Origin of the sequence: Lysobacter cavernae (genome assembly GCF_042648505.1) — a bacterium.
Classification (GTDB): domain Bacteria; phylum Pseudomonadota; class Gammaproteobacteria; order Xanthomonadales; family Xanthomonadaceae; genus Lysobacter_L; species Lysobacter_L cavernae.
Genome location: NZ_JBHRXK010000009.1, coordinates 1 through 54,835, shown reverse-complemented (window position 1 = coordinate 54,835; position 54,835 = coordinate 1). Strand labels below are relative to the sequence as shown.

The window sequence follows — 54,835 nt, the reverse complement described above, 5'->3', positions numbered from 1 at the left end:
TGGTCTCGGCGAAGAAGCGGTCGAAGGTCTTCAGCGACTCGGCGTACTGGTCTTCCTGCAGTTGCAGCTGGGCCAGCATGAACATCGCGCCGTAATGGCCGTTGTTGTCGAGGCCGTTGAACTCGATCGCCTTGTTGAGATACGCCATCGCCGTGGCGGTGTCGTCGGCGTCATAGGCGATCTGCGCGCCGATCTGCGCGGCGAAGGCGTGCTCGTAAGCGTTGGAAGCGGGGTTGGCGATGATCTCGTCGGCGACGGCGCGCGCATCGGCGCCCTTCTCGTCGTCGTAGAGCTTCATCATCTTCTGCAACTTGGCCCCACCCTTGGACGTCGCTTTGGTCTCCGGCGACTGACGCGTGGCCTGCGGGTACTGCTCCTCCGCCTTGGCGCTCTGGCCTTTTTGCGCGCCCTTCTGCGCGCGGCGTTCATCGGCCCGCTGCTGCGCGGTCTGTGCATTGACCTGGCTGATCGCGCCGAACACCAGCACGGTGCCGATGGCCGCCGCCAGCAGACTGTGCTTGCGGATGGAAAGCTTGCTCATGAAACACCTCAAATCTGCAGCCGCATGGGGTTCGGCGGGACGATCGGCGCAGGGCCGGGGGGCCGTCACGCTAACAGAAACGCGGGGGCGTGCGATACGGGGTTATCCATGCATCGCGCCACTTGTTTATCCGCACTTCGGCGTATGGCCGGCGGCGCGCGCCTGTTCATACGTCGGCATCAACGCGCCGGCGCGGGCGCCGAGTTCGTTGATGCGCGACTGAGGGTCAGGGTGGGTCGACAACCACTGCGGTGGCCGGGCGCTGCTGGCCGCGATCATGTTCTGCCACAGGTTGACCGCCTGGCGCGGGTCGAAGCCGGCCTTGGCGGCGAGCTGCTGGCCGACCACGTCGGCCTCGCTTTCCTGGGTGCGCGAGTTTGGCAGCAGGTAGAAGGTCTGCGCCGCAGCACCGCCGAGCTGGCCGGCGGCGTTGGCCGCACCGGAGCCGTAGGCCGAGCCGAGGATGGCGCTGCCGATGCCGAGCAGGGTCGAGGTGCTCTGCTGTTTGGTGATGCGCTCGTCGTGGTGACGCGAGACGACGTGGCCGATCTCGTGCGCGATCACCGCGGCCAGCTGGTCCTGGTTCTTGGCGACGGTGAAAATGCCGGTGTTGACGCCGATCTTGCCGCCGGGCAGCGCGAACGCGTTGGGCGAGCTGTCGGCGAACACCGCGACCTCCCACTGGGTCTGCCAGCCGGCCGGGAGTTCGCGGGTGATGTCGTTGACCACGCAGCGCACGTAGGCGTTCTGGCGGGCATCGGTGCTGAGCTTCTGCTTGGCCTTGGCCTCGGTGAACGCCTGCGCGCCCATCTGATCGAGCTGCGCCTGCGGCACCGCGCCGACGACCTGCCGGCGCCCGGTCGGTGAGGTGGTGGTGGCGCAGGCGGTGACGACCGCCGCGAGAGTCAGGCCGAGCAGCAACGGCTTCATGAGGTACCCCGAATCGATCCGATGGCTATGTTGTAGGGCGGGAAGTATTAACAGGCCGTCAATGCCGCCCCAAGCCGGGACCGGCGCCCCATACCAAGTCTGTCGTGCGTCGCGGTCGCGCCCACAGGACACGACCGGCGCAGGTGTTCGTGCGCGCCTCAGACGTCGAGGTTGGACACCTTGAGCGCGTTGTCCTCGATGAACTCGCGGCGCGGTTCGACGACGTCGCCCATCAGCGTGCTGAAGATCTGGTCGGCCGCGACCGCGTCCTCGATGCGCACCTGCAGCAGACGCCGCGTCTCCGGATTGACCGTGGTGTCCCACAACTGCTCCGGGTTCATTTCACCCAGGCCCTTGAAGCGCTGGATGCTGCGGCCCTTCTTGGCCTCCTCGAGCAGCCAGGCCTGCGCCTGGGCGAAGCGGGTGACCTCCTGCGCGCGGTTGCCGCGCACGATCTGCCCGCCCTCGCGCACCAGGCCGTGCAGCAACGTCGCCGCTTCGCGCAAGGCGCGCAGCTCGCCGGTTTCGAAGGCGGCCAGCGGCAGCACCTGGGTGAGCTGCTCGCCCATGTGGTGGCGCGTGACCAGCAGTGCCGCCTGGCGCGTTTCGTTGGCGGCGTGCCATTCCAGCACGTAGCGCGGCTGGCCCAGGCCGGTGCGGTTGAGGCGCTGCTCCAGCGTGCGCAGCTCCTGCTGCGCGGCGTCGCTGCCGAGCAGGTGGTTGCTGTCGAGCGGCGTGAAATCGATCAGCGCCTCGAGCACGCTCGGGTCGTAACGGTGCGCATTGCGCGCGATGGTCTCGCGCGCGCCGGCGTAGACGAGCAGCAACTTCTCCAGGGCTGCACCCTCGATCGCCGGCTCACCAGTGGCGGGGATCAGCGACGCGCCTTCGACCGCGTTGTTGGCCAGGTAGGCGTCGAGCGCGGCATCGTCCTTGAGGTAGATCTCGTTCTTGCCCTGCTTGATCTTGTACAGCGGCGGCAGGCCGATGTAGACGTGGCCGCGCTCGATCAGCTCCGGCATCTGGCGGTAGAAGAAGGTCAGCAGCAGGGTGCGGATGTGGCTGCCGTCGACGTCGGCGTCGGTCATCAGGATGATGCGGTGATAACGCAGCTTGTCCGGGTTGTACTCGTCCTTGCCGATGCCGGTGCCCAGGGCGGTGATCAGCGTGCCGACTTCGGCCGAGCCGAGCATGCGGTCGAAGCGCGCGCGCTCGACGTTGAGGATCTTGCCCTTGAGCGGCAGGATCGCCTGGGTCTTGCGGTTGCGACCCTGCTTGGCCGAGCCGCCGGCGGAGTCACCCTCGACGATGAACAGTTCGCTCAACGCCGGATCCTTCTCCTGGCAGTCGGCGAGCTTGCCGGGCAGGCCGGCGATATCGAGCGCGCCCTTGCGCCGGGTCAGGTCGCGGGCCTTGCGCGCGGCCTCGCGCGCGCGCGCGGCGTCGACGATCTTGCCGGCGATCGCACGGGCCTCGTGGGGGTGTTCCTGCAGGAACTCCTCCAAACGTGCACCGAACGTGCTTTCAACGACCGGTCGGACCTCGGAACTAACCAGTTTCTCCTTGGTCTGGCTGGAGAAACTCGGGTCCGGCACCTTGACCGACAGCACCGCGATCATGCCTTCGCGCATGTCGTCGCCAGACAGCGCGACCTTGGCCTGCTTGGCGATGCCATTCTGTTCGATGTAATTGGTCAGCGTGCGCGTCAGCGCGGCGCGGAAGCCGATCAGATGGGTGCCGCCGTCCTTCTGCGGGATGTTGTTGGTGAAGCAGAACATCGTTTCCTGGTAGGCGTCGGTCCACTGCAGGGCGACGTCGACCGTGATGCCATTCATCTCACCAGTTACTGAGATGACATTCGGGTGCAGTGGGGTCTTGAGCTGGGCCAGGTGCTCGACGAACGAGCGGATGCCGCCCTCGTACTGGAACACGTCGCGCTTGCCTTCGCCGCGCTCGTCGACCAGGGTGATCTTGACGCCGGAATTCAGGAACGATAGCTCGCGCAGGCGCTTGGCGAGGATGTCGTAGTGGAACTCGACGTCGGTGAAGATTTCGACCGCCGGCTTGAAGCGCAGCAGGGTGCCGCGCTTGGTCGAGGCCTCCAGCGTCTTGAGCGGGTACAGCGGCTCGCCGAGCGAGTATTCCTGCTGGTGGTGGTGGCCGTCGCGCCAGATGTCCAGCCACAGGTGCTCGGACAGCGCGTTCACGACCGACACGCCGACGCCGTGCAGGCCACCGGAGACCTTGTAGCTGTTGTCGTCGAACTTGCCGCCGGCGTGCAGCACGGTGAGGATCACCTCGGCCGCCGACACGCCTTCTTCCTTGTGGATGTCGACCGGGATGCCACGGCCGTTGTCCCAGGACGAGACCGAACCGTCCTCGTGCAGCGTCACCACGACGTCGTCGGCGTGGCCGGCGAGGGCCTCGTCGATCGCGTTGTCGACCACCTCGAACACCATGTGGTGCAGGCCGGTGCCGTCGTGGACGTCGCCGATGTACATGCCCGGACGCTTGCGCACGGCTTCGAGCCCGCGCAGGACGGTGATCTTGCTGGAATCGTAGGTCTGGGACGGGGACGACGCGGCAGGCGCGGAATCTTGCGAGGGGTCGTGCTCGGTCTGGGTCATGCGGCAACAGGCTCCGACGACGCGGTAACCGGAGGTCCGGGACGCGTCGAGACGCTTAGCGATATGAGCACGGAGTATAGCAGGCGGCGGGGATACCCCCGGCCACGGCACCGCCGCTGGCGAGCGCTGCAAGCCCGCAAAAACCGGCCAATCCGGGCTTGCCTGCATGACTGCCGGTGAGCTTGCCGTCCCGGCAGGAACGCCATCGGGCCGCACTGAATCGAACAACCCAGCCAAGCGGCAGGTCAGCCGCCCGGGAGGCGGCCCAGCTCACCATGTTCCACGTGGAACCTGTGCACGACCGCCCCCAGCGCGGCCAAGGCCGGTGGGGCTTCGGTGCCGGTAATGAACACCTGGGCGCCGCTGGCCAGCAGCCGCGCCAGCACGCGGGCCTGGTGCTGGCGATCCAGTTCCGAGGCAAGGTCGTCGAGCGCGATCACCGGCCACTCGCCACGCAGTTGGGCATGGTGCTCGGCCTGCGCCAGCAGCGCCGCCAGCGCGGTCAACTTGGCTTGGCCGCGCGACAGGGCCTCGCGTCCCGGCAGGGCGCCGAAGGCGATGCGCCAGTCGGCGCGGTGCGGCCCGACCGTGGTGTAACCGGCGGCCAGGTCGCGTTCGCGGGCGAGCAGCAGGGCATCGTCGAGCGGCAGCTCGTCGCGGCGCCAGCCGGGCAGATAATCCAGCCGGCTGGCGCCGAGGGCGGGTGCGAGTTCGGCCAGCAGCGCGGCGAACCGGGGCTGCAGGGCCTCCAGGTACTGCTCGCGGCGCCGGCTCAGCGGCTCGCCGGCGTCGGCCAGCTCGTGGTCCCAGGCGTCGAGCTGGCCGTCGCGTACCCGCGCCTTGAGCAGGGCGTTGCGCTGCTTGAGCGCGCGCGCGTAACGACGCCATTGCGGCATGAAACCAAGTTCCACGTGGAACAAACCCCAATCGAGGTAGCGCCGCCGGGTTTCGCCGCCGCCGGTGACGAGGGCGTGGCTGCCGGGCTCAAAGCTGACCACGGCCAGGGCCGCGCAGAGCTCGCCCAGGTGCGCGACCGGGGCGCCGTCGAGTCGGCCGGTCCAGTCCTGGCCACTGTGGCGCAGGCCGGCCTTGCGGGCACGCCGATAACCGGCCTGCGGTTCGGCAACAGCGGTGGCCGACGACACGGCACCCACCGTTTCCAGCCATTCGACGAACACCTCCAGGGCCGGCTCCCCGGCCCGGATCAGCCCGTCGCGCACGCGACCACGGAAACTGCGGCCGTACGCCATCAGGTGCAGGGCTTCGAGCACGCTGGTCTTGCCGGCGCCGTTGTCGCCGGTGATGAGGTTCAGGCCCGGGGCCGGGTCGAGGCGGACCTCGCCAAAGCGGCGCAGGCCGCGCAGTTCAAGACGGGTAACGTGCATTGCGCTCAAGTCTACGGGAGGCCCCAAACGAAACGCCCGGCGGGGCCGGGCGTTTGTGGATAACGTGGTTCCACGTGGAACATCACAGGCGCAGCGGCATCACCACGTGGCGGCAGCGGTCGTTGGCGGCCTCGCGCACCAGGGCCGAGGAGTTGGCGTCGCGCAGGGCGATCACCACGTGCTCGTCCTTGAGGGCGGTGAGGGCGTCGAGCAGGTAGTTGACGTTGAAGCCCACCGCCAGGTCATCGACCTTGGTGTCGGCCTCGACTTCCTCCTGCGCTTCTTCCTGCTCCGGGTTGTGCGCGCTGATCTTGAGCTGGCCCGGCGACACCTCGATGCGGACGCCGCGGTACTTCTCGTTCGACAGGATCGCGGCGCGCTGCAGCGAGGCGCGCAGGGCTTCACGCTCGATCCGCACCTCGCGGTCGGCGCCGATCGGGATCACCGCCTCGTAATCGGGGAAACGGCCGTCGATGAGCTTGCTGGTGAAGGTCACGTCGTCGCGCTTGACGCGGATGTGGCCTCGGCCCATTTCCAGCTCGAGCTCGCGTTCGCCGCCTTCGAGCAGGCGCTGCAGCTCCTGCACGCCTTTGCGCGGCACGATGATCTGGCGCTTGGTCTGGGCGCTGCCCTCGTAGTCGGCCTCGCACAGCGCCAGTCGGTGCCCGTCGGTGGCGACGCAGCGCAGGCTGGTTTCGCGCAGGTCAAACAGCAGGCCGTTGAGGTAGTAGCGCACGTCCTGCTGGGCCATCGCGAACGCAGTGCGTTCGATCAGTTCCTTCAGCGCCGCTTCCGGCACGCGCACGCGCTCGGTGGCCTCGACCTCGTCGATCGACGGGAAGTCGTTGGCCGGCAGGCTGGCCAAGGTGAAGCGCGAACGCCCGGCCTGCACGCTGATCTTGTCGGCGGTCTGCGAGACCGTGACCTTGCTGCCGTCGGGCAGGGCGCGAACGATCTCGAACAGCTTGCGCGCCGGGATCGTGGTTTCGCCGTCCTGCGCGTCATCGACCATGACGCGAGAGACCATCTCGACCTCGAGGTCGGTGCCGGTCAGCGACAGCTGCCCGTCCTTGACCTGGACCAGCAGGTTGGCCAGGACCGGCAAGGTCTGGCGGCGCTCGACGACATTGACGACTTGCGCGAGCGGCTTGAGAAACACTTCGCGTTGGAGGCTGAAACGCATGCGGAACCCCGTCCCCTTGCCATTACTAAGGTGTGGAATAAATCAAAAGCATGGTGGTGATGGTGTCGCCCGAAATCCGGGAAAACCAACTCAAGCTTTTGAATATCAAGGATTTTACTGCCGTGAAAACTTCGGTAAAACCGGTCTTGCAAGCCACGGACAATCTGTGGACAACTTTACAGCACTGGTGCCGACGCCGATCTGTCCACAGCTTGTGCCCGGGCCGTGCACCGCTTGTTGGCCGAGCTTGCGGATAAGTGCCGCCGCCGTCCAGTCGTGGCGCCGTCGGTGGCCGCTCACTCGCTGAGTTTGCGGATCAACTTGTCCCAGTCCTCGCGCAGCTTGCCGTCGGTCTCCATCAAGGTGCGGATCTGCCGGCAGGCGTGCAGCACGGTGGTGTGGTCGCGGCCGGCGAAGGCGTCGCCGATCTCGGGCAGGCTGTGTTCGGTCAGTTCCTTGGTCAGCGCCATCGCCATCTGCCGCGGCCGCGCCAGCGAACGCGTGCGGCGCTTGGACAGCAGGTCCTTGATCTGCAGGCCGTAGTAGTCGGCCACGATCTTCTGGATGTTGGGGATGCCGATCGCCTGCTGCTGCGCGCGCAGCAGGTCGCGCAGGGTTTCCTGGGCGAACTCGGGGGTGATTGCGCGACCGGTGAAGTTGGCGCGGGCGGCCAGGGTGTTGAGGGCGCCCTCGAGGTCGCGCACGTTGCTGCGCATCTTCTTGGCGAGCAGGAAGGCCACGTCCTCGGGGATGTTGGCGCCGCGCTCGCGCGCCTTGGACAGCACGATCTGGGCGCGGGTCTCGAAGTCGGGCGGCTCGATCGCCACGCTCAGGCCCCAGGCCAGGCGCGATTTCAGGCGCGGCTCCAGGCCCTCGACCTCGCGCGGGTAGCGGTCGCAGGTCAGGATGATCTGCTGCTTGCCGTCGAACAGCGCGTTGAAGGTGTGGAAAAACTCCTCCTGGGTGCGGTCCTTGCCGGCGAAAAACTGGATGTCGTCGATCAGCAGCGCGTCGACCTGCTGGAACTGGCGCTTGAACTGGTCCATCGCCTTGTCCTGCAGCGCCTTCATCATCGCGCTGAAGAACTGCTCGCTGCGCAGGTACATCACCCGCATCGCCGGGTTGGCCGCGCGCATGGCGTTGCCGGCGGCGAACATCAGGTGGGTCTTGCCCAGGCCGGTGCCGCCGTACAGCAGCAGCGGGTTGTGGGCGCGGTCGCCGGGCTTGAGCGCGGCCTGCCAGGCGGCGGCGCGGCCGAGCTGGTTGCTGCGACCCTCGACGAAGTTGTCGAAGCTGTAGTGGCTGTCGAGGTTGCCGTGGAACGGCTCGGACGGCACGGCCGTGCCCATGCGCGGGGCCGGCAGGTCGCTGATCGGGGCCGGCACGGCCGCCCGCGGCAGCGAGCCGATTTCGAGGCTGACCTCGCCGGTGCCGGCGAAATGCACCAGCAGCTCGCGGATGCGGGCGAGGTAGCGTTCGCGCACGTGCTCGACCACGAAGGCGTTGGGCGCGTACAGCACGGTGGTGTCGTCGCGGCGCGAGGCCTGCAGCGGCTTGAGCCAGGTGTGGACATCTTCGGCCGGCAGTTCGGCTTCAAGGCGTTCGAGGCAGCGGGGCCAAGCATCCATCGGGTCAGAGCGTCTTCTTTGTGCGGCCGCCGAGCAGCGGCGCGGCAGGCGAAAAGCGGCCGGCCGCGCGATGTGGGACATCGCGGCGAACGGGGCGGGGGAGGCGGTCAGACTATCACCGCGATCCGGTGTGGAACAGGACTTGTCCACAGGGGCATGTACAGGTTAGTCCACAGGGCATGCCCGCATTCGCGGGCATGCCCCCCAAGGTTTGCACCGCAAACCTCGGGCCCCGTGTCTGTGCATCCACACCCCATTCGCGCTGCGCGCGAATCGCCCCTGACTCAGGGGCTGAGAAGCGCGGCTGTCGAGTGGATCGGGCGCGCAGTTGACCCGAACCGCAATGCCCCGCTAGAATCGCCGGTCTTCTACGACGTTTACGCAGAGCCGGACCATGGCCACCAAGCGCACCTACCAGCCCAGCAACCTCAAGCGCAAGCGCGACCACGGCTTCCGTGCCCGCATGGCGACCGCCGATGGCCGCAAGATTCTTGCCCGTCGTCGCGCCAAGGGCCGCAAGCGTCTCTGCGCCTAAGCTTGGCTGCGGCCGCCCCGTGCGGCCGACCGGCATCCGCCGGTACCCCGTCATGATATCGACCCGCTTCCCGCGCACCGCGCGGGTGCGCGCGCGTTCCGATTTCGATCGCATCTTCCAGCAAGGCCGACGCGTCGCGTTGCCCGTGTTGGCACTGCATTGGCAGTCCGGCGACGCCGCGCCGCGGCTTGGCTTGGCCGTGTCGCGCAAGGTCGATCCGCATGCGGTCGGCCGCAACCGCATCAAGCGCGCGCTGCGCGAGACCTTCCGCCATCTTCGCCATGACCTGGCCCCGGGCGACTACGTCGTGGTGGCCCGGCCTGCGGCTGCGCGCTGCACCGGCGCGGAACTCGCGGCGGCCCTGCGTGGTCTGCTCCAGCGTGCCGGCGCCTTGCCCGCACCTGCGTTGCCCCCGACTGCGTTGCCCCCGACTGCGGCGCCCGGCACAATGCCGGCCGCTTCCCCTTCCGCCCCAACGCCGGACTCGCGTCCTGGCTGAGCCTGCCTGTCGCCCATGAACCAGACCCGTGTTTTCCTGATCTTCGCCTGGCTGATGGTGGCGACCCTGCTGTGGATGGAGTGGGGCAAGGAACAGGCCGCGCCGGCAGCCGCGCCGACCAGTGCGGCGGCGGCCGCGACACCGGCCAGCACGGTCCCGACGACCGGCGGCAACCTGCCGACGGTGCCGAGCGCTCCTGCGATGGCTGCACCGGCGCCTGCGCCCGCGACGGCCGCCGCCGCGACCGCGCCGACCGTCACCGTCACCACCGACGTGCTCAAGCTCGTGCTCGACGGCGGCGAACTGCGCCAGGCCGACCTGCTCAAGTACCCGAACGAGGCCGACGGCACTACCCCGGTGCGCCTGTTCGCGCAGGACCCGAGCAACTACTTCGTCGCCCAGAGCGGCTGGGTGAGCCAGGGCGGTGCCGCGCCGAACCACGAGTCGGGCTTCCGCCCAGAGGGCGCGCAGCACGATTTCGCGCTGGCACCGGGCACCGACCTGCTGGAAGTGCCGTTCGTGTGGACCGGCGCCAACGGCGTCACCATCCGCCGCACCTACCGCTTCCACCGCGGCGACTACGTGGTGAAGGTGCGCGACGACGTGGTCAACGCCGGTACCGCGCCGTGGCAGGGCTTCGTCTACCGCCAGCTCAGCCGCGTGCCGCGCGCGCTGGTCAAGTCCGGCCCGATGAGCGCGGAAAGCTACAGCTTCCAGGGCGCGGCCTGGTACTCCAGCGCCGACAAGTACGAGAAGCGCAAGTACGAGGACTTCGCCGACGACGGCACGCTCGACAAGCAGGTCACCGGCGGCTGGATCGGCATGCTGCAGCACCACTTCTTCGCCGCCTGGATCCCGGGTGCGAACGACGTCAGCACCTTCTCGCTGGCCACGCCCAGCGGCAGCGGCGGCAGCCAGTACCTGATCCGTGAGGTCGGCCCGGGTGTCAACGTCGCCCCCGGCGCGACCGCGACGACCGAAGCGCGGCTGTGGGTTGGCCCGAAGCTGGTCAAGCAGATCGAGGCGCAGCGCGTGCCCGGCCTGGACCGCGCGGTCGACTTCAGCAGCTACAGCCTGATGGCGACCCTGGCCGGTTGGCTGTTCTGGGTGCTGGAGAAGATCTATGGCCTGGTCGGCAACTGGGGCTGGGCGATCGTCGGCCTGGTGGTCCTGCTGAAGCTGGTGATGTATCCGCTGTCGGCGGCGCAATACAAGTCGATGGCGAAGATGCGCAAGTTCCAGCCGCGCATCGCCCAGCTCAAGGAGCGCTACGGCGACGACAAGCAGAAGTTCCAGATGGCGATGATGGAGCTGTACAAGAAAGAGAAGATCAACCCGGTCGGTGGTTGCTTCCCGATCCTGCTGCAGATGCCGGTGTTCCTGGCGCTGTACTGGATGCTGTCGGAGTCGGTCGAGCTGCGCCACACGCCGTGGATCGGCTGGATCCAGGACCTGACCGCGCGCGATCCGTACTTCGTGCTGCCGCTGATCAACATCGCGGTGATGTGGTTCACCCAGAAGTTGAACCCGACCACCGGCATGGACCCGATGCAGGCCAAGATGATGCAGTTCATGCCGCTGGTGTTCGGCGTGATGTTCGCGTTCTTCCCGGCCGGCCTGGTGCTGTACTGGATCACCAACGGCGCACTGGGCCTGCTGCAGCAGTGGTGGATGGTCAAGCGCTACAGCGAGGCGCCGGCCAAGGCCTGAGCCTTGGCCGTGTCGACTTGACGAAGCCCGCCCTCCGGCGGGCTTCGTGCTTACAGCACTGCATGTTTTCACCACCGCGTATCTGCGAACATCGCGCCATGACCGACATCGCCCGCGACACCATCGCCGCGATCGCCACCGCGCCCGGCGCCGGCGGCGTCGGCATCGTGCGCCTGTCGGGGCCGCGCGCGAAAGAGATCGCCGAAGTGGTCTGCGCGCGCGCGCTGACGCCGCGCCACGCCCACCACGTGCGTTTCCACGATGCCGCCGGCGCGGTGCTCGACGACGGCATCGCGCTGTACTTCGCCGGGCCGGCCAGCTATACCGGCGAGGACGTGGTCGAGCTGCAGGCGCACGGCAGTCCGGCGGTGCTGCACGAACTGGTCACCCGTTGCGTCGCGCTGGGTGCGCGCCATGCCCGTCCCGGCGAGTTCAGCGAGCGCGCCTTCCTCGAAGGCCGCCTCGACCTGGCCCAGGCCGAAGCGGTGGCCGACCTGATCGCGGCCGGTGATGCCCGCGCCGCCCGCGCCGCGCGGCGTGCGCTCGACGGCGAATTCTCGCGCCGGGTCGAGGCGCTCGCGGCCGAGCTGCTGGCGATCCGCGTCCACGTCGAGGCCGCGATCGACTTCGCCGACGAGCCGCTCGACACGCTCGGCGGCGGCGCCCTGCGCGCGCGCTTCGACCGGCTCGGCCACGACCTGGACGCGCTGCTGAGTGCGGCCGAACGCGGCCGCCGCCTGCGCGACGGCCTGCACGCGGTGATCGTCGGTCCGCCCAACGCCGGCAAGAGTTCGCTGTTGAATGCCCTGGCCGGCAGCGAGCGCGCCATCGTCACCGACATCGCCGGCACCACCCGCGACCTGCTGCACGAGACCATCCGCAGCGACGGCGTCGAACTGACCCTGGTCGACACCGCCGGCCTGCGCGAGGGCGGCGACACGATCGAGCGCGAGGGCATGCGCCGCGCCTACGCCGAACTCGCCCGCGCCGACCTGGCGATCGTCGTGCTCGACGCGCGCGACCCGGCTGCCGGCCGCGCCGCCGTGGCCGAGGCGATTGCCGACGTGCCGCAGCGGTTGTGGCTGCACAACAAGGCCGACCTGCTCGCTGACCGCGGCGCCGGCGAGGTAGTGCTGGGCGAGGACGAGATGCGCGTGTCCGTGCACACCGGCGCCGGGCTCGAGGCCCTGCACGCCCGCCTGCGCACGCTTGCCCTCGGCGCGGGCGGTGACGCGACCGACGGCGCGTTCACTGCCCGCACGCGCCACGTCGACGCCCTGCTGCGCGCCCGCGACGAACTCGACGACGCCCGCGTGCACCTGCAGCACGAGGTGCTCGACCTCGCCGCCGAGGCGCTGCGCGCCGGCCACGATGCCCTCGGCGAAATCACCGGCCGGGTCCGCGCCGATGACCTGCTCGGGCACATCTTCGCCAGTTTCTGCATCGGCAAGTGACGCGCGGGGGCAGCACGGAACAGGGCGCCGCGCGTGCGGGTTTCGGCACGGGGCCGCGTCGATGGTAGGCTCCGCAGTCGACCGCTTGACAAACGCGGTGCGCTGGCGTGATTTAAGTGTCGTGCGCTCGTGACAGCGCACTTCAGGGGAGCTTTGCCAATGATCGTAAATCCGAAAGCCCGGCGTCCGCGCCGGCTGTCCGTGGTATCGCAGTGGTCCGTCGCGCTGGCCTTGGGCTGCGCGCTGGCCGCCTGCCAGAAAGAACCGCCCGCGCAGGAAGGCGCGGCGGCCCCGGTCGCCACCGCTGCTGCGCCGGCGGTGACGGCGGACACCGCCGTGTCGGCCAAGGTCACGGCGATGACCGCCGACCAGCTGCGCGAGGCCGCCCGCAAGGCCTACAGCGAGAACCGCCTGTACGCACCGGCCGAGGACAACGCGGTCGAGTACTACCTGGCGCTGCGCGACAAGGCGCCGGGGGATGCGGCGGTGTCGAGCGCGCTGACCGACCTGCTGCCGATGACGGTCATCGCCACCGAGCAGAGCGTCAACCGCGAGGACTTCAGCGAAGCCCAGCGCCTGGCCGCGCTGCTGGAGAAGGCCGATGCCCAGCATCCGGCGCTGGCGCGCCTGAAGAGCAGCATCACCGCGCAGCAGGATGCGGTGAGCAAGCGCGCGGCGCAGCAGCAGCTGACCGCCGAGGAAGAGGCCAAGAGGCAGGTCGAACTCGAGAAGAAGCGCCTTGAGGACCAGAAGAAGCAGCAGGATCAGGCCGCCAGGCAGTTGGCCACGCAACAGGCCAACGAGAAGGAAACAGCCAGCAAGCAGGCGGCGGAGAAGGCCGCCGAGCAGCGCGCCGCCGAACAGCGGGCCACGGAACAGCGTGCGGCCGAGCAACGCGCGGCCGAGCGTCAGGTGGCGGCATCGCCGACCGCCAACGCCAGCGACCTGCGGGCGGTATCGACACCGGCGCCGCGTTATCCGCCGGAGGCCTTGCGCGCCGGCCAGTCGGGCGAGGTGCAGGTCGAGTTCACCGTCGGCACCGACGGCTCGGTCACCGCCGCGCGCGTGGTGCGCTCCAACCCGGCGCGTGTGTTTGACCGCGAGGCGGTCAATGCGGTGCGCAAGTGGCGCTTCCAGCCGGTGGGGGCGCCGGTGACGACGCGCCGCACGATCGGGTTCAACCCCGAGGGCGGTTGAGCGATCGGCCGCCGCGTAGCAAAAAGCCCGGCGCAGGCCGGGCTTTTTTGTGGTCTTGCAGATGGATCGCGACCTGATCGCGGCGGTGTGCACATCCCTGTGCGTACCCAGTCACCGGTCCTGTGCGTTCCATGCTTCGGCGTTCGCCATCGCGCAAGCCAATGGCTTGCGCGATGCCTCAACCAGAGATCGCCAACCGCTCCTGGTGGTAGCGTCGCACCGCGGCGACCCATAGCAGTGCGGCGAGGCCGAAGCCGGCGGCCAGGTAGATCGCCCAGACCTGGGCATCGATGACCTCGCCGCGGATCACCTTGAGCAGCAGCTGGTTCTGCGCGAGGAACGGCACCGCGAACTGCCACAGCTGGGTCTTGATCGGGTTCACCGCCAGCGCGATCGTCGGGATCATCGGCAGCAGCATCAGCCAGGTCATGTGGCTCTGCGCCTCCTTCATGCTCTTGGCCGCGGCCGACAGGTAGGTCAGCAGCGTGGTGCCGATGAACAGCATCGGCACCAGGATCAGCAGCATCTTGCCGATCGCGGCGAAGCGCACGTCGAGCATCTTGGCCACGCCCGTCGCCATCTGCGCGCTGAGCTTGAACGCGAGCAGGGTCAGCAGCAGCGACAGCAGGCCAAGCACGCAGGCCGCGGCGATCTTGCCGCTGACGATCGCGCCGCGTCCGGCCGGCGTGGCCAGCAGCGGTTCCAGCGACTGGCGTTCGCGCTCGCCGGCGGTGGCGTCCATGATCAGGTAGGCGCCGCCGAGGAACGACATCAGGATCAGCAGGTACGGCAGGATCGACGACAGCATCAGGCCGCGCTTGGCGTCCTCGCTGGCGAGGTCGCGGTTGCCGATGGTGAGTGCGCGCGTGACCGAGGGGTCGATACCGCGCGCGAGCAGGCGCAATGCACCGACCTGGTCGCGGTAGGCGGCCAGCGCCGCACGCAGGCGCGCGATCGGGATCTCGGCATTGCGGCGGGTGCTGTCCTGCACGATCTCGACCAGGGCCGGCTGGCCGTCACGCCAATCGCGGTCGTAGTGGCTGTGGATGCGCAGGCCGACGTCGATGTCCTGGCGGACGATGGCGGCGTCGAGGTCGCGCGGTGCCGGCGTCGCCTTGATGCCTTGCGTGGCCAGGAATGCGATCAGGTTCGGCGCCCGCTCCTGATCGGCCACTGGCACCTCCAGCACCTGGTCGAGCTGGGTCTTGGTGCGGCTCTCGGCCAGGGAGCCGATGCCGATCATCAGCAGCGGGTACAGCAGCGGACCGAGCAGCAGCGCCAGCGCCAGGGTGCGGCGGTCGCGCGAGATGTCGCGCAGCTCCTTGCGCATCACCGCCCACAGCGTGGCGAAGGCGTTGCTCTTGTTGGCGTGGGCGGTCATGCGTGCAGGCCCTCCTCGGAGCCGATGGCCTTGACGAAGGCATCCTCGAGGTTGGCCTCGCCGGTCTGCGCGCGCAGCTCCTCGGCGCTGCCGGCGGCGACCACCTGGCCCTTGGCGATGATGACGATGCGGTCACACAGCGCCGCGACCTCCTGCATGATGTGGCTGGAGAAGATCACGCAGCGGCCCTCGCTGCGCAGTTGCTGCAGGAAGCCGCGCATCGCGCGCGTGGTCATCACGTCCAGGCCATTGGTTGGCTCGTCGAGGATCACGTTCTTCGGGTCGTGCACCAGCGCCCGCGCGATCGCGGTCTTGGTGCGCTGGCCCTGCGAGAAACCTTCGGTCTGGCGGTCGAGGATGTCGTCCATCTGCAGCGCCGTCGACAACGTGCGCGTGCGCTGCGCGATCACGTCCTTCGACAGGCCGTGCAGCTGCCCGAAGTAGGCGATGTTCTCGCGCGCGGTCAGGCGCTTGTACACGCCGCGCGCATCGGGCAGCACGCCGAGCGCGCGCCGCACCGCGGCGGGGTCGCGCGCGGCATCGATGCCGTCGACCAGCACCTGGCCGGCGTCGGGTTTCATCAGCGTGTAGAGCATGCGCAAGGTGGTGGTCTTGCCGGCACCGTTGGGGCCGAGCAGGCCGGTGATCTCACCGTCGCGCGCCTCGAAGTGGACGCCGTCGACGGCCTTCACCGTGCCGGTCTTGGCCTTGAAGGCCTTGTGCAAATCGTTTGCGATGATCATGGGTTCGGTCCTTGGCTGGGCGCGCGGTGCGCGAGCACGCGGCTCACGGTTCCCAGCCATTGAAGCTGGTGAACGGCGGCACGTAGCCGATCGTGTCGAGGCAATGGGCATCGAGCTGTTTGGCGTCGGTCGATTCGATGAACTGACCGACCAGCTTGGGCAGGCAGCCGATGCCGCTGACGTTGTGGCCCTGGCCGCGCAGCACCAGGTGGCGGCCGTTGCGCAGGCCGGCGAGCACCTGCTCGCCGTAGCTCGGCGGCGTGACCGGATCGATCTCGCCCGACAGCAGCAAGGCCGGCACGTCGGACTGCAGCGGCTGGTTGAAGTCGGCCGGGCGCTGACCGCGTGGCCAGTGCGTGCAGGCGGCGAAGAACGCCGTGGCCACCTCGCTGCCGAGCACGGTGCCGGCGTCACCCGGGTCGGCGCGATAGCGGTCGGCATCCTCGGCGCAGATCACCGACCACTGCATGCCGTGCGTCATCTGCCCGCCGACCTCGCGCGACATCATCTGCGCCAGCGCTATCAGCGGTGCGTAGCGGCCGTGCCCGGCCTCGTCGATGACCACCGGCAGCAGCGAAGCCATCTGCGGCATGTACGAGAACAGATGGGTCAGGCCGACCACGGTCTCGGCATCGAGCGTGTCGCGCTTGTGCTCGCCGCTGGTGGGGTCGCGGTACTCGACCACCACCGGTGCGTCAGCGAGGCGGGTCTTCAGGTCGCGCAGCTGGGTGCGCAAATCGGTGGCGAAGCGGGCCTTGCAGCTGGGCAGCTGCTGGCACTGGGCGATCTGCAACCCGAGCGAACGCTCGAAGGTGCGGGCGAACTCACCGCCGACCACCAGCGGGTTGGGCGCGACGCCGTCGAGCACCAGCGCACGGGTGTGCTGCGGGTGCCGCGCGGCGTACTGCTGGGCGACGCGGGTGCCGTAGGACACGCCGACCAGGTTGATGCGGTCGACGCCGAGCGCGCGGCGCACCGCGTCCAGATCGGCCACCGCCTCGGTGGTGGTGTACAGACGCGGATCGGCACGGCCGGCCAGCGCTTGCGCGCAGCGCTGCGCGAACGCAGCGATCGCCGCGGCGCTGGCGTCGGTCTCGTCAGGCTTCAGCGGTTGACCGTTGCCGTCGCGGCACGTCAGCGGACTGAGCCGGCCGGTGCCGCGCTGGTCGATCAGGACGATATCGCGTTGCTTGCGTACCTCGCGCAGGGCCATGTCGACCGTGGCGGCGTGCTCGGTCGCGGCCTGGCCGGGACCGCCGGCAAGGAAGAACACCGGGTCGGCGGTGCCGCCGCCCTGGTCCTTGGCCGGCAACCAGGCGATGTTCAGGGCGATCTTGCGGCCGCCCGGCTCGGCCGGGTTCTCGGCGACGTCGAACGTCGTGCATTGCGCGTCGATGCTCGTCGCGGCCAACGGACTCGACAGCGTGCACGGCTCGAACGCGAGCGCGCCGTAGTGGCGGATGCCCGCGACAGCGGTGTCGCTGCGGGCCGTGTCCTGGCCGCAGCCGGACAGCAACAGGAGCGCCGCGAGGGCGGCGGTCGATACTCGGGTGGTGCGCATGGTCCCCTCTCATCCATCAGGCAGAGCGCCTTCAGCATGACAGACGCGAGCCTGCGATCGGATGTGACCAACGCCGTGATCGTCGCACTGTGCGCGGTGCGGTTGCGGCTTGAGTGCGTGGCTGGGGATTCGCCGCAGGTGTTTATTTGCTGCTGACGTACTTCTCGCGGCGGGCAAGTGAGGCCGGGCTTGCGGGGCACCGCCTCGCGGGCGAACGAGCGCCACGCGCGCTGCGCGTGGCCGGGGATCCGTCGCGGGCGTTTATTTGCTGCTGACGTACTTCTCGCGGCGGATCTGCGGCACCGGCAGGCCGTAGCCCTTCAGCGCCTCGAAGCAGGTATCGACCATGTTCGGATTGCCGCACAGGTAGGCGATGTCGCCGGCCGCGTTGGGGCCGAACTCCTCGAGAAACTGCTGCACGTAGCCATGACGCACGTCTGGATGCGGGTCAGCGGGCAACTCGCGTGACAAGCACGGCACGAAGCGGAAATTCTGCGGGTGCTTGTCGGCGAAGGCGCGGAACTCGTCGCCGTAGAGCAACTCGGCCGGCGTGCGCGCGCCGAACAGCAGCACCACCTGGATGCCGCGCTCGCGGATCATCGCCTCCAGCTGCGGCAGCATCGCCCGGTACGGGGTCACGCCGGTGCCGGTGCCGATCAGCAGGTAACGGGCGTTGCTGTCGGCGGGCATCAGGCAGAAACGGCCGAACGGTCCGCTGGCATCGACCTGTCCGCCGGCCTCCAGCCCTTCGAACAACGCCGTCGCCGCGCCGCCGGCCACGTAGCTGACCGCGATCTCCACCGCCTCGCCCGGGCCCAGCGCGTGGTCGTGGATCGTCGCCAGCGAGTAGCTGCGCTTGGTCGCGGTGCCGTCGGCGTAGGTGAAATGCACCTGGATGAACTGGCCGGGGATGAAGTCCAGCGGCTGGCCGTCGTCGCGCACGAAGGTGTAGTGGCCGACCGTGGGGGCCAGCATGCGGCGCGAGACGAGCTTGAGCGGGAAGTGCTGGATGGCCACGGCGGATTCTTGGAAGCGGTGATCTGTGGGCGGTGATCGGGCGGCGATGATCTGGAGCGGCGTGGATCTGCGGCGGCGTGATGCAGCGAAAGCTGCAACAGTGTGTGGCCGCAGTGCCGCCACGGGGCCGCCTATACTACCGTTTATCGCCGCGCGGCTCGCGGCGCAGGCGTTGTCCATGACCCGTGCAGTCGATAGTCCCACCGCGGTTTCCACCGCTCCCGCGCTGTCCGTGCGCGATCTGCGCAAGACCTACGGCAACCGCGTCGAGGCGCTCAAGGGCGTCTCGCTCGACGTCGCCCCGGGCGATTTCTTCGCCCTGCTCGGCCCCAACGGCGCTGGCAAGAGCACCCTGATCGGCATCGTCAGCTCGCTGGTCAACCTGTCCGCGGGTTCGGTGTCGATCTTCGGCGTCCACCTGGCCCGCCAGCGCGACGCGGCGATGCGCCTGATCGGCCTGGTGCCGCAGGAGCTGAACTTCAACATGTTCGAGAAGCCGCTCGACATCCTGGTCAACTACGCCGGTTTCTACGGCGTTCCGCGCGCTGAAGCCCTGGTGCGCGCCGAGGTCGAGCTCAAGCGCGCCCACCTGTGGGACAAGGCGCAGATGATGAGCCGCACGCTCTCCGGCGGCATGAAGCGGCGGCTGATGATCGCCCGCGCCATGATGACGCGACCACGCTTGCTGATCCTCGACGAGCCCACCGCCGGCGTCGACATCGAGATCCGCCGCGGCATGTGGAAGACGCTCAAGGATATCAATGCCGCCGGCACCACCATCATCCTGACCACGCATTACCTGGAAGAAGCCGAGAGCCTGTGCCGCAACCTGGCCATCATCGACCGCGGCCGCATCGTCGAGCAGGGGCCGATGAAGGCGCTGCTGGCCAAGCTCGACGTCGAGGGCTTCCTGCTCGACATCGACGGGCAACTGCCGGCGGAGCTGCCGGCGATCGAAGGCACCACGCTGCTGGCCAGCGATGACCACACCCTCGACATCGAGATGCCGCGTGCGATGGATCTCAACCGCGTGTTCGCCGTGCTCGGCGAGGCCGGCATCCGCGTGCGTTCGATGCGCACCAAGTCCAACCGCCTCGAAGAACTGTTCGTGCGCCTGACCGGCGAGAATGCGCAGGACAGCACCGCCCAGACGCCGCCGGAGCAGGTCGCATGAACCAGGTCGTCACCACCGCCGATGAACCCACCGTCGCCCAGCGCAACCTCGTCGCGCTGGGCACCATCGTGCGGCGCGAGGTCAGCCGCATCCTGCGCATCTGGGGCCAGACCCTGGTGCCGCCGGCGATCACCATGACCTTGTACTTCCTGATCTTCGGCGGCCTGATCGGCTCGCGCGTGGGCACCATGGACGGCATCAAGTACATGGATTTCATCGTCCCCGGCCTGGTGATGATGAGCGTGATCCAGAACAGCTACGGCAATATCAGTTCGTCGTTCTTCGGCGCCAAGTTCGGCCGCCACATCGAGGAGCTGCTGGTCAGCCCGATGCCGAACTGGGTGATCCTGACCGGCTACGTCGCCGGCGCGGTGCTGCGTGGCCTGATGGTGGGCGCGATCGTGCTGGTGATCGCGATGGCGTTCACCAAGGTGCGCGTGCCGCACCCGCTGGTGACCTTCACCACGGTGTTGCTGGGCGCGACGATCTTCTCGCTGGCCGGCTTCGTCAACGCGGCCTACGCCAAGAAGTTCGACGACATCGCCATCGTGCCGACCTTCATCCTCACCCCGCTGACCTACCTGGGCGGCGTGTTCTATTCGGTCAAGCTGCTGCCGCCGTGGGCCGAGGCGATGACCCACGCCAACCCGATCTTCTACATGGTCAACGCGTTCCGCTACGGCCTGCTCGGCGTGTCCGACGTGCCACTGTGGGTGGCTTACGCGCTGATGCTGGGCTTCGCCGCCGCGCTGGCCGCGCTGGGGCTGTGGCTGCTCAAGCGCGGCATTGGCCTGCGCAGCTGACATGCGCATGCTGGTGCTGGGTGCCGGCGGCACCGGCGGCTACTTCGGTGGCCGTTTGGCGCAGGCCGGCAGCGATGTCACGTTTCTGGTGCGCGCCGCGCGCGTGGCGCCGCTGCGCGAACGCGGATTGCAACTGCGCAGCCCGCTCGGCGATGCGCGCATCGCGGTGACGGCGGTCAGCGCCGCCGAATTGCCTGCACTGGCGCAGGCGCGACCGTTCGATCTGGTCCTGCTCAGCTGCAAGGCCTACGACCTCGACATCGCCCTCGACGACATCGCCCCGGCGATCGCCGCACACACCGGCGTGCTGCCGATCCTCAACGGACTGCGCCATTACGCCGCGCTCGATGCGCGCTTTGGTACGGAACGCGTGCTGGGTGGCCTGTGCTTCATCAGCGCCATGAAAGGCCCCGACGGCGAAGTGCTGCATCTGGGCCGGCCGGCGTCGATCACCTTTGGCGAACGCTTCTGTGATCGCGGCAGCGACCGCACGGCCGCGTTCGCGCACGCCTGCGCGCAGGCCGGCATCGACCACGTGCGCTCGCCGTGCATCGCCCAGGAGCAGTGGGCCAAGTACAGCTTCCTCACCGCGCTCGCCGCGGGCACCTGCCTGATGCGTGCCAGCGTCGGCCGCATCATCGCCGGCGAAAGCGGCGATGCATTCATGCGCGCGCTGTACCGCGAGTGCCTGGCGGTGGCCACCGCCGCCGGCGAGCCCGTCGCCGAGGCCGCGCAACAGGCCGCGCTCGCCACCTTGACGCAAGCCGACTCGCCGCTGACCGCGTCGATGCTGCGTGACCTGCAGGCCGGGCAACCGGTCGAGGCGGAGCAGATCGTCGGCGACATGCTGCATCGCGGCGCCACCGCCGGCTTGTCCACGCCGCTGCTCGCGGCGGCCTGGTGCCACCTGCAGGCCTACGAAGCAAAGCGCGTCGCGGCCGCCGCGGTTTCCTCGCCTTAGCGGACGCGCTCGCCGTCCAGTTCAATCGCGGTGCCGTGCCGGAGCAGGGCTCCGCCGTCGGTGCTCGCGGTGCGTTGGCCGGCGCAGCCCCAGACGCGGGCCGTAGCGACGGTTGGTTCCCGGTATCCGCGTGCGATCGCTGCGCCGCCGCGACGGTGCCGACGAGGCGGTTGGCAATTCGCCGGTTTCACCCGGTGGCGCCACGCCGGACGGCGCGGTAGCGGTCGGCGGCAGGTCGAAGCGGTAGCCGTAGCCGTGGACCGTGTGCAGGTAGTGGGGGGATTGCGCGTCCTCGCCGAAGGCGTGGCGCAGCAGCGTCATGATCCGGTTGAGCACGCCCGGGGTGACGTGGCGGTGGCCCCAGACCGCATCGACGATTTCGTCGCGGGCGAAGACCTGCCCTGGCGCACTCGCCAGCAAACTCAGCACCGCGAATGCCTTGGGCTCCAGCGGCAGCGGTTCGCCGGCGCGCAGCAGGCGCCGGCCGGCGAGGTCAAGCACGTAGTCGTCGAAAGCCAACACGGCGGGAACGGAGGAAGGCATCGCGGCGTTCGTGCAGGAAGTTCTTACCGTTACGCGATACGGCGGCGGCGGCGGCCTCGGCAAACCCTCGTGGCAACCTCGGGCAAACCTCAGGACCCGACGGCGCGCCCGCGCGAGGCTGGCGGTGCCGGGTATTCCGGCGTCCTGGAGACTCGCCATGAACCTCCCCATTGCCTTGCTCGCACTGGCCGTCGCGTGGCCGGCCGCGGTTGCCGGCTCGCAGCCGCAGCCGGAGAAGCTCGTGCTCGACTGCGACCGCGTGGCGCTGCCCAGCCAGCAGGCGGTGGCGCGCCTGACCGGCATCGACAACATCGGCCAGGCCTATGCGGCGCGCGCCGATCTGATGGCGCAGGGCCAGCGGGCGTGCCAGCGCGAGGGCGTGGCGCAGGTGCGCCTGCTGTGGAACCCGACGGGCCAGGTCGACGTCGGCCGGCCGGAGCCGCGGGTGAGCGGTCTGTGAAGCCGGCTCAGCGCGGCGGCAGGCGGAAGAACGCGGTCGCGGCCGCAGCGCTGTTGGCGGCGGTGACGGCGACGTCCTCGCCGCGGTCGCGGGCGAGCTCGGCGACGATGTGCGCCAGGTACATCGGCTCGTTGCGCCGGTGCGACGGTGCCGGCCTGACCGTGCGTGGCAGCAGATAGGGCGCGTCGGTCTCGATCAGCAACCGGTCGGCGGGAATGTGCCGGACCAGCTCTCGCAGGTGCTGGCCGCGGCGCTCGTCGCACAGCCAGCCGGTGATGCCGATGTACCAGTCGCGGTCGAGGTAGTCGAACAGCTCCGCGCGCGTGCCGGTAAAGCAGTGCACCACCGCAGGGCCGAGACGGCCATCGAAGTTGTGCATCATCGCCATGAAGTCGGCGTGCGCGTCGCGCTGGTGCAGGAACAGCGGTTTGCGCGTGTCCACCGCGATCTGCAACTGCAGCTCGAACGCGCGCCGCTGCGCCGGGCGCGGCGAGAAATCGCGGAAGTAATCCAGCCCGCATTCGCCGACCGCGACCACCTCGCTGTGCGCGTGCAGCTCGCGCAGCTCCGCGTCGCATTCGGCGGTGTACTCGCTGGCGTGGTGCGGGTGCACGCCGGCGGTGGCGAACAGCTCGCCGGGATGCTGCTTGGCCAGCTTCAGCGCCAGCGGCGAGTGCTCGCGACTGGCGCCGGTGACCACCATCCGCGTCACGCCGGCATCGCGCGCGCGGGCCATCACCGCATCGCGGTCGGGGTCGAAGGAGTCATGGGTGAGGTTGGCGCCGATGTCGATCAGTTGCATGGGCACAGTCTAGCAATCGCGCCTGCACGCTACGTGCCCGGAGCGGCTTCAACCGCGAGCTTTACGATTGCCCGCGAAGGTTCAAGAGCTCGCGGCTGAAGCCGCTCCTACGGACACCCGCATTCGCCGCGTATCCTTGCGCGCGTGAATCGCCCGACCTTCCCCATCGACGCGCTGCTGCCGCAGATCCGCGCCAGCCTAGCCGAGCACCCGCGCCTGGTGCTGGAGGCGCCGCCCGGTGCCGGCAAGACCACGCAGGTGCCGCCGGCACTGCTCGACGAACCGTGGCTGGCCGGGCAGAAGATCGTGATGCTGGAACCGCGCCGTGTCGCCGCACGCGCGGCGGCCCACTTCATGGCGCGCCAGCGCGGCGAGGTCGCCGGCGACACCATCGGCTACCGCATCCGCTTCGACAACAAGGTCGGCGCCAGCACGCGGATAGAGGTTGTCACCGAGGGCATCCTGACGCGGATGCTGCAGGACGACCCGATGCTGGACGGCGTGGGCGTGCTGCTGTTCGACGAATTTCACGAGCGCCACCTCGCCGCCGATCTCGGCCTCGCGCTGGCCCTCGACGTGCAGGCGCAGGTGCGCCCCGACCTGCGCATCGTGGTGATGTCGGCCACGCTCGACGGCGAGCGCCTGGCGCAGTTCCTCGATGCGCCGCGCTTGAGCAGCGCCGGGCGCAGCTACCCGGTGTCGGTCGCGCACTACCCGGCGCGCCGCGAGGAGAAGCTCGAGCACCAGACGCGGCGAGCGGTCGAGCACGCGTTGGCGCAGCACCCCGGCGACGTGCTGGTGTTCCTGCCCGGCCAGCGCGAGATCGCGCGCGTCGATGCGCTTCTGAGCCCCTCTCCCACCGGAAGAGGGATTGGGGAGAGGGTATGGCGAAGCGACGGGAGTACGAGCGCCAATGACTTCGCCATACCCTCATCCGGCGCTTCGCGTCACCTTCTCCCGGAGGGAGAAGGGAGCGAACACGTTGACGTGCTGCAACTGCACGGTGACTTGCCAGTCGAGCAGCAATCGCGCGTATTGCAAGCCGATCCCGACGGCCGTCGCCGCGTCGTGCTCGCCACCAACGTCGCCGAATCCAGCGTGACCCTGCCCGGCGTGCGCGTGGTGATCGACTCCGGCCTGGCACGCGAGCCGCGCTACGACCCCAACAGCGGCTTCGCCCGCCTCGACGTGATCACGATCGCGCAGGCCTCGGCCGACCAGCGTGCCGGCCGCGCCGGCCGCGTCGCCGAAGGCTGGGCCTACCGACTGTGGCCGCAGTCGCAACGGCTGGAACCGCAGCGCCGGCCCGAGATCGCCCAGGTCGAACTGGCCGGACTGGCGCTGGAACTGGCCGCCTGGGGCGACGCCAACCTGCGCTTCGTCGATGCGCCGCCATCCGGGGCGCTGGCGGCGGCGCGCGAACTGCTGCAGCGGCTGGGTGCACTCGATGGCCAGGCGATCACCCCGCTCGGCCGGCGCATGCTCGCGCTCGGCACCCATCCGCGCCTGGCGGCGATGCTGCTGGCGCCGAGCACGGCGCCCGAACGCGCGCTGGCCTGCGACCTCGCCGCGCTGCTGGAGGCGCGCGACCCCCTGCTGTTGCGAGGCAACCGCAGCCGCAGCGACGCCCTGGCCGAACGCTGGCAGGCGCTGGCCGCCTTCCGCAGCGGTCGCGTGGCGCCCGACGCGTCGCGCTCGGCACTGGCCGCACTCGACCAGGCCAGCAAGCAATGGCGTCGCCGCCTGCGCCTGGAGGTCGCCGCGCCGAGCACCGTGCCCGCGCATGCACTCGGTGACCTGCTGCTGCATGCCTTCCCCGACCGCATAGCCCGCCAGCACCCGTCGGACCCAACCCGCTACCAGCTCGCCAACGGCCGCAGCGCCAAGCTGTTCGACGACAGTGCGCTGTACGGCGAACCGTGGATTGTGATCAGCGAGCTGCGCGCGCTTCGGCAGACGCAGGGTGATCGCGGCGACGCGCAGGTGCTGCGCGCCGCACCGCTGGACGAACAGCGCCTGCGCGTGGATTTCCCGCAGCGTTTCGTCACCGAGGATCGCGTGTTCTGGGACGCGAACACGCGCGGCATCGCCGCCGTCCGTGAAACCCGCTTCGATCGCATCGTCATCGAGAGCAAGGCGCTGGCCAAGCCAGACCCGTCGCGCTACGCCGATGCACTGGTCGACGCGGTGCGCCAGCTTGGCCTGGCATCATTGCCGTGGACGCCGGCGCTGACGCAGTGGCGCGCCCGCGTGCGCTGCCTGCGCATGTGGATGCCGGAACTGGCGCAGGGCGCAGCCACGCTGCCGGAACTCTCCGACGCAGCGCTGCTCGCATCGCTCGATGGCTGGCTCAAACCGGTGCTGAGCGGCAAGACGCGGCTGGATGCATTGAGCGAGCAGGAACTCGGCGAAGCACTGAAGTCGCACGTCGACTGGTCGACGCGCCAGCGCATCGACGCACTGGCACCGACCCGCATCGCCGTGCCTTCCGGCATGGAGCGGTCCGTCGAATACGCCTACGACGACGCGACCGATGCGCCGGTCGCGCCGGTGCTGGCGGTCAAGCTGCAGGAACTGTTCGGCCTGGCCGACACACCGCGCATCGCCGACGGCCGCGTGCCACTGACCCTGCACCTGCTGTCGCCGGGCGGCAAGCCGCTGCAGATCACCCAGGACCTGCGTGGGTTCTGGGATCGCACCTACCCGGAAGTGAAGAAGGAAATGAAGGGCCGCTACCCGCGGCATCCGTGGCCGGACAACCCGTGGTTGGCCATCGCCACCCACCGCGCCAAGCCGCGCGGTACCTAGGCGCGCGTTTCTTGGCTCTTTAATCGCAAGTGCCGCTGGGGCGGCCTGGGTGAAGTCGCGGCGGGAAGTCGCCCGCGGCGCGGCCGGCCGATCCGTGGACGGGACCGTGACCCATCGCGCCAAGCCACGCGTGTGCCAAGCCGCGCGGTGTATCCGTGATCGCGGCGCGTTGCGATCAGGTGACGGCCCGCTCACGCTGTTTCAACGTCAAGATGGCGACACTGGCCGCCGTTTCCGCGGTCCGAGACCTTCGACGATGAGCAAGCTGACTTCGCTGCCCGAGCGCGCACTGGAACTGGCCAGCGCGGTCGGCGACAACCTCAAGAACGCGGTGCCGGCGGTTGGCCAGCACGCCGGCAAATGGCTGGAAACCGGCGCCAAGCTTGGCGCCCTCAAAGGCGGCGTGCGGGTCGCCGGCACGTTCGTGCGACGCAACCCGGTGCTGGTTGCCGCCGCGGTCGCCGGGGCCGGCCTGCTCTGGTACGCGGCGCGGCGCCGCGCCCGCCAAGCCGAGAACGGGTCGGCGGAAGGCCAGGCGATCGAGGGCCGCGCGAAGCGCGTCGATGCGCGCCGTGGCACCGGCCGCGCGCCGGTACGGCAACGCACGGTGGCTGCGCGCGATACCGGCACCTCTACCGGCGCCGAGTAACACGCGGCGGTGCTCAGCAGTCAGCGCTGGCGGCGGCCTGCGGCAACTCGATGACGAACCGCGAGCCGCCGTGCTTGCGCGGCTCGTACCACAGCTCGCCGCCGGCCTTGGCGATGATCTGCTTGGCCAGCGACAGGCCGAGCCCGCTCGACAGGTCGTCAGGGTCGCCGTGGTCGTGCAGACGCACGAACGGGCGGAACAACTCGCGCTGGCGCTCCGGCGCAATGCCGGGGCCGCGGTCGGCGACGACCAGCTGCCAATAGCCGGGCGCACCGGCGCGACCGGCCAGCAACAGCTCGCAGCCGGGGGCGTACTTCATCGCGTTGGTGACCAGGTTCTCGCTGACCTGGCGCAGCACGCGCGCATCGATCGCCACCATCGCCCCGTCCGGCGGCGTCGCCAGCGCGACGCGGATGCCGCGCGCTTCCAGTTGCATCTCGTAGCGCTGCAGCAGCCAGTCCAGGGTCTCGCGCAGGCCGGCACAGTCGCTGTTGGCGCCGTGCGGGCGGTGCCCGGTCTGGCTTTCCAGGTAGTGGCGGATGTAACCGAGGGCGTCGTCGGCGCTCTCGTGGATCATCTGCAGGTAGCGCGGCACGCGCTCGGGCTTGCACAGGCCGCTGTGCAGCAGCTCGCTGGCGAACAGCACGCTGCTGAGCGGGTTCTTGAGGTCGTGCGCGACCAGGTTGACCAGTTCCTCGCGTTCGCGCGCGACCCGCTCCAGGCGGTCGCGGGTCAGCTTGAGGCCGACGTGCGCGGCGACCCGCGCCAGCAATTCTTCCGGCAGGAATGGTTTGGTGACGTAGTCGACCACGCCGGCGTCGAAGGCACGCAGCAGCAGGTCGCGGTCGTGGGCGGCGGTGACGAACACCACCGGCACCCGCGGCGCCCCCTGCTCGCGCAGCGCGGCGAGCACGTCGAACCCATCCATGCCCGGCATCATCATGTCGAGCAGGATCAGGTCGGGCGGGGTTTCGGCGTAGCGTTGCAGCGCTTCGGCGCCGCTGCTGGCGGCGATGACCTCGTAACCCTGTCGTGACAGCAGCACGCCGACCACGCGCAGGTTGGCCGCCTGGTCGTCGACGACGAGAATCCTGCCCGAATTGCTAGCCGCGGTAGCCATGCGTCCCTGTCCCCGGGGCAGCGCCGATCCCCTCGTCGCGCCGCGGTTGCTTACGTAGGAAACGTTAACAGAATCGTCCGCTTTTGCGTGCGTCCACGGACAGTCGGCTGAATCGTTCATCCCGGCGGTTCTCCGCACGCAACGCCGCGTTGCGCGGCACGTCCTGCACAACAATGACAACGCAACGCATGATGGTTCTCCCTACTCGCATCGAGATTCGCGATGAGCCTGCCCCGCCGCCCGCTTGGTCGTTCGTCCTTGTCCGTGGCACCGCTCGCCTTCGGCGGCAACGTGTTCGGCTGGAGCGCCGACGAGGCGACCACGTTCGCCTTGCTGGACGCCTTCGTCGATGCCGGCTTCGACCTGGTCGACACCGCCGACGCCTACTCGTACTGGGTGCCGGGCAACCGCGGCGGTGAATCGGAAACCCTCCTCGGCCGTTGGCTCAAACGCAGCGGCAAGCGCGACAAGGTCACGATCGCGACCAAGGTCGGCAAATGGACGCATCGCCCCGGGCTGGCGCCCGCCAATATCCAGGCGGCCGTCGAGGAATCGCTGCAGCGCCTGTGCACCGACACGATCGACCTGTACCAGGCGCACGCGGACGACCCGGCGACGCCGCTGGCCGACACCCTCGCTGCGTTCGCGCGCTTGATCGAGCAAGGCAAGGTGCGCGCGATCGGGGCGTCCAACTACTCGGCCGCACGCCTGGCGCAGGCGCTGGACACGTCGGAGCGGCTGGACCTGCCGCGTTACGAGAGCCTGCAGCCCGAGTACAACCTCTACGACCGCGCCGGTTACGAGGCCGAGTTGGAGCCGCTGGCGCGCGCGCGCGGACTGGGCGTGATCAATTACTACGCACTGGCCAGCGGGTTTTTGTCCGGCAAATACCGCAGCGCCGGTGATGTCGGCAAGAGCGCGGCGCGTGCCGGGGCGATCGGCCGCTACCTCAACCCACGCGGCGCGCGCATCGTGCAGGCGCTGGACGATGTTGCCGCCGACCTGCGTGCCACCCCAGCGCAGGTTGCACTGGCCTGGCTGATGGCACGCCCGTCGATCACCGCACCGATCGCCAGCGCCACCAGCACCGCCCAGCTGCAGGAACTGATCGGCGCGGCGCGGCTGTCGTTGACGGCGCAGGCGGTCGCCCAGCTCGACCGCGCCAGCGCGGAATGAGCGGCGCCACACCGCCGTATGATCGCCCGACTTCTTCTGCCCCCACCGCCGTGACCACACCCAACGACCCCGCCGCGCGCCGGCTCGGCTTCACCCTGGCCGCGGTTGGCGCCGTGTTGTTTTCGGCCAAGGCGATCCTGGCCAAGTTCCAGTACCGCTACGGCATCGACGCGCTCGACGTGCTGGCGCTGCGCATGCTGCTGTCGCTGCCCTTGTTCGTGCTGCTGGGCGTGCACGAGGCGCGGCGGCCGGGACGCACGCCGATGACGCGGCGCGACTTCGGCCTGATCCTGGTGCTTGGCGTGCTCGGTTACTACCTGTCGAGCCTGTTCGACTTCTGGGGCCTGGAGTACGTGCCGGTCTCGCTGGAGCGGCTGATCCTGTTCCTCAACCCGACCTTCGTGCTGCTGATCGGCATGTTCGCTTTCAAGCGCAAGGTCGCGCGCCGCGAATGGCTGGCCATGGCGGTGAGCTACGCCGGCGTCGCCCTGGTGTTTGTCGAGAACCTGCGCGTGGAGGGCGAGCACGTGCTGTTCGGCAGCGGCCTGGTGTTGCTGGCGGCGCTGAGCTACGCGCTGTACCTGGCGATGTCGGGGCAGCTGCTCAAGCGCATCGGCTCGCTGCGGCTGGTGGCGTACGCGATGTGCGTGTCGACCGCGGCCACGTTGCTGCACTACCTGCTGCTGCGCGACCTGTCGCACCTGCTGCAGCTGCCGGCGCCGGTGTATTGGCTGGCGTTGCTCAACGCGATCTTCTGCACCTTCCTGCCGGTGACCTTCACCATGGGCGCGGTCGCGCGCCTGGGGGCCGGCACTGCCGCGCAGTTGTCGGTGATCGGACCGGTGTCGCTGGTGTTCCTCGGCGCCTGGCTGCTGGGCGAGGCAATCACGCCGGTGCAGCTGATCGGCACGACGGTGGTATTGGCCGGCGTGCTGGTGCTGACCCGGCCGGGGGCGAACTCGGTGCCGGTGCAGGCGACGGCGGACAAAACCACGCCCTGAGCGGGGGCGGCCACGGGGCCGACGCCGGCGGTTCTCGAGTGGACTTGTCAGACCGTTATTGCCTGTGTGCCAATAGCAGCGGGGTGCCTGACGGCATTTTTTGGATTACCAAGGGGGCTTCTATGGACAGGCGGCGGTGGCTGGGGTTGGCGCTGGTGTTGTGCTCGTTTCACGCATGGGCGATAGCGGACGATGAAGTGAGCAAGCTGGTCGAGATCAGCCTGCTGGTGAAAGGCTCGGTCGAAATCGAAGCCGACGGTTCGGTAATCGCGAGCCGGCTCGATGAGAAGGAAAAACTGCCTGCGGGCGTGGTCAAGCTGGTGGATCAGGCCATCGCCGGCTGGAAGTTCGAGCCGGTGCAGGTGGAAGGGCGGGCGGTGAAAGTACGTGCGCCGATGAGCCTGCGCGTGGTCGCCAAGGAGATCGGTGACGAGTTCACTGTCCGCATCAGCGGAGTGGATTTCGGCACGGATCGGCCGGAGGAATTCGTCACCGCCAAGGGCAGGTTGGCGCGGCCGCCCTATCCCGCCGAGGCGGTGTGGAAAGGCGTTGGTGGAACGGTTTACCTGGTGATGCAGATTGGCCGTGACGGCAAGCCGATGCAGATCGTGGCCGAGCAGGTCAACCTGACCAGCGTCGACAACAAGCGCAACATGGAGAAGTGGCGAGCACTGTTGGCGGAGGCGAGCACGGAGATTGCGCGACGTTGGCGATTCAACCCACCGACGAAGGGATCCCTGGTCGATGCGCCGTACTGGACTGCGCGCGTGCCGGTCGATTTCGTTCGTCCCAACCAGCCGGAGCCCAAGTACGGCCAGTGGTATGCCTATATCCCAGGACCTAGGCAGGAGATTCCGTGGTTGCCGGCCGAGGACCGGTCGACGAGTGCCGATACCCTGGTGGCGGGAGGCGTTTACCCGCTTGGCACCGGGCCGCGGCTGCTCACACCGCCGAGCGGTTCCTAGGCGCGGTCTCGCAGTGCCGAAACCTGGGTTCGTGGTGGGGAGCCATTACGGACTCAGGGGCACACCCGCCATTGCCCCGGCGCGAGCTCGTCGAGGCGGTGCGCACCGATCGCCACGCGCACCAGCCGCAGCGTCGGCAGGCCGACCGCGGCGGTCATGCGCCGCACCTGGCGGTTGCGGCCTTCGCTGAGGGTCAGTTCCAGCCAGGCATCGGGCACGGTCTTGCGGAAGCGCACCGGTGGATCGCGCGGCCACAGGGTCGGCGTGTCGATGCGGCGCGCCTGTGCCGGGCGCGTCGGGCCGTCGTTGAGGTCGACGCCGTTGCGCAGCAGGGCCAGCTGGGCGTCGTCCGGTTCGCCTTCGACCTGCACCCAGTAGGTCTTGGTCTGCTTGTGGCGCGGGTCGGTCAGCCGATGCGCTAGGCCACCGTCGTCGGTGAGCAGCAGCAGGCCTTCGCTGTCGTGGTCGAGGCGACCGGCGGCGTACACGTCCGGCGGCAGGCCGAACTCGGCCAGGGTGCGTCGTGGTGGCGTGCTGCGGTCGGTGAACTGGCAGAGCACGCCGTAGGGTTTGTTGAGGGCGATCAGCACGGTGGTGTGGTGGTGTTGGCAGGGCGGAGCAGTGAGGCACCGGGGCGCCCTATCGCGGGTACGGTCGGACTACCTTTGTCGTCATCCCCGCGTAGGCGGGGGCGAAGGGCCGCGCTTGCGAGCCACTGGTTCGCGCGGCGCTGAGCGCCATCGGGCTATGCCCGATGGCCGGGGATCGCAGGTCCAGGGACGTTGCCTCTGCTTCTGGGCTTCGCAGCGACGGCCCAAGAGCTTCCGCCCGCTGTCGCGGTCGGAAAACGGTGTGCATCCATGCACGCCGCCCTTCGGGTCTGGATACGTGATCGGCTGTCAAAAGCTCAAAGCTCAACCCTTATCGTTTGCGCCAAGCGCAGCGGCGTGGCGCGGTAGTTTGCCGTTATCGGCTGCGCGCGCGGCATCGACGATGTGGGCGCACCCACTCATTCTCGGGCGGGCTTGCGGAACCGCAACGTCATCCGGTCGCTCTCGCCGATGGCCTGGTACTTGGCGTCGTCCTTGGCGTCGTGGCGGTTCACCGGTGGCAGGGTCCACACGCCGTTGGGATGGTCGGCGCTGTCCTGGGGGTTGGCGTTGACCTCGCTCTTGGCGTCGAGCACGAAGCCGGCGCCCTGGGCGAGTTCGATCACCAGCGCCTCGGTCAGGTAGCCGGACTTCTTCATCTTCGCCAGGTCGGTGCCGGGCTTGGCGCGGTGCTCGGCCAGACCGAGCGTGCCGCCGGGCTTGAGCACGTCGAAGAACGCCTTGAAATAGGCTTCGGCACTGCCGTCGGACACCCAGTTATGGACGTTGCGGAAGGTCAGCACGGTGTCGGCCGAGCCGGCCGCGCCGAAGCTCGGCGCCTTCGGGTCGAACACGCGCACCTGCGGCGCGCCGTACACCGCGGCGTTGCCGGCGAACTTGGCGCGCAGCTGCTTGTTGAGGTCGTAGCGGTACTTGGGCTGGCCGGTGATGGCGTCGTCCCAGACCGCGGCGACGTACTGGCCGTCGTCCTTCAGGTAGGGCGCGAGGATCTCGCTGTACCAGCCCGCACCGGGGGTGATCTCGATGACGGTCTGGTTCGGGGCGACGCCGAAGAACATCAGCGTCTCGCGCGGGTGGCGGTAGCGGTCGCGCGCGCTGAACTTCGCGTCGCGCCAGTCGCCGGCGACGGCGGCGGTCAGGCCCACTTCGCTGGGGCCGGTGACGGTCGGTGCAGGCGCGGTGGCCGCGGTGTCGGTGACCGCCTCCGCGGTGCGCGTGCTGGCGCACGCGGTCAACAGGGCCGGAACCAGAGCGACAAGCAGCAAGCGTTTCATGCGGTGGCCTCCACGGATGGTGCGCCAGCCTAACGCCAATGCGGCGGCGGCGGCCACCGGGGGCGATACCGAAGACGACGGTTCACGAGCGGCGGTGTGGTGTGGGTGCGTGTTTGCGCGGCGGCCTGCGCGAGGCGCGTTCGCGCGCCGCGGCTTTGCCGGCTTCGTACCGCCCCGCCTCTTCCAGCAGCCAGTCGCGAAATGCGGCCAGGCCGGCGTGTTCGCGCGAGCGCGGCGGCAACACCAGGTAATGCGCGTACTCGGCCTTGAGCCGCTCGTCGAACAGCGCGACCAGGTGGCCGGCCTCGATCAGCGGCCGTGCCAGCGTCATGCGCCCGAGCACGACCCCCAGGCCCTCGACCGCGGCGCGGTGCAGGTTTTCCGAATCGTCGAAGATCGCGACGAAGCGTGCAGGCGGCGTGCCGCCGTAGCGCGCGAACCACTCGCTCCAGCGTCCGCCTGGCGCGCCGAGCAGCGGGAAGCGGTCGAGCGTGGCCAGCGTCGGCCGGCCCAGCTTTTCGATCAGGGCCGGGCTCGCGATCGGTGCCACCCAGTCGTCGAACAGGTGTACCGCGTCCAGTCCCGGCCAATGCCCGGGGCCGTAGCGGATGCCGGCGTCGAGGCCGGTCTCGCGGGCGAAATCGACGACGTTGATGTTGGACTGCAGGCTGAGCTCCAGTTGCGGGTGCGCGGCGAGGAAGCGCGGCAGTCGCGGCACCAGCCAGCTCGACGCGAACGACGGCATCAACGTGATCGTCAGCGCCTCGCCGCGGCGCCGACGCGGCTGCAACGCCTGCTCGATCGCGTCCAGGTGCGGGGCGATGCGATCGAACAGCGCCTGGCCGGCGTCGGTCAGTTCGACGCCGCGCGCGCCGCGCACGAACAGGCGCTCGCCCAGGCGCTCCTCGATGGCGCGGATCTGGTGGCTCAGCGCGCTGACGGTCAGGTGCATCGTCTCGGCGGCGCGGGTGAGGTTGCCGCTGCGCGCGGCAGCGGCGAATCCGAGCAGGGAGTGCAGCGGCGGACGGCTCATGGCGGGCTTCCGGAGGTCGCGAGACTTGAATTAAATTCAAGATTGGCTTGCAAAAGCATCGCTTTTTTGCAGTAAAGCGCGGGTCTATCTTGCATCCCACTCAAGGAAGTTGTCCACGCCACGCGGGCCAGTCCGCCTCAGGAGTCCACCATGAACATCTACACCAATCTGCTGTCCCTGCACGGCTACATCACCGACCCGCACCTGTTCGACGAAGCGCAGCCGCGCTATTCGCAGGGCTACGGCAACCGGGTCGCCTCGGAGAAATTCTTCGCCCCGCTCGGGCATGCCCAGTCGGACAAGGCGACGCCCGCTGCGGCGCCGCGCGACTGCGACGGGACCGTTGCTGGCTGCGCCTGATCGACGGCGTTGACGCGAAGCGCGCGGCGGCATGAACGCCGCGCCGACACAAATCTGCAAACGCGACGGCAAGCAGCGGTCATGGCGCGCATCTAACGTGCCTCGTGCTCAGGGACGAGCGCGATCACGGCATCACCACTCCCTTCCCCCACGGAGTTCCGCCATGCATCTGTTCAAGAACGAGTGCCTGCGTGACACCGGCTACGCCGGTCACGACCTGGTGTTCCGCACGCCGGCGTTCGGCCCGCGCTTCGGCCGCCGCGCCGAGGCCCGGCGCGCGTTTGCCCTGTCCACCGCGGGCCTCCACGACGACGAATCCAGCGACGTCGCCACCCACCCGGTCGAGTGGCACGACACGTACCGCTCGCGGCCGTCCGCCGCCTGACATGTAAGCATCGACGCGTCACACAGGGGCCTCGCCGCGGCATGCGGCGAGGCCATGGCAGAATCCGCGCATGCAGGGCGTTCCCGTTCAATTCGAGCATGCGCAGGACCGCGCCGAGTTCCGTCGGCCGTCGCACCGCGCCGGGGTCGAGCTGTACCGCGCCCACATCGTCCGCCACGCCTTCGAGCCGCACACCCACGAGGCCTACGGCCTGGGCGCGATCGAATCCGGCGTCGAGCGTTTCCGTTACCGTGGCAGCGACCACCTGGCGCCGCCCGACTCGCTGGTGCTGATGAACCCCGATGCCCTGCACACCGGCCGTGCCGAGACCGCAGGCGGCTGGCGCTACCGCATGGCCTACCTCGACCCGGCGGTGGTGGAAGAGGTCAGCGGCGAGCGCGGCTGGTGGTTCGACGCGGCCGTGCGCCACGATCCGGCGCGTGCGCGGCGCGTCACCGCGCTGCTCGATGCGCTGTGGCGCGAGCGCGAACCGCTGGCCTTCGACAGCCTGCTGGCGTCCCTGCTCACGCCGCTGCGCGATCACGCCCGCCGCGCCCGACCCGCGGCGGACGAGGCCGCGCCGCGTTTCGCGCCGGTGCTCGACTACCTGCGCGCGCACCTGGCGCAGCGCCTCACGCTCGACGAGCTCGCCGCCGTGGCCGGGCTCAGCCCGTTTCATTTCCTGCGCAGTTTCCGCGCCCACTACCACGCCACCCCGCAGCAGATGCTGATGGCGCTGCGCCTGTTCGACGCCAAGCGCCGGCTCGCCGCCGGCGAGGCACCGGCGCAGGTGGCCGCGGCCACCGGCCTGAGCGACCAGGCCCACCTCACCCGCGCGTTCGCGCGCCGCTACGGGGTGACGCCGGCGCGCTATCGGCAGCAGATGCGCAACGGATAAGCCCCTCTCCCACCGGGAGAGGGGTTGGGGTGAGGGTCTGGCGAAGTCGTGATGCCGGCATTCCCACAGCGCATCCGCGCTGCACCACCGCGCCACCGCAATCTGGTGCAAGACCGCGCGCCGCGACCGGTGCAGCATCGCCGCATGTGGATCGGAACCTTCTACGCACTGGCGGCCGGGCTGATGTGGGGCCTGGTGTTTGTCAGCCCGCTGCTGTTGCCGGAGTACCCGGCGGCGCTGCAGTCGGTCGGCCGCTACCTCGCCTTCGGCCTGATCGCGCTGCCGCTGGCCTGGTTGGACCGGGCCGCCTTGCGCCGGCTTACTCGCGCCGACTGGATCGAGGCGCTGAAGCTGGCCGTGATCGGCAACCTGCTCTATTACCTGTGCCTGGCCAGTGCCATCCAACGCGCCGGCGCGCCGGTGCCGACAATGATCATTGGCACCTTGCCGGTGGTGATCGCGGTCAGCGCCAATTTGCGCGGCGCGCATCATGCAAGCATCGGCCGCGACGGTCGCCTGCCGTGGCTGCGCTTGCTGCCGTCGCTGCTGCTGATCGCCGCCGGCATCGGCTGCGTCAACCAGGTCGAGCTGACCGCGCTGCGCAACGATGCCGACGCCGAACCGCTGCGCTACGCCCAGGGCGCGCTGCTCGCGGTGATCGCGGTGGCGTGCTGGACCTGGTACCCGCTGCGCAACGCCGACTGGTTGCGTGCACACCCCGAGCGCAGTCCGCGCACCTGGGCCACCGCCCAGGGCGTGGCGATACTGCCGCTGGCGCTGCTTGGCTACGCGCTGCTGTGGGGCGGCATGGCGCTGACCGGCAGTGATTTTCCGATGCCGCTGGGGCCACGGCCGGGGTTCTTTGTCGGCCTGATGGTCGCAATCGGCCTGTTCGCGTCGTGGCTGGGCACGTTGTGCTGGAACGAAGCCAGCCAGCGCCTGCCGACCGCACTGGCCGGGCAGTTGATCGTGTTCGAAACGCTGGCTGCGCTTGCCTACGCCTTCGTCCTGCGCGGGCGCATGCCGGAGCCGCTGACGCTGCTCGGCATCGCGTTGCTGATCGCCGGGGTGCTGTGGGCGGTGCGGATCAAGCCGGAGCCGACCGCGAGCGAGGGTCACGCGACCTGAGCGTGGCCGCCGGTACTGCGCGCGTTACGGCTGGCTCGTGCCCAGGGTGCGCGTGCCGGTGATGATCATCCGCACCATCTGCGTGAGCTGCTCGATGAGTTCCGCATCCTTCTCCGGTGGCAGGTCCATCGCCGCCGCGCCCATGGCGAAGGCCAACCGGGTGATGGCGCGGGCAGCCAGCGCCGGCTCGTAGAGGGTGACGCCGTCCTGGGCCGCCAGGCGGATCAGGTCGACGCGCAGTTCTTCCTCGAAGAAGTTCAGTTCGCGGTCCACCGCCTGCTTGAACGCGTCCGAGCCGACCGTGCCCTCGCGCAGCAGCACGTGCAGCAGCTGGTCGTCGGCGCGCACCTGCTCGATGAAGGCCTCGACCGAGCCGCGCACGATGCTCTGGCCGCGGCCGATGCGGTGGCGCGCCTTGCCGACGATCTCGCGCAGCGAACGCCCGGCCAGGTCGATCAGGGCCACGGCCAGCTCGTCGACGTCGCGGAATTGCCGGTAGAAGCTGTTCGGCGCGATTCCGGCCTCGCGCGCCACCTCGCGCAGGCTCAGGCTCGACACGCTGCGGTGCGGGCCGATCAGGCGCAGCGCGGCGGCGATCAGGTCGTCGCGGGAGATCGAGGCCTTGCGGCCCGGGGCGTGATCGACGGGCGCGGCCGGAGTGACGGAGCGTGGGGTCACGGGGTGCAGGGATCGGGCCGGGGGCAACATCATATCGGTGTCGTTTATATACAGTTGTATACACGACTGTGTATCCAACTGTATAGTGCGGCCATGCTTACCCCCGAAGCAACCCGTCCCGCGACCCCAGCCCGGCTCAGGCGCCTGGTCCAGCCGCTCGTGCCCCCGGCATTGTTTGATTTCTGGGCCTCGCGGCTGCACCCGACCTGGTCGTGGCAGCGCCCGCTGGCGCGCATCGTCGCGCGCCAGACCGAGTCCGCCGACGCGGTCACCCTGCTGCTGCAGCCCAACCGCCATTGGGCCGGCGCCCTCCCGGGCCAGCACCTCAACCTCGGAGTCGAGGTCGACGGTGTGCGCGTCACCCGCAGCTACAGCCTGTCCGATGCGGTGCGCGCCGACGGCCGCGTCGCGATCACCGTCAAGGCGATCAGCGGCGGTCGGCTGAGCCAGCACCTGTGCCAACGGGCGCAGGTCGGCGACGTGCTCGAGCTGGACGCGGCGTTCGGCGACATGACGCTGCCCGCGTCGCCGCACGGGCGCTGGCTGTTCCTCGCCGCCGGCAGCGGCATCACGCCGTTGATGGCGATGGTGCGCCAGCTCGCCGCGCAGGGCATGCCGGTGCCGCTGACCCTGGTGTACTGGACGCGTACGCGCGCCGAGCGCTGCTTTGCCGACGAGCTGCGTGCGCTGGCGGCCAAGCACGCCGATTTCACCGTCCATTTCGTCCTGACCCGCGAGCCGGCGACGCTGGCCGACGAGGGCGAAGGCCGCATCGACGCGATGCGGTTGTCGGCCTGCGTGCCGGACCTGGACACGCGGCAGGTCTTCGCCTGCGGCCCCGGTGGCTTCGTCGACCAGGCCCGCGCGCTGGCGGCACCGCAGGCGCGGTCGTTCCACGCCGAAGCCTTCACCCCGCCGCCGCGGCTCATCGGCGATACCGGCACCGCCCAGGTCACGCTCGCCGCCAGCGGCCGTACGTTGACGCTGCCGCGTGGCGCCTCGCTGCTGGCCGCGCTCGAAGCCGCCGGGTTGAAGCCGGCCGCCGGCTGCCGCATGGGCATCTGCAACACCTGCGCCTGCGCCAAGCGCAGCGGCACCACCCGTCACCTACACACCGGCGAGGAGGTCGGCGAGCCGGTGTCCGCGCTCAGGCTGTGCGTGAACAGCGCCGCCAGCGATCTCGTCATCGATCTTTGATAAGACCTTCCGTCATGACCGCAAAAATCCGCAACCGTCCCCTGACCGCATCCGAGCTTGACGCCTTCGGCAACGAGCTCGACGCGCTGCGTGCGCGCACCGCCGCCACGCTCGGCCAGGCCGACGCCGACTACATCCGCGGCATCGTCAAGGCGGTGCGCTACAGCGGCTTCGCCGGCCGCGTGTTGCTGTTCGCCGGCGCCATCGGCGGCGGCACGCTGTGGCCGTGGCTGCTGTGGCCGGCCTGCATCGCCGGCGCGTTGCTGCTGGCGCTGTCCAAGATCCTGGAGAACATGGAGCTGGGCCACAACGTCATGCACGGCCAGTACGACTGGATGCGCGACCCGCAACTCAACGGCAAGACCTACGAGTGGGACATCGCCGGCACCAGTGACAACTGGCGCAAGACGCACAACTTCAAGCACCACACCTACACCAATGTGCGCGGCATGGACGACGACATCGGCTACGGCCTGCTGCGCATTTTTCCCGAGCAGCGCTGGCGGCCGTTCTATCTGGTGCAGCCGCTGGTGGCGGTGGTGTTCGCGCTGCTGTTCCAGTGGGGCGTGGCGATCCAGGACCTCAAGCTGGGACGCTGGCTGGCCGGCAAGACCAGCCACGCCAAGATGCGCGCGCTGTTCCGCCCAGTGCGGCGCAAGATACTGCGTCAGCTGTTGAAGGACTACCTGCTGTTCCCGCTATTGGCTGGACCGTTCTTCCTGCCGGTGCTGCTCGGCAACCTGGTCGCCAACGGCCTGCGCAACGTGTGGACGTACGTGATCATCTTCTGCGGCCACTTCACGGCCGACGCCGAGACCTTCGCCAAGGAGTCGATCCGCGGTGAGTCGCGCGGGCACTGGTACCTGCGCCAGCTGCGCGGCTCGTCCAACCTCGCCGGTGGCAAGCTGCTCAACGTGCTGTCGGGCAACCTCAGCCACCAGATCGAGCACCACTTCTACCCGGACCTGCCGGCCAACCGCTACGCCACGATGGCGGTCGAGGTGCGCGCGATCTGCGCACGCTACGGCCAGCACTACAACACCGGTTCGCTGCCGCGACAGTTCGGCCAGGTGATCTGGCGCATCGTGCGCCACGCCTTCCCCAGCCGGCCGCGACCGGCGACAGCCGCGCTGCAGCCGGCGCCGCAGGGCGGCTAGGCAGGCTTGAAGCCTCATCACATCACGCTCCTGAAAGCCAGAAGGCCCGCTTCAGCGGGCCTTCTGGTCATCGACAGATCGTATGTCTACTTGCGCACCACCGCCGGCGGCGCCCAGTGGCCTTCGAGGAATTCCTCGCGCGGCGAGTACAACCGCAGCAGCAGCGTGAACGGCGCCTTGGCGACCGGCAGCCAGTTGCCTTCCTTGTCCGCGCCCGGCGAATCGGCCTGGATGTACAGGTCGAGCGAACCGTCGGCGTTGGCGACGAGCTTGTCGCGGTCGCCGATGGCCTGGCGCTTGATCGCGTTGGGGATGAAGTAACCGTCGGTGTCGTACGCCGTGACCGACCAGAACGCGTCCACCGGCGGCGACTGGCCCTTGTCGAAGTGCAGCACGTACTTGTGGTTGCCATCGAGCGGACGGCCCTCGCTGTCGCTCGACAGCGCCGGGTAGACCGCGTCCTGCGGCAGGTTCTCGCCGACGCAGCACTGCGCGATCGCGGCGCGATACAGGTAGTCGGTGCCGTAGGTGCCGCTGCGGGTGGTGTAGACCCAGCCCTTGCCGCCCTTGCCGGCGGCCTTGTCGCCCTCGGCCACCACCAGCGCCTTGCCGTCGGCGTAGCCGCGCTCGAACGCACTGCGGATGTTGTCCGGCGCCTTGCCCAGGTCGAAGCTCGCGCCGACCTTGAAACCGGCGCGTTCGAGCCGGTGGATGATCGGGTAGTCGATCGAGGTCGGCGGGTTGTCCTTCAGCAGCTCGGCGAATTGGCTGTAATAGGTCGCCGCGTCCATCTGGTCGACCACCTTCGGCGGATCGGCCTTCATGTCGATAGCGGGATCGACCGTGCCTTTGGGCGGCGTGTAATCGCTCTTGCCCCGGGCCGACAGCGGCCGCAGCTGATAGCCGGCCTGGATCTTGTGGACGTTCTCGTAGTCTGACGGGCCATTGGTCTGGGTGCGGCCGATGATCCACACGTAACGGGTGGGGCTGCGGATCAGCTCCAGATCCGCCGGCACGTCGCCCTGCCACTGCGGCGCGACCACGAGGAAATCGCGCGCGGTGTTCCTGCCGGTGGTGCGCGTGCCGGGCACGGCGAACACGTCGGTCCACAGGCTCAGCATCGGCAGCTGGAAGTAACGGTCGGTCGCCGGCACCGACAGCACCTGCGGCTCGGCCTTCAGGTCGAGCACGGCCGCCGAGTACAGGGTGTCGACGTTGGTGCGGATGACGATCTTGTCATCGGCATTGGGATACGCAAGCGCGTGGTGGAACTGGTTGGGCGGGCCGAAGGTATCGCCGGCAATGGGCTCGGCGAAGTTGCTCAGCTTGCGCACGGTCGCGTACGTCAGCATCGCCGGATAGGCGTAGACGTAGGCCTCCTTGGCGATGGCGTAGGCCTCCTGCTCGGAGATAGCGGGTGCAGGTGTCGTGCTGCCCGTGACCGCCGTCTTGGCCGGATCGGTCGTGACGGTAGGCGCGGCGACTTGTTCGCGTGAACACGCTGCGATGGCCAGCGACAACAAGGCGACAGTGAACGGACTACGGATGATCGGTTGCATGACTTCCCTCCGGGTGATCGCGCATCTTCGGGGCGTAAAATGTGAAGGCCGCGTGAGATTCGGCTCGTGTTGTGCCCATGACCGCAAGTTGGGCGGGCCCACCTCCATGTTGCCTGAACCACAGCAAAAAAACCCGGCAAAAAGCCGGGTTGTTTTGCTCACTGCGCCCGTTGCCGACGGCGCAGGTATTGCTCGACGGATCAATCCGCCGTCAACGCCGCCAGCGCGCTGTTGAAGGTCGGGCTCGGACGCATCGCCGGGCCGAGCGCGGCCAGGTTCGGGTGGTAGTAGCCGCCGATCTGCACCGGCTTGCCCTGCACCGCGACCAGTTCCGCGACGATCTTTGCTTCGTTGCTTTCCAGTGCGTTGGCCAGCGTCGTGAATTTTGACTTCAGTTCGGCATCGCTGCCCTGGTCGGCCAGTGCCCGGGCCCAGTACATCGCCAGGTAGAAGTGACTGCCACGGTTGTCGATGCCGCCGACCTTGCGCGACGGTGACTTGTCGTTGTCGAGGAAGGCGCCGTTGGCGGCGTCCAGCGCATCGGCCAGCACGCGTGCACGCGCGTGGTCGTAGCGCTCGGCCAGATGCTCGAGCGAAGCGGCCAGTGCCAGGAACTCGCCGAGCGAATCCCAACGCAGGTAATCTTCTTCCACGAACTGCTGCACGTGCTTGGGCGCGCTGCCGCCGGCACCGGTTTCGAACAGGCCGCCGCCGGCCATCAACGGCACGATCGACAGCATCTTGGCGCTGGTGCCCAGCTCCATGATCGGGAACAGGTCGGTCAGGTAGTCGCGCAGCACGTTGCCGGTGACCGAGATCGTGTCCTGGCCCTGGCGGATGCGATCGAGCGACAGCTGCATCGCCGCGACCGGCGCCAGGATGCGGATATCCAGACCGGCGGTGTCGTGGTCCTTCAGATACTTCTCGACCTTGGTGATGACGTTGGCGTCGTGCGCGCGCTGCGGATCGAGCCAGAACACCGCCGGCGTGTTGGACAGGCGCGCGCGGTTGACCGCCAGCTTGACCCAGTCCTGGATCGGCGCGTCCTTGGTCTGGCACATGCGCCAGATATCGCCGGCCTGCACCGCGTGCTCCATCAGCACGTTGCCGGCGCCGTCGAGCACGCGCACGCTGCCGTCGGCGGGGATCTGGAAGGTCTTGTCGTGGCTGCCGTATTCCTCGGCCTTCTGCGCCATCAGTCCGACGTTGGGCACCGAGCCCATGGTCGCCGGGTCGAATGCGCCATGCGCCTTGCAGTCGTCGATCACCGCCTGGTAGATGCCGGCGTAGCAGCGGTCCGGGATCACCGCCTTGGTGTCCTGCAGCGCGCCGTCGGTGTTCCACATGCGCCCGGAGTCGCGGATCATTGCCGGCATCGAGGCGTCGACGATGACGTCGCTGGGCACGTGCAGGTTGGTGATGCCCTTGTCGGAGTTGACCATCGCCAGGCCGGGACGCTGCGAATACTCGACGGCGATGTCGGTGTCGATCTGCGCGACCACGTCGGCCGGCAGCGACGGCAGGCGCGCGTACAGGTCGCCGATGCCGTTGTTGGCATCGAAGCCGGCCTGCGCCAGCGCGTCGGCGTGCTTGGCCAGCACGTCGCGGTAGAAGCGCTGTACCGCGATGCCGAACATGATCGGGTCGGAGACCTTCATCATGGTCGCCTTCAGGTGCAGTGAGAACAGCACGCCCTGCGCGCGCGCGTCGTCGATCTGCGCGTCGATGAAAGTCGACAGCGCCTGCGCGCTCATCACCGCGGCGTCGATCAGTTCGCCGGCCTGCACCTTGATGTTGGTCTTGAGCATGTTGCGGCGGCCGTCCTGGCCGACCAGCTCGATCGACACGGTGCCGGCCTGCGTGATCAGCGCCGACTGCTCGCTGCCGTAGAAATCGCCATCACTCATGTGGGCGACATGCGACTTCGAGTCGGCCGACCATGCGCCCATCTTGTGCGGATGCTTGCGCGCGTAGTTCTTCACCGACAACGGGGCGCGGCGGTCGGAGTTGCCTTCGCGCAACACCGGATTGACCGCGCTGCCCTTGATCTTGTCGTAGCGGGCCTTGATCTCGTTCTCGCGCTCGCCCTGCGGCTCTTCCGGGTAATCCGGCAGCGCGTAGCCCTGCTGCTGCAGCTCGACGATGGCGGCCTTGAGCTGCGGCACCGAGGCGCTGACGTTGGGCAGCTTGATGATGTTGGCTTCGGGCGTGGTCGCCAGCTGGCCGAGCTCGGCCAGGTGGTCGGCGACTTTCTGGTCGTCGCGCAGGAAATCCGGGAACTGCGACAGGATGCGGCCGGCCAGCGAGATGTCGCGAGTCTCCACGATGATGCCGGCGGTGGCGGTGAAGGCCTCGACGATCGGCAGCAGCGACTGCGTGGCCAGGAACGGGGCTTCGTCGGTCAGCGTGTAAATGATCTTGGGGGTGTTGGGCATGTCGGCGGGGACTCGCTTGCGGATGCGGAAGAGGAGGCCCTCGCGGGCCGGGCACCACCGTGATTGCGTGAGTGCCAAGGTCGACGGGCGCCAGGACGGCGCGCAACCGCGCCATTGTCGCGGTTCACGCGAGTCCGGGCAAAGCACCGAAGGTGATGTTGTCGTGGCTTGGGGTTATCAGCCCGCACGTGTGCGTACGGAGATCATGCGTTCCGCACCGCGCCCTCGAAGGTTCAGGCGGCCAGCAGCAGGTCGGGAATGCGCCGCAGCACGCGCCGGAACGGTGCCGGGTCGTCGAGGCCGCCGGCCAGGATCAGTGCGCCCTGGACCTGCAGCACCGCGTCTTCGGCGCGCTCGCGCGCGGCCTTGCGACTGACGCCGGCCTCGACCGCAAGCGCGGCCAGCGCGTCGATCCAGGTCGAGAACGTGCCCTGCAGGCGGGCCTGGAAACGCTCGCGTGATCCGCCCAGGACCAGGTTGCCAAGCAGGCAGCGCTCGCTGCCGCCGACATAGAACGCGTCGAGCGCGGCGAGCATCGCCTCCAGCCGTTTGCGCGGCGTGCCCTTGCCGCGCAGCGGCGCCAGCGCGGTGTCCGCCAGCCAGGCGTCGATGCGGTCCAGCACGCCGCGCGCCATGTCCTCCTTACCGCCGGGGAAGTAGTGGTACAGGCTCGATCGCCCCAGGCCGGTGGCTTTCGACAGCTCCGCCAGCGAGGCGCCGTCGTAGCCGTAGGTGCGGAACACGGCCATCAGGCGGTCGACGACTTCTTCGCGGGGCATCAGTGCGGCGGGCATGGCGGTTTCCTACAGAACGATCGGTACAGTCCCAGACGGCGGCGGCTAGGTCAAGGCGGCCGGCCCGCTTGACAGTCGCAATGGACGTCCATATTGTACTGATCGTTCGGTTCAAGTTAACGGAAATGGCCGAACCCAGGTGGTCCCTGCGAAGTAAACGGCGCTGCCCTGGCACCCAATCTCCGCCTCATCCATAAGGAATGCCCTCCATGCTCAACGTCCTTCCAGATGCCCCGCTCGAACCGGCCTCAGCCCAAGGCGCCAACGCTGCGCCGCTCCTGCCAGACATCCGCCATCACACCGTCCTCGTCGATGGTGTCGAGTTGTTCTACCGCGAGGCCGGACCGCGCGATGCCCCGACCCTGCTGTTGCTGCACGGCTTTCCCACCTCCAGCCACATGTTCCGCGACCTGATCCCGCGCCTGGCCGACCGCTACCACGTGATCGCGCCGGACTACCCGGGCTTCGGCCACAGCGCCATGCCGGCGCGCGAGGCGTTCGCCTACACCTTCGACCGCTACGCGCAATTGGTGGACGGGCTGCTGCAGCAATTGCACATCGAGAATTACGCCGTGTACGTGATGGACTACGGTGCGCCGGTCGGGTTTCGCCTCGCCGTCCAGCACCCCGAGCGGGTCAGCGCCCTGATCGTGCAGAACGGCAACGCCTACGACGAAGGCCTCGGCGCGTTCTGGGATCCGATCAAGGCGTACTGGCACAGCGGTGCGCAGACCGAGCGCGAGGCCTTGCGCTGGTTGACCTCGGCCGCGGCCACGCAATGGCAGTACAGCAACGGTGTCGACGATCGCACGCGGCTGTCGCCGGACGCGTGGACGTTCGACCAGGCCCTGCTCGATCGCCCCGGCAACCAGGACATCCAGCTCGACCTGTTCCACGACTACCGCAGTAACCCGCCGTTGTACCCGCAGTGGCAGGCCTACTTCCGCAACCACCGTCCGCCGACACTGGTGCTGTGGGGCGAGAACGACGAGATCTTCCTCGCTGCTGGCGCCGAGCCGTACCGCCGCGACAACCCGCAGGCCGAGGTGCATCTGCTCGACACCGGCCACTTCGCCCTGGAAACCCACGCCGCGCCGATCGCCGCGCTGATCCGCGAGTTCCTGCAGCGCCATCGCATCGGCGGCGCAGCGTGACCGCCGAGGCCCTCGCCGCTGCGCGACCGCCGCTGCCGCCGTTTACCCGCGACAGCGCGCGGCACAAGGCCCGCCTGGCCGAGGACGCCTGGAACAGCCGCGACCCGCAACGGGTCGCGCTGGCCTATACGCCCGACAGCCGCTGGCGCAATCGCGCCGAATTCTTCAGCGGCCGCGAGGCGATCGTGGCGTTCCTGCAACGCAAATGGGCGCGCGAGCACGAGTACCGGCTGATCAAGGAACTGTGGGCGTTCGACGAGCAGCGCATCGCGGTGCGCTTCGCCTACGAGTGGTGCGACGATGACGGGCGCTGGTTCCGCTCGCACGGCAACGAGCAATGGGAGTTCGACGCGCAGGGCCTGATGCGCCGCCGCGAGGCTTCGATCAACGACGTGTCGATCGCGGCCAGCGAGCGTGCATTCCGATGGCCGGCCGGGCCGCGTCCGGCCGATCATCCCGGCTTGAGCGAACTGGGCCTGTGAGCCGAGTCGCTGCGCGCTGTGCGGTCAGGGCGTGACCGGGACGTTCCAATGGTCCGGAGTGAGCGGCGCCAGGCGGTGGGCGAGGCGGGCGCGATCGCATTGCGGACTCGCCTGGCCGTGCTCCCAGGCCGGCTGCAGTTCGCGGCACGGCGACGGCCGTTGCGCATAGATGCCGCAGTGCGCGTCGCGGCCGACCTGGCCGCACAAGGCGGTGCAGCGGATCGGCGCGCTCAGTGTCCCCTGCATCGCGACGCGGTGCGGATCGAGCTTCGCGGTCAATGGCATCGGCGTGATGCCGCCGACCGCGGGCTCGCTTTCGGACCAGTGGAATGCAACCCGAAATGCGGCGCAGCAGGCGCCGCAACTCAAGCAGGGATGGATCGGCATTGCGTGCGCGGGCTCAGGCGCCGCAGCACTTCTTGTATTTCTTGCCGCTGCCGCAGGGGCACGGCGCGTTGCGGTCGGGGGTGTCGGCACGGCGCAGCGGCTCACGCGGGGTCAGCGCCTCGATGCGGTGATGGTGCAGGTCGGCGAGCATCCCGGGCAGGCCGGCGATGATCTCCAGGCGCTCGCGGTAGCTGATCGGCGTGGCCGGCTGGGTCGGGTCCTCGGCCAGGACTTCGCCGCTGGCGAGGCGGTCGAGCAGGGCGAAGATCTCGTCCATCCATTCGTGCTCGTCGAGCCACTGGTCCCAGGCGATCTCGTTGAGCTCGACGCCGCGGAAGAAGCCGAACGCCCAGTCGCGGCCGACGTCGAGTTCGTCGTCGTTCTCGGCTTCGGGTTCCTCCGGCAGCCACAGCAGCGGCGCCAGGTGGTCGGGCAGGTCGTCGTCGCCGAAGCGCACGCGCTGGCTGACCATGTTCCAGTGGCCCTGCAGCAGCGCCTCGACCTGGACGCGCTCGTCTTCATCCTTCCAGCGCGGCGGCATGCCCCACACCGGTGCCTGCCACTGCTCGAACGCCACCGTCTCCGGCCCCACCGCCAGCGCCGACAGGTAACCGTCCAGCGCCTCCAGGTTGAAGCCCTTGAACGGCACCGCGCGCTGCTCGAGCAGCTCGGCGAGGCGTTCGATCTGGTCGTCGTCGAGGGTGGTGGGGGCTTTCATGGGCGGACTCGGTGGCAGCTTCGGGAGCGGGAGACCGCGCATGGTAGTCGCGATGGCGTGGACTGTCCGAGAATTCACCGATGAGCGCCTGCCCCTGCCACCCCGACCGCCCCTACGCCGCCTGCTGCGGCCGCCTCCACGCCGGTGCCGCGGCCGAAACCGCGGAAGCGCTGATGCGCTCGCGCTACAGCGCCTATGTGCGCGGCGAACGTGACTACCTGCTGGCGACCTGGCACCCGCGTACGCGCCCGGCCGAGCTGGACCTGGGCGATGTCGGCGCGACGCGCTGGCTCGGGCTGGAGGTCAAGCGGCACGCGCTGACCGGACCGGACGCGGCGACGGTGGAGTTCGTCGCGCGCTGCCGCAGCGGTGGCGCGCCGGCGGTGCGTCTGCACGAGATCAGCCGCTTCGTGCGCGAGGACGGCCGCTGGTACTACCTCGACGGCACGTTCCCGGCGCGCTGAATTCGCGCATCGGCGCGCAGCGGATAAAAAAAGGGCGCGGCCAGAATCGCCGCGCCCGGGCTTGCCCGCCCGAAGGCGGAGAGAGAGAAGGGTGCCTTACTTGATCTCGAACTCGCTGGTCTGCGCGGCCGCGCCATTGAGCCAGACCTCGGCCTTGTACTTGCCGGCCGGCCACGGCTTGGTGTTGGTGAACTCGAAGTTGGTCGTGCCCATGTCGGTGGTGTTGAGCGTCTGCTTCTGCTCGCCGGCGGTCTGGCCGTCCTGGTAGACCAGCTTGGTGGCCAGTTCGGCGTTGCTGGCGGTGCCGCTGGTGGCGACCGAGACGATGATCTTGTCCTTCGACGTGAAGGCGGTCATCGGCGCGGCGATCTTCTTGTCGGCGCCGGCGGCGGTGCCGAGGGTCACGCCGGTCACGCTGACCGCGGCGGGGGCCGGGACGGGCTCGGCCGGCGGCAACGGCGCCGGTTCGGTCGCCGCCGGTGGGGTCACCACCGCGGCCTCTTCCTTCTTCTTGCAGCCGACCAGGGCCAACGAAGCCAACAGGGCGGCGGCCACGGCCAGGTGCATGCGATTGCGGATCATCATGGGTGGATCTCCTGATAAGTCGGGTAAGAGCGTGCGTACGACCGGCGCAGCGGTCGCGGGCTCAGTCGTCGATCGCGGGAATCTTCAGCACCTGGCCCGGCTGGATCTTGTCGGGGTTGTCGAGCTGGTCGCGGTTGGCGTCGAAGATCGCGTTCCACTTGCTGGACTTGCCGTAGAACTGCTTGGCAATGTGCGACAACGTGTCGCCCTTGGCGACGGTGTAGGTTTGCTCACCGACTTTTTCCTCGGTGCTGTCGACCGTGGCGCTGACGCCGGAGAAGTCGGCCTTCTCCACCTTCTGCTCGGTCGTCTCGACATTGGCGCTGACGCCGGAGAAGTCGGCTTTTTTATCCGGGGTGGTCATGGGTTGCAGGCTCCTGCCGTATGGGCGGGAAGCACCATGACACGGCACTTGTTAAGGAAATATGGCGACCCGGTGAGCGCCGGACCGGCGGTTCATTGGCGCTCGTCGCGGCCCGCGGCCGGACGCGGGGTGCCCGGCGTGGCGCGCCAGGGGTTGATGTCGAGACCGCCGCGGCGGGTGTAACGCGCCTCCACCGACAGCTGCTGCGGCCGCGCGCGCGCAAGCAGGTCGCTGAAGATGCGCTCGACGCACTGCTCGTGGAATTCGGCGTGATCGCGGAACGACACCAGGTAGCGCAGCAGCCCGGCGCGGTCGAGTCGCGGCCCGCGGTAGGCGATCACCACACGCGCCCAGTCGGGCTGGCCGGTGACCGGGCAGTTCGACTTCAGCAGCGCGCTGGTCAGGGTCTCGCCGACGACGTGGGCGGCATCGGCGGACAGGTGGTTCGCATTGGGCGGGCCGTAGTCGTCGATGGCGACGTCGAGGCCGTCGATGCAGTCCAGCACGGCGTTGCCGGCGGCGCTCTCGTCGATCGGCGGCAGGCCGAACGCCACCGTCACCGGCGCGCCGGCGGCACGCGCCAGGTCGTCGGCGATGCGCGCGCGCACCACCTCGACGCTGTCGAAGCGCGCGGCGTTGAACGAGTTGAGGTAGAGCTTGAGCGACTTGGACTCGACCAGTTGCGGCGAGTCCGCCGGCACCGTGATCGTCGCGGTCGCCACGCACGGCTTGCCGCGCGCATCGAGCCAGCTCAGCTCGTAGGCATGCCAGCGGTCGACGCCGATGAACGGCAGCGTGTCCTCGCTCAGGCCGATCTCGTGGCGGCCGAGCGTGCGCGCGATCGGGAACAGCAGGAACGCGTCGTAGGCGCGCGGGTAGTCGACGTGGCGGCCGAGGGGAAGTTCTTGGCTGGTCATGCGGCGATTTTACCTGCCTGGCGCGCGACCGCTGGTCTGGATACTGGCCTGGAACGTGAAAGTTGTCGTCATCCCCGCGCAGGCGGGAATGGCGATCCAACCGGCTTGTTCAGACTTTCCCCGGCCCGTGCAGATAATCCAGCGTTACCTGCAACAACGCCCGCAGCCCCAGGTCCAGCGCCGACTCGTCCAGCGCGAACTGCGGTGAGTGGTTGCTCGGCGCGGTGACCGGGTCGATGCCCTTGGCGGTCGCGCCGACGAAGAAGAACATCGCCGGCACTTCCTTGGCGTAGAACGAGAAGTCCTCCGCGCCCATCTGCAGTGACGGCTCGACCACGTTGGCGGCACCGGCCGCCGCCTGCAGGCTGGGCAGCATGCGCGCGGTCAGTGCCGGGTCGTTGACCGTGACCGGATTGCCGTCCTCGTCGGGCACCTGCGCCACGGCGGTGGCACCGTTCGCGGCGCTGACGTGTTCGGCGACGTTTTTCAGATCGGCGAAGATGCGCTGGCGCATGCCCTCGTCGAAGGTGCGGATGGTGCCGACCAGCTCGACCTCGTCGGGGATGATGTTGTAGCGGATACCGCCCTTGATCGCGCCGAAGCTGACCACCGCCGGCAGCTTGGCGATGTCGGTGCGGCGGCTGACGATGGTCTGCGCGCTGCCGATCACGTCGGCGGCGGCGACGATCGGGTCGATGCCGCCCCACGGCCGCGAGCCGTGCGTCTGCCGGCCTTTCACCTTGATGGTGAACTTGTCCGAGGCCGCCATCAGCGGGCCCTGGCGCACGCCGATCTGGCCGGCCTGCAGGGTCGAGAACACGTGCAGGCCGAACATCGCCTCGGGCTTGAAGTCCTTGAACAGGCCTTCGGCCAGCATCTGCGAGGCGCCGCCGTTCTCGCCGGCGGGCGCGCCTTCCTCGGCCGGCTGGAACACCAGCATCACCGAGCCGGGCAGGTCTTTCTTCATCTTCACCAGCGCATCGGCGATGCCGAGCAGGATGCCGGTGTGGGCGTCGTGGCCGCAGGCGTGCATGACGCCGGTGGTCTGGCCGTTGAAGGTGGTGGTGACCTTGGACGCGAACGGCAGGTCGACCTGCTCGGTCACCGGCAACGCGTCCATGTCGGCACGCAGCGCGATCTTCGGCCCGGGCTTGCCGCCCTCGATGATCGCGACGACGCCGTGGTGGGCGATGCCGGTGCGCGGCTTCAGGCCGAGCGCGCGCAGGTGCTCGGCGACCTTGGCCGCGGTGCGCGTTTCGCGGTTGGACAGCTCCGGGTGCTGGTGGAAATCGCGGCGCCAGGCGACGACTTTCTGCCGCACCGCCTGGGCTGCGGCGGTGACTTCGGGGCGCTGCGTGGCGGCAGCGGCCTGCGCCTGGGCGAACAACGGGGTGGCGAGCAGGGCGCCGGTCAGCACCGCAAGCAGCAAACGCATCGGCAGACTCCAGGAAGTGTTCGCCGATGCTAGCCGATAGCGGCCGGCGTCGACCGTGCACCGGTCAGGCGTGCCGTGCAGGCGGTCCCGTGCGACGGCAGCCCGGGCAAGCGCAGCGCACCCGGGGCCTGGTCGCGGTGGTTTGCGTTGCCGGGTGCGACTGCAGCCTTACCCGGGCTGCGGCATCACGGCGCGTGCAGGTAGTCGAGCGTCAGCTGCAGCAGGCTGCGCACGCCGACGTCGAGCGCCTGCTCGTCGAGCAGGAACTGCGGCGAGTGGTTGATCGGTGCCTGGGCCGGATCGATGCCGGCGCCGGTCGAACCGACGAAGAAATACATGCCCGGCACGGTGTTGGCGAACTGGGCGAAGTCCTCGGCCACCGTCACCATCGGCATCTCGATCACATTGCCCTCGCCCACCGCGCGTTGCAGCGACGGCCGCACGCGCGCGGTCAGTGCCGCGTCGTTGACCGTGGTCGGCGCATTGCTGACCACGCTGAGTTCGGCACTGGCGCCGCTGGCATGGGCGAAATCCTGCGCGGTGCGCGTAAAGCGCGCGATCACGTCCTCGCGCACTTTCGCATCGAACGTGCGCAGCGTGCCGACCAGCCGGGCCTCGTCGGGGATGATGTTGAAGCGCACGCCGGCATTGAACTGGCCGGCGGTCAGCACCACCGGGGTCGCGGCGATGTTGACCTGGCGCGCGATCAGGCTCTGCGTGCCGAGCAGGATCTGCGCGGCGACGGTGATCGGGTCGACGCCGTCCCACGGCCGCGAGCCGTGGGTCTGCTGGCCGCGCACGGTCAGGCTCCATTCGTCGGCGGCGGCCAGCAGCGGGCCGCTGCGCACGCCGACCTGGCCGATCGGCAATCCCGCCCAGACGTGCAGGCCGAACACCGCCTCGGGCTGGAACTCACGGAACACGCCCTGGTCGAGCATCAGCTTGGCGCCGAACGGCTGGCCCGGTTGCGGCGGCCCTTCCTCGGCCGGCTGGAACACGAACATCACCTCGCCCGCCAGCGTGTCCTTCTGCGCCGCCAGCGCCGTGGCGACGCCGAGCAGGATCGCCACGTGCGCGTCGTGGCCGCAGGCGTGCATCACCCCGACGTTCTGCCCGCGATATTGCGTGGTGACCTTGGACGCGAACGGCAGGCCGGTCTGCTCGGTCACCGGCAGCGCGTCCATGTCGGCGCGCAGCGCGATGCGCGGGCCCGGTTTGCCGCCCTTGAGCACGGCGACCACGCCGGTATGCGCCACGCCGGTGCGCGGTTGCAGGCCGAGCTTGCGCAGTTGCTCGGCGACCAGGCGCGCGGTGCGCACCTCTTGCTCGCCCAGTTCGGGATGCTGGTGGATGTCGCGGCGCCAGGCCACGACCTGCGCTTGCACGTCGCGCGCGGCTTCGGCGACTTCGGGCGCAGCGGACGCCTGGGCTTGCAGTGGTGAAGCCAGCCAGGCGGCGAGCAGGGTCGGCAGCAGCAGTGGGCGCATTGAAAGAGTTCCCGGGAAACAGCGCGATGCTAGCGTCAAACCGGCACCGCATAGCGCGCGATATGACGATTGATCCGGCCCGAATTGTGTTTCACGTAGGAGCGGCTTCAGCCGCGAGCTTTGGGCGGATGCCCCGTGGACACGCGAAGTACTCGCGGCTGAAGCCGCTCCTACAACGATTTATTTGAGGGTCGGATCAATTCGGATCAATAGGGTGCGTCTACGCGCCCAGCACGGCGGCCCGCCGCGTGCGACTGAGCGAGCCCAGCGCATGCCGGTAGGACCACTCCACCAGCTCGGTCAGGTAGTCCTGCGGCACGCGGTGCACGTCGACGATGGTCACCCAGCGATAGCGCCCCATCCAGCGCGCCGGCTTGATGCCGGGCACATCGGTCAGCTCGACGAAACGCTCTGGCGTGACTTTGATGCTGAAGCGCCACTGCTCCGGCTCGCTGGTCTTGAAATAGGCGAAGGTCTTGTCGCCGACCGCATAGACCAGCACATTGCGCGGCGGCGGGTGCAGGCGCGCGGTGGCGCCGGCGAGGCCGGCGCAGAATGCCTGCAGTTGGGTCGTGTCCATGCATGCAGCTTAAGGTGTCGTGCTTGCCGGGCTGCAGCGAGCGATGTCATCGCGGCGCCCGCACAGCGCCCGGTGCTGTGCCGCAATCACGCGCTACATGCAGGCTGACGGTAAGCAGCCCTCCAGCGACGCCGCGGAGCGGCTTCCGCGGGAATGCAGGGTTGGGCGCCACCTTCATGGCTCACCGTCCCAGTAGCCTGCATTCCTGCCGATTTTGGCGATCACCTCGAAGGGGTTCTCGCGGTCCATGCTGCCCTCCGCCATGAACTTGCCCGAGTCGGGGTACTCGTAGATCTCGGGCTCCTCCAGGGTGCTGATCGACAGGTACTTCAAGGGGGCCTGGGAGGTGTTGATGATCTGGTGCGGGTACTCCGGCCCGGCTGGAATGAAGATGACGTCGCCGGCCTTGATCGGCAGCATCTCCCCGGCCACGCGCAGTGTTCCCGTGCCTTCAAGAACGACGAAGAGCTCTTCCTGCGCGTGATGCAGGTGATACGGACAGACGCGCTTGCCCGGCGGAAGAATGTCGAAGCATGTGCCGAGCTTCCTGGCCGCGGTGCCCAGGGAGAGCTTCGAGCGTTGCGACTCGTACAGCGGCGGCCGAACAAAGTCGGTGTAAGGCACTTCGTGGACGTTGCGGATCAGTCGTTCAGCCAGGGTCTTTGCGTGTTCGGACATTGCGAGACTCGCATGTGTGAGTGGCGCTTAAGGCAATGCTGAATAAGTCGCTTCTGCTCGTCATTCCCGCGAAGGCGGGAATCCAGGGGCAATGTTGTTCAAGGGCTTAACGTCCATGGGTCCCCGCCTTCGCGGGGATGACGACACGTGTTGAGCGTTACCCCCCCTAACGCCTGAATCAAGCCGGGACGCGAAGCCGTCGGCTTGAATGAATTGTTAGCCTTCACACCTAGAACATGCCAAGAGCATTAGGCGAGTCCTTTGGGATCTCCTGCCCGATGTCCCACATCTCGACGATCTTAGAGCGCTCAAATCTGAGAATGTGCACGACCGCATATTCCTGATTGGTTTGATACAAGTGTGAAAAGACAGCTACGCGATCACCAGAATCAACGACCTGCTTTACGGTGAGGGATTTGTTTGGTTCACTCGCGGCGCTTTGCTCCATTGCGACGAGAAGTGACTCGCGGTCTCCAGGGAAGTAAGCGTTGTGATGCGTGAAAGAGTCTGCAACATGGCGCTCATACGCCTCGCGAACGCTGCCTGAGGTAATCATGGCGAGGAACTCAGTGGCAATCTCGGAGTTGCGTTGGGTGCCCATGACCTGTCTCCGTGAAGGCTAACGCCTGAGTTAAGCCGAACCGCGTAGTGGAAGCAAAATGTGGCACGCTTTTTTGTGCCACATTTTGCTGGAACGAAGCGGTTTCGGCTTGAACGAATTGTTAGGCGGCGATCTGAGCATAGCTGAGTGTCAAGCGCGCTTCTTGAGCAGTGTGAATAGCTCAACGAGCACGAGTGTCACGATGCAGGCAGGTATCGCAGCTAAGAGCAGCCAAGGTGTGGTATTCCAGTACTCAGCGGACTTGGTTGTTGCGCCGCCAATGAGCATGAGCGTTAAGGCGAGCCAAAGAGGAAACAGGCCAAATAAGTACCTTGCCCTTGTGCTGCTTTTGGCGCCGGTGTCTGGGTGAGGGCTGGTGAGAAATGTGGCAAGAAGCCCAAGCGGCGGGGCAATGAAGGTCAACAGCAAGGCTCCAACCCAGGAGCGCTGTTTCTTGTACGCCACAAACGCGGCGATCAATGGGAGGAATATCCAGATTGCGATGTAGGTCAGGTTCATAGCCGCCTAGCAGGCTGCTGAAATACCGCCCGTCTTGAACACGATCCGCCCCGGCTGCGATGGCACGAGCGGACTTTCATTCAGATCGGCGCACCGTTGATC

Annotated in this window: 54 protein-coding genes (1 of these 54 cut by a window edge); 23 read left to right on the top strand and 31 right to left on the bottom strand. The window is 68.7% G+C overall.

Annotated features, from left to right (window positions below):
- From ACFOLC_RS15025 to dnaA, 6 genes are all read right to left on the bottom strand, one after another.
- A protein-coding gene (locus tag ACFOLC_RS15025; RefSeq protein WP_386760075.1) for a tetratricopeptide repeat protein crosses the window boundary here: on the bottom strand, positions 1–541 show its 5' portion. The gene continues 677 nt to the left of window position 1, outside the view; the window shows 541 of its 1,218 coding nt (coding positions 1–541); it begins with the start codon at positions 539–541; the stop codon falls past the left edge of the window.
- 126 nt (positions 542–667) lie between these two features.
- Positions 668–1,471 (bottom strand): M48 family metallopeptidase, encoded by an 804-nt coding sequence (locus ACFOLC_RS15020; RefSeq protein WP_386760074.1) that lies wholly within the window; start codon positions 1,469–1,471, stop codon positions 668–670.
- 158 nt (positions 1,472–1,629) lie between these two features.
- The gene (gyrB, locus tag ACFOLC_RS15015) at positions 1,630–4,098 is read right to left on the bottom strand and encodes a DNA topoisomerase (ATP-hydrolyzing) subunit B (protein ID WP_386760073.1); all 2,469 of its coding nucleotides are present in this window, start codon (positions 4,096–4,098) and stop codon (positions 1,630–1,632) included.
- A gap of 245 nt (positions 4,099–4,343) precedes the next feature.
- Positions 4,344–5,483 carry a DNA replication/repair protein RecF gene (gene recF, locus ACFOLC_RS15010; protein ID WP_386760072.1) on the bottom strand — a complete coding sequence of 380 codons (1,140 nt, stop codon included), beginning with the start codon at positions 5,481–5,483 and terminating at the stop codon, positions 4,344–4,346.
- Positions 5,484–5,565: 82 nt separating this feature from the next.
- Positions 5,566–6,666, bottom strand: coding sequence for a DNA polymerase III subunit beta (gene dnaN, locus ACFOLC_RS15005; protein ID WP_386760071.1), 1,101 nt, complete (start codon positions 6,664–6,666; stop codon positions 5,566–5,568).
- A 296-nt stretch (positions 6,667–6,962) separates the two neighbouring features.
- A complete protein-coding gene (gene dnaA / locus ACFOLC_RS15000) occupies positions 6,963–8,294 on the bottom strand; it encodes a chromosomal replication initiator protein DnaA (RefSeq protein ID WP_386760070.1) in 1,332 nt (443 codons plus the stop codon).
- Between the two features lie 394 nt (positions 8,295–8,688).
- Here dnaA and rpmH point away from each other — a divergent pair, with 394 nt between their 5' ends.
- From rpmH to ACFOLC_RS14975, 5 genes are all read left to right on the top strand, one after another.
- Entirely contained in the window at positions 8,689–8,829 is a 141-nt protein-coding gene (gene rpmH, locus ACFOLC_RS14995) for a 50S ribosomal protein L34 (protein WP_031374044.1), read from the top strand.
- Positions 8,830–8,881: 52 nt separating this feature from the next.
- Positions 8,882–9,328, top strand: a complete 447-nt coding sequence (gene rnpA / locus ACFOLC_RS14990; RefSeq protein WP_386760069.1) for a ribonuclease P protein component — start codon at positions 8,882–8,884, stop codon at positions 9,326–9,328.
- 15 nt (positions 9,329–9,343) lie between these two features.
- A complete protein-coding gene (gene yidC / locus ACFOLC_RS14985) occupies positions 9,344–11,038 on the top strand; it encodes a membrane protein insertase YidC (protein ID WP_386760068.1) in 1,695 nt (564 codons plus the stop codon).
- A gap of 98 nt (positions 11,039–11,136) precedes the next feature.
- Positions 11,137–12,492 (top strand): tRNA uridine-5-carboxymethylaminomethyl(34) synthesis GTPase MnmE, encoded by a 1,356-nt coding sequence (gene mnmE / locus ACFOLC_RS14980; RefSeq protein ID WP_386760067.1) that lies wholly within the window; start codon positions 11,137–11,139, stop codon positions 12,490–12,492.
- Positions 12,493–12,651: 159 nt separating this feature from the next.
- On the top strand, positions 12,652–13,689 hold the full coding sequence (locus tag ACFOLC_RS14975; RefSeq protein WP_386760066.1) for a TonB family protein: 1,038 nt from the start codon (positions 12,652–12,654) through the stop codon (positions 13,687–13,689).
- A gap of 178 nt (positions 13,690–13,867) precedes the next feature.
- Here the strand turns inward: ACFOLC_RS14975 and ACFOLC_RS14970 are convergent, their stop codons facing one another.
- The 4 genes from ACFOLC_RS14970 to ACFOLC_RS14955 all read right to left on the bottom strand — a co-directional run bounded on the left by ACFOLC_RS14970 (position 13,868) and on the right by ACFOLC_RS14955 (position 18,391).
- Positions 13,868–15,070 carry an ABC transporter permease gene (locus ACFOLC_RS14970; protein ID WP_386760065.1) on the bottom strand — a complete coding sequence of 401 codons (1,203 nt, stop codon included), beginning with the start codon at positions 15,068–15,070 and terminating at the stop codon, positions 13,868–13,870.
- Positions 15,067–15,813 carry an ABC transporter ATP-binding protein gene (locus ACFOLC_RS14965; RefSeq protein WP_386760064.1) on the bottom strand — a complete coding sequence of 249 codons (747 nt, stop codon included), beginning with the start codon at positions 15,811–15,813 and terminating at the stop codon, positions 15,067–15,069. Before ACFOLC_RS14965 ends, ACFOLC_RS14970 begins: the two co-directional genes overlap by 4 nt.
- A gap of 43 nt (positions 15,814–15,856) precedes the next feature.
- Positions 15,857–17,374 (bottom strand): alpha/beta hydrolase, encoded by a 1,518-nt coding sequence (locus ACFOLC_RS14960; RefSeq protein WP_386760063.1) that lies wholly within the window; start codon positions 17,372–17,374, stop codon positions 15,857–15,859.
- A 261-nt stretch (positions 17,375–17,635) separates the two neighbouring features.
- Positions 17,636–18,391: a ferredoxin--NADP reductase gene (locus tag ACFOLC_RS14955; protein WP_386760062.1), complete on the bottom strand. Its 756-nt coding sequence runs from the start codon at positions 18,389–18,391 to the stop codon at positions 17,636–17,638.
- A 178-nt stretch (positions 18,392–18,569) separates the two neighbouring features.
- Here ACFOLC_RS14955 and ACFOLC_RS14950 point away from each other — a divergent pair, with 178 nt between their 5' ends.
- From ACFOLC_RS14950 to panE, 3 genes are read left to right on the top strand one after another with little or no spacing between them, the layout of a single operon-like run.
- On the top strand, positions 18,570–19,565 hold the full coding sequence (locus ACFOLC_RS14950) for an ABC transporter ATP-binding protein (protein ID WP_386760061.1): 996 nt from the start codon (positions 18,570–18,572) through the stop codon (positions 19,563–19,565).
- The gene (locus ACFOLC_RS14945; protein WP_386760060.1) at positions 19,562–20,368 is read left to right on the top strand and encodes an ABC transporter permease; all 807 of its coding nucleotides are present in this window, start codon (positions 19,562–19,564) and stop codon (positions 20,366–20,368) included. Before ACFOLC_RS14950 ends, ACFOLC_RS14945 begins: the two co-directional genes overlap by 4 nt.
- A gap of 1 nt (position 20,369) precedes the next feature.
- A complete protein-coding gene (gene panE, locus ACFOLC_RS14940) occupies positions 20,370–21,329 on the top strand; it encodes a 2-dehydropantoate 2-reductase (protein ID WP_386760059.1) in 960 nt (319 codons plus the stop codon).
- A gap of 21 nt (positions 21,330–21,350) precedes the next feature.
- Here the strand turns inward: panE and ACFOLC_RS14935 are convergent, their stop codons facing one another.
- On the bottom strand, positions 21,351–21,872 hold the full coding sequence (locus ACFOLC_RS14935; RefSeq protein WP_386760058.1) for a winged helix-turn-helix domain-containing protein: 522 nt from the start codon (positions 21,870–21,872) through the stop codon (positions 21,351–21,353).
- 157 nt (positions 21,873–22,029) lie between these two features.
- On the opposite strand from ACFOLC_RS14935, the gene ACFOLC_RS14930 reads away from it, so the two are divergent.
- On the top strand, positions 22,030–22,332 hold the full coding sequence (locus tag ACFOLC_RS14930; protein ID WP_386760057.1) for a hypothetical protein: 303 nt from the start codon (positions 22,030–22,032) through the stop codon (positions 22,330–22,332).
- 7 nt (positions 22,333–22,339) lie between these two features.
- Here the strand turns inward: ACFOLC_RS14930 and ACFOLC_RS14925 are convergent, their stop codons facing one another.
- Complete coding sequence (locus ACFOLC_RS14925; RefSeq protein WP_386760056.1) at positions 22,340–23,134, bottom strand: TatD family hydrolase; 795 nt, start codon at positions 23,132–23,134, stop codon at positions 22,340–22,342.
- 144 nt (positions 23,135–23,278) lie between these two features.
- Between ACFOLC_RS14925 and hrpB the strand changes: the two genes are divergently transcribed.
- Positions 23,279–25,942 (top strand): ATP-dependent helicase HrpB, encoded by a 2,664-nt coding sequence (gene hrpB / locus ACFOLC_RS14920; protein WP_386760055.1) that lies wholly within the window; start codon positions 23,279–23,281, stop codon positions 25,940–25,942.
- A gap of 256 nt (positions 25,943–26,198) precedes the next feature.
- Complete coding sequence (locus ACFOLC_RS14915) at positions 26,199–26,591, top strand: hypothetical protein (RefSeq protein WP_386760054.1); 393 nt, start codon at positions 26,199–26,201, stop codon at positions 26,589–26,591.
- Positions 26,592–26,604: 13 nt separating this feature from the next.
- On the opposite strand, the gene ACFOLC_RS14910 is transcribed toward ACFOLC_RS14915, so the two are convergent.
- Complete coding sequence (locus ACFOLC_RS14910) at positions 26,605–27,711, bottom strand: hybrid sensor histidine kinase/response regulator (protein WP_386760053.1); 1,107 nt, start codon at positions 27,709–27,711, stop codon at positions 26,605–26,607.
- A 222-nt stretch (positions 27,712–27,933) separates the two neighbouring features.
- Between ACFOLC_RS14910 and ACFOLC_RS14905 the strand changes: the two genes are divergently transcribed.
- From ACFOLC_RS14905 to ACFOLC_RS14895, 3 genes are all read left to right on the top strand, one after another.
- Positions 27,934–28,887, top strand: coding sequence for an aldo/keto reductase (locus ACFOLC_RS14905; RefSeq protein ID WP_386760052.1), 954 nt, complete (start codon positions 27,934–27,936; stop codon positions 28,885–28,887).
- Positions 28,888–28,937: 50 nt separating this feature from the next.
- Positions 28,938–29,888: a DMT family transporter gene (locus ACFOLC_RS14900; protein WP_386760051.1), complete on the top strand. Its 951-nt coding sequence runs from the start codon at positions 28,938–28,940 to the stop codon at positions 29,886–29,888.
- A 197-nt stretch (positions 29,889–30,085) separates the two neighbouring features.
- Complete coding sequence (locus tag ACFOLC_RS14895) at positions 30,086–30,853, top strand: hypothetical protein (protein WP_386760050.1); 768 nt, start codon at positions 30,086–30,088, stop codon at positions 30,851–30,853.
- Between the two features lie 53 nt (positions 30,854–30,906).
- Here the strand turns inward: ACFOLC_RS14895 and ACFOLC_RS14890 are convergent, their stop codons facing one another.
- From ACFOLC_RS14890 to ACFOLC_RS14880, 3 genes are all read right to left on the bottom strand, one after another.
- The gene (locus ACFOLC_RS14890) at positions 30,907–31,443 is read right to left on the bottom strand and encodes a pseudouridine synthase (RefSeq protein WP_386760049.1); all 537 of its coding nucleotides are present in this window, start codon (positions 31,441–31,443) and stop codon (positions 30,907–30,909) included.
- Between the two features lie 419 nt (positions 31,444–31,862).
- Positions 31,863–32,738, bottom strand: a complete 876-nt coding sequence (locus ACFOLC_RS14885; RefSeq protein ID WP_386760048.1) for a class I SAM-dependent methyltransferase — start codon at positions 32,736–32,738, stop codon at positions 31,863–31,865.
- 82 nt (positions 32,739–32,820) lie between these two features.
- Positions 32,821–33,771: a LysR substrate-binding domain-containing protein gene (locus tag ACFOLC_RS14880; RefSeq protein ID WP_386760047.1), complete on the bottom strand. Its 951-nt coding sequence runs from the start codon at positions 33,769–33,771 to the stop codon at positions 32,821–32,823.
- 150 nt (positions 33,772–33,921) lie between these two features.
- On the opposite strand from ACFOLC_RS14880, the gene ACFOLC_RS14875 reads away from it, so the two are divergent.
- The 4 genes from ACFOLC_RS14875 (at position 33,922) to ACFOLC_RS14860 (ending at position 36,542) form a co-directional block, all read left to right on the top strand.
- On the top strand, positions 33,922–34,131 hold the full coding sequence (locus ACFOLC_RS14875; RefSeq protein WP_386760046.1) for a hypothetical protein: 210 nt from the start codon (positions 33,922–33,924) through the stop codon (positions 34,129–34,131).
- 163 nt (positions 34,132–34,294) lie between these two features.
- On the top strand, positions 34,295–34,516 hold the full coding sequence (locus tag ACFOLC_RS14870) for a hypothetical protein (protein WP_386760045.1): 222 nt from the start codon (positions 34,295–34,297) through the stop codon (positions 34,514–34,516).
- A 70-nt stretch (positions 34,517–34,586) separates the two neighbouring features.
- The gene (locus ACFOLC_RS14865; RefSeq protein WP_386760044.1) at positions 34,587–35,414 is read left to right on the top strand and encodes an AraC family transcriptional regulator; all 828 of its coding nucleotides are present in this window, start codon (positions 34,587–34,589) and stop codon (positions 35,412–35,414) included.
- A 51-nt stretch (positions 35,415–35,465) separates the two neighbouring features.
- The gene (locus ACFOLC_RS14860) at positions 35,466–36,542 is read left to right on the top strand and encodes a DMT family transporter (RefSeq protein WP_386760043.1); all 1,077 of its coding nucleotides are present in this window, start codon (positions 35,466–35,468) and stop codon (positions 36,540–36,542) included.
- A 24-nt stretch (positions 36,543–36,566) separates the two neighbouring features.
- On the opposite strand, the gene fabR is transcribed toward ACFOLC_RS14860, so the two are convergent.
- Positions 36,567–37,220: an HTH-type transcriptional repressor FabR gene (fabR, locus tag ACFOLC_RS14855; RefSeq protein ID WP_386760042.1), complete on the bottom strand. Its 654-nt coding sequence runs from the start codon at positions 37,218–37,220 to the stop codon at positions 36,567–36,569.
- Between the two features lie 93 nt (positions 37,221–37,313).
- Here fabR and ACFOLC_RS14850 point away from each other — a divergent pair, with 93 nt between their 5' ends.
- Positions 37,314–38,417, top strand: coding sequence for a ferredoxin reductase (locus ACFOLC_RS14850; RefSeq protein WP_386760041.1), 1,104 nt, complete (start codon positions 37,314–37,316; stop codon positions 38,415–38,417).
- A 14-nt stretch (positions 38,418–38,431) separates the two neighbouring features.
- On the top strand, positions 38,432–39,574 hold the full coding sequence (locus tag ACFOLC_RS14845; RefSeq protein ID WP_386760040.1) for a fatty acid desaturase family protein: 1,143 nt from the start codon (positions 38,432–38,434) through the stop codon (positions 39,572–39,574).
- Between the two features lie 86 nt (positions 39,575–39,660).
- Here the strand turns inward: ACFOLC_RS14845 and ACFOLC_RS14840 are convergent, their stop codons facing one another.
- The 3 genes from ACFOLC_RS14840 to ACFOLC_RS14830 form a co-directional block, all read right to left on the bottom strand.
- Entirely contained in the window at positions 39,661–41,133 is a 1,473-nt protein-coding gene (locus ACFOLC_RS14840; RefSeq protein ID WP_386760039.1) for a DUF1254 domain-containing protein, read from the bottom strand.
- A 200-nt stretch (positions 41,134–41,333) separates the two neighbouring features.
- Positions 41,334–43,568 carry an NADP-dependent isocitrate dehydrogenase gene (locus tag ACFOLC_RS14835; RefSeq protein ID WP_386760038.1) on the bottom strand — a complete coding sequence of 745 codons (2,235 nt, stop codon included), beginning with the start codon at positions 43,566–43,568 and terminating at the stop codon, positions 41,334–41,336.
- Between the two features lie 233 nt (positions 43,569–43,801).
- Positions 43,802–44,362, bottom strand: a complete 561-nt coding sequence (locus tag ACFOLC_RS14830) for a TetR/AcrR family transcriptional regulator (RefSeq protein ID WP_386760037.1) — start codon at positions 44,360–44,362, stop codon at positions 43,802–43,804.
- Positions 44,363–44,571: 209 nt separating this feature from the next.
- Here ACFOLC_RS14830 and ACFOLC_RS14825 point away from each other — a divergent pair, with 209 nt between their 5' ends.
- Positions 44,572–45,516 (top strand): alpha/beta fold hydrolase, encoded by a 945-nt coding sequence (locus tag ACFOLC_RS14825; RefSeq protein WP_386760036.1) that lies wholly within the window; start codon positions 44,572–44,574, stop codon positions 45,514–45,516.
- On the top strand, positions 45,513–45,998 hold the full coding sequence (locus ACFOLC_RS14820) for a nuclear transport factor 2 family protein (protein ID WP_386760035.1): 486 nt from the start codon (positions 45,513–45,515) through the stop codon (positions 45,996–45,998). Before ACFOLC_RS14825 ends, ACFOLC_RS14820 begins: the two co-directional genes overlap by 4 nt.
- A 24-nt stretch (positions 45,999–46,022) precedes the next feature.
- Here the strand turns inward: ACFOLC_RS14820 and ACFOLC_RS14815 are convergent, their stop codons facing one another.
- Both ACFOLC_RS14815 and ACFOLC_RS14810 read right to left on the bottom strand, forming a co-directional pair.
- On the bottom strand, positions 46,023–46,385 hold the full coding sequence (locus ACFOLC_RS14815; RefSeq protein WP_386760034.1) for a YkgJ family cysteine cluster protein: 363 nt from the start codon (positions 46,383–46,385) through the stop codon (positions 46,023–46,025).
- Between the two features lie 13 nt (positions 46,386–46,398).
- A complete protein-coding gene (locus tag ACFOLC_RS14810; protein ID WP_386760033.1) occupies positions 46,399–47,103 on the bottom strand; it encodes a UPF0149 family protein in 705 nt (234 codons plus the stop codon).
- 80 nt (positions 47,104–47,183) lie between these two features.
- Between ACFOLC_RS14810 and ACFOLC_RS14805 the strand changes: the two genes are divergently transcribed.
- The gene (locus tag ACFOLC_RS14805; protein WP_386760032.1) at positions 47,184–47,567 is read left to right on the top strand and encodes a YchJ family protein; all 384 of its coding nucleotides are present in this window, start codon (positions 47,184–47,186) and stop codon (positions 47,565–47,567) included.
- A gap of 96 nt (positions 47,568–47,663) precedes the next feature.
- Here the strand turns inward: ACFOLC_RS14805 and ACFOLC_RS14800 are convergent, their stop codons facing one another.
- The 9 genes from ACFOLC_RS14800 to ACFOLC_RS14760 all read right to left on the bottom strand — a co-directional run bounded on the left by ACFOLC_RS14800 (position 47,664) and on the right by ACFOLC_RS14760 (position 54,733).
- Positions 47,664–48,149, bottom strand: coding sequence for a hypothetical protein (locus ACFOLC_RS14800; RefSeq protein WP_386760101.1), 486 nt, complete (start codon positions 48,147–48,149; stop codon positions 47,664–47,666).
- Positions 48,150–48,213: 64 nt separating this feature from the next.
- Complete coding sequence (locus ACFOLC_RS14795; RefSeq protein ID WP_386760031.1) at positions 48,214–48,516, bottom strand: LysM peptidoglycan-binding domain-containing protein; 303 nt, start codon at positions 48,514–48,516, stop codon at positions 48,214–48,216.
- 92 nt (positions 48,517–48,608) lie between these two features.
- Positions 48,609–49,433 (bottom strand): NADPH-dependent 7-cyano-7-deazaguanine reductase QueF, encoded by an 825-nt coding sequence (queF, locus tag ACFOLC_RS14790; RefSeq protein ID WP_386760030.1) that lies wholly within the window; start codon positions 49,431–49,433, stop codon positions 48,609–48,611.
- A gap of 109 nt (positions 49,434–49,542) precedes the next feature.
- Entirely contained in the window at positions 49,543–50,868 is a 1,326-nt protein-coding gene (locus ACFOLC_RS14785) for a M20 family metallopeptidase (protein ID WP_386760029.1), read from the bottom strand.
- 185 nt (positions 50,869–51,053) lie between these two features.
- Positions 51,054–52,355 carry an amidohydrolase gene (locus ACFOLC_RS14780; RefSeq protein WP_386760028.1) on the bottom strand — a complete coding sequence of 434 codons (1,302 nt, stop codon included), beginning with the start codon at positions 52,353–52,355 and terminating at the stop codon, positions 51,054–51,056.
- 220 nt (positions 52,356–52,575) lie between these two features.
- Complete coding sequence (locus tag ACFOLC_RS14775; protein ID WP_386760027.1) at positions 52,576–52,935, bottom strand: MmcQ/YjbR family DNA-binding protein; 360 nt, start codon at positions 52,933–52,935, stop codon at positions 52,576–52,578.
- A gap of 174 nt (positions 52,936–53,109) precedes the next feature.
- Positions 53,110–53,613 carry a cupin domain-containing protein gene (locus ACFOLC_RS14770; RefSeq protein ID WP_386760026.1) on the bottom strand — a complete coding sequence of 168 codons (504 nt, stop codon included), beginning with the start codon at positions 53,611–53,613 and terminating at the stop codon, positions 53,110–53,112.
- A 229-nt stretch (positions 53,614–53,842) separates the two neighbouring features.
- The gene (locus tag ACFOLC_RS14765; RefSeq protein ID WP_386760025.1) at positions 53,843–54,214 is read right to left on the bottom strand and encodes a nuclear transport factor 2 family protein; all 372 of its coding nucleotides are present in this window, start codon (positions 54,212–54,214) and stop codon (positions 53,843–53,845) included.
- Between the two features lie 150 nt (positions 54,215–54,364).
- Positions 54,365–54,733 (bottom strand): hypothetical protein, encoded by a 369-nt coding sequence (locus ACFOLC_RS14760; protein WP_386760024.1) that lies wholly within the window; start codon positions 54,731–54,733, stop codon positions 54,365–54,367.
- Between the last annotated feature and the right edge of the window lie 102 nt (positions 54,734–54,835).

What these genes read in the sequence shown, in the direction of transcription:
- ACFOLC_RS15020 (WP_386760074.1), bottom strand. Translation starts at nt 1,471, where the DNA reads ATGAAGCCGTTGCTGCTCGGCCTGACTCTCGCGGCGGTCGTCACCGCC.
- gyrB (WP_386760073.1), bottom strand. Translation starts at nt 4,098, where the DNA reads ATGACCCAGACCGAGCACGACCCCTCGCAAGATTCCGCGCCTGCCGCG.
- recF (WP_386760072.1), bottom strand. Translation starts at nt 5,483, where the DNA reads ATGCACGTTACCCGTCTTGAACTGCGCGGCCTGCGCCGCTTTGGCGAG.
- dnaN (WP_386760071.1), bottom strand. Translation starts at nt 6,666, where the DNA reads ATGCGTTTCAGCCTCCAACGCGAAGTGTTTCTCAAGCCGCTCGCGCAA.
- dnaA (WP_386760070.1), bottom strand. Translation starts at nt 8,294, where the DNA reads ATGGATGCTTGGCCCCGCTGCCTCGAACGCCTTGAAGCCGAACTGCCG.
- rpmH (WP_031374044.1), top strand. Translation starts at nt 8,689, where the DNA reads ATGGCCACCAAGCGCACCTACCAGCCCAGCAACCTCAAGCGCAAGCGC.
- rnpA (WP_386760069.1), top strand. Translation starts at nt 8,882, where the DNA reads ATGATATCGACCCGCTTCCCGCGCACCGCGCGGGTGCGCGCGCGTTCC.
- yidC (WP_386760068.1), top strand. Translation starts at nt 9,344, where the DNA reads ATGAACCAGACCCGTGTTTTCCTGATCTTCGCCTGGCTGATGGTGGCG.
- mnmE (WP_386760067.1), top strand. Translation starts at nt 11,137, where the DNA reads ATGACCGACATCGCCCGCGACACCATCGCCGCGATCGCCACCGCGCCC.
- ACFOLC_RS14975 (WP_386760066.1), top strand. Translation starts at nt 12,652, where the DNA reads ATGATCGTAAATCCGAAAGCCCGGCGTCCGCGCCGGCTGTCCGTGGTA.
- ACFOLC_RS14970 (WP_386760065.1), bottom strand. Translation starts at nt 15,070, where the DNA reads ATGACCGCCCACGCCAACAAGAGCAACGCCTTCGCCACGCTGTGGGCG.
- ACFOLC_RS14965 (WP_386760064.1), bottom strand. Translation starts at nt 15,813, where the DNA reads ATGATCATCGCAAACGATTTGCACAAGGCCTTCAAGGCCAAGACCGGC.
- ACFOLC_RS14960 (WP_386760063.1), bottom strand. Translation starts at nt 17,374, where the DNA reads ATGCGCACCACCCGAGTATCGACCGCCGCCCTCGCGGCGCTCCTGTTG.
- ACFOLC_RS14950 (WP_386760061.1), top strand. Translation starts at nt 18,570, where the DNA reads ATGACCCGTGCAGTCGATAGTCCCACCGCGGTTTCCACCGCTCCCGCG.
- ACFOLC_RS14945 (WP_386760060.1), top strand. Translation starts at nt 19,562, where the DNA reads ATGAACCAGGTCGTCACCACCGCCGATGAACCCACCGTCGCCCAGCGC.
- panE (WP_386760059.1), top strand. Translation starts at nt 20,370, where the DNA reads ATGCGCATGCTGGTGCTGGGTGCCGGCGGCACCGGCGGCTACTTCGGT.
- ACFOLC_RS14935 (WP_386760058.1), bottom strand. Translation starts at nt 21,872, where the DNA reads ATGCCTTCCTCCGTTCCCGCCGTGTTGGCTTTCGACGACTACGTGCTT.
- ACFOLC_RS14930 (WP_386760057.1), top strand. Translation starts at nt 22,030, where the DNA reads ATGAACCTCCCCATTGCCTTGCTCGCACTGGCCGTCGCGTGGCCGGCC.
- ACFOLC_RS14925 (WP_386760056.1), bottom strand. Translation starts at nt 23,134, where the DNA reads ATGCAACTGATCGACATCGGCGCCAACCTCACCCATGACTCCTTCGAC.
- ACFOLC_RS14915 (WP_386760054.1), top strand. Translation starts at nt 26,199, where the DNA reads ATGAGCAAGCTGACTTCGCTGCCCGAGCGCGCACTGGAACTGGCCAGC.
- ACFOLC_RS14910 (WP_386760053.1), bottom strand. Translation starts at nt 27,711, where the DNA reads ATGGCTACCGCGGCTAGCAATTCGGGCAGGATTCTCGTCGTCGACGAC.
- ACFOLC_RS14905 (WP_386760052.1), top strand. Translation starts at nt 27,934, where the DNA reads ATGAGCCTGCCCCGCCGCCCGCTTGGTCGTTCGTCCTTGTCCGTGGCA.
- ACFOLC_RS14885 (WP_386760048.1), bottom strand. Translation starts at nt 32,738, where the DNA reads ATGAAACGCTTGCTGCTTGTCGCTCTGGTTCCGGCCCTGTTGACCGCG.
- ACFOLC_RS14880 (WP_386760047.1), bottom strand. Translation starts at nt 33,771, where the DNA reads ATGAGCCGTCCGCCGCTGCACTCCCTGCTCGGATTCGCCGCTGCCGCG.
- ACFOLC_RS14875 (WP_386760046.1), top strand. Translation starts at nt 33,922, where the DNA reads ATGAACATCTACACCAATCTGCTGTCCCTGCACGGCTACATCACCGAC.
- ACFOLC_RS14870 (WP_386760045.1), top strand. Translation starts at nt 34,295, where the DNA reads ATGCATCTGTTCAAGAACGAGTGCCTGCGTGACACCGGCTACGCCGGT.
- ACFOLC_RS14865 (WP_386760044.1), top strand. Translation starts at nt 34,587, where the DNA reads ATGCAGGGCGTTCCCGTTCAATTCGAGCATGCGCAGGACCGCGCCGAG.
- ACFOLC_RS14860 (WP_386760043.1), top strand. Translation starts at nt 35,466, where the DNA reads ATGCCGGCATTCCCACAGCGCATCCGCGCTGCACCACCGCGCCACCGC.
- ACFOLC_RS14850 (WP_386760041.1), top strand. Translation starts at nt 37,314, where the DNA reads ATGCTTACCCCCGAAGCAACCCGTCCCGCGACCCCAGCCCGGCTCAGG.
- ACFOLC_RS14845 (WP_386760040.1), top strand. Translation starts at nt 38,432, where the DNA reads ATGACCGCAAAAATCCGCAACCGTCCCCTGACCGCATCCGAGCTTGAC.
- ACFOLC_RS14840 (WP_386760039.1), bottom strand. Translation starts at nt 41,133, where the DNA reads ATGCAACCGATCATCCGTAGTCCGTTCACTGTCGCCTTGTTGTCGCTG.
- ACFOLC_RS14835 (WP_386760038.1), bottom strand. Translation starts at nt 43,568, where the DNA reads ATGCCCAACACCCCCAAGATCATTTACACGCTGACCGACGAAGCCCCG.
- ACFOLC_RS14830 (WP_386760037.1), bottom strand. Translation starts at nt 44,362, where the DNA reads ATGCCCGCCGCACTGATGCCCCGCGAAGAAGTCGTCGACCGCCTGATG.
- ACFOLC_RS14825 (WP_386760036.1), top strand. Translation starts at nt 44,572, where the DNA reads ATGCTCAACGTCCTTCCAGATGCCCCGCTCGAACCGGCCTCAGCCCAA.
- ACFOLC_RS14815 (WP_386760034.1), bottom strand. Translation starts at nt 46,385, where the DNA reads ATGCCGATCCATCCCTGCTTGAGTTGCGGCGCCTGCTGCGCCGCATTT.
- ACFOLC_RS14810 (WP_386760033.1), bottom strand. Translation starts at nt 47,103, where the DNA reads ATGAAAGCCCCCACCACCCTCGACGACGACCAGATCGAACGCCTCGCC.
- ACFOLC_RS14805 (WP_386760032.1), top strand. Translation starts at nt 47,184, where the DNA reads ATGAGCGCCTGCCCCTGCCACCCCGACCGCCCCTACGCCGCCTGCTGC.
- ACFOLC_RS14800 (WP_386760101.1), bottom strand. Translation starts at nt 48,149, where the DNA reads ATGATCCGCAATCGCATGCACCTGGCCGTGGCCGCCGCCCTGTTGGCT.
- ACFOLC_RS14795 (WP_386760031.1), bottom strand. Translation starts at nt 48,516, where the DNA reads ATGACCACCCCGGATAAAAAAGCCGACTTCTCCGGCGTCAGCGCCAAT.
- queF (WP_386760030.1), bottom strand. Translation starts at nt 49,433, where the DNA reads ATGACCAGCCAAGAACTTCCCCTCGGCCGCCACGTCGACTACCCGCGC.
- ACFOLC_RS14785 (WP_386760029.1), bottom strand. Translation starts at nt 50,868, where the DNA reads ATGCGTTTGCTGCTTGCGGTGCTGACCGGCGCCCTGCTCGCCACCCCG.
- ACFOLC_RS14780 (WP_386760028.1), bottom strand. Translation starts at nt 52,355, where the DNA reads ATGCGCCCACTGCTGCTGCCGACCCTGCTCGCCGCCTGGCTGGCTTCA.
- ACFOLC_RS14775 (WP_386760027.1), bottom strand. Translation starts at nt 52,935, where the DNA reads ATGGACACGACCCAACTGCAGGCATTCTGCGCCGGCCTCGCCGGCGCC.
- ACFOLC_RS14770 (WP_386760026.1), bottom strand. Translation starts at nt 53,613, where the DNA reads ATGTCCGAACACGCAAAGACCCTGGCTGAACGACTGATCCGCAACGTC.
- ACFOLC_RS14765 (WP_386760025.1), bottom strand. Translation starts at nt 54,214, where the DNA reads ATGGGCACCCAACGCAACTCCGAGATTGCCACTGAGTTCCTCGCCATG.
- ACFOLC_RS14760 (WP_386760024.1), bottom strand. Translation starts at nt 54,733, where the DNA reads ATGAACCTGACCTACATCGCAATCTGGATATTCCTCCCATTGATCGCC.